48 protein-coding genes (1 of these 48 running past the window's edge) are annotated in these 57,671 nt (G+C 72.0%); 28 read left to right on the top strand and 20 right to left on the bottom strand.

The window, feature by feature from the left end; genetic code table 11:
- On the top strand, positions 1 to 1,033 hold the 3' portion of the coding sequence (locus C7C45_RS21015; protein WP_110565402.1) for an acetolactate synthase. The gene continues 590 nt to the left of window position 1, outside the view; only the last 1,033 of its 1,623 coding nucleotides appear in the window; its start codon lies off the left edge, out of view; the stop codon is at positions 1,031 to 1,033.
- Between the two features lie 49 nt (positions 1,034 to 1,082).
- Here C7C45_RS21015 and C7C45_RS21010 read toward each other — a convergent pair whose 3' ends face one another.
- Genes C7C45_RS21010 through C7C45_RS21000 form a run of 3 tightly spaced genes read right to left on the bottom strand, consistent with a single transcriptional unit; the run spans position 1,083 to position 2,215 of the window.
- Positions 1,083 to 1,493, bottom strand: a complete 411-nt coding sequence (locus C7C45_RS21010) for a PLDc N-terminal domain-containing protein (protein ID WP_110565401.1) — start codon at positions 1,491 to 1,493, stop codon at positions 1,083 to 1,085.
- A 27-nt stretch (positions 1,494 to 1,520) separates the two neighbouring features.
- Entirely contained in the window at positions 1,521 to 1,826 is a 306-nt protein-coding gene (locus C7C45_RS21005; protein ID WP_110565400.1) for a DUF202 domain-containing protein, read from the bottom strand.
- A complete protein-coding gene (locus C7C45_RS21000) occupies positions 1,823 to 2,215 on the bottom strand; it encodes a YidH family protein (protein WP_110565399.1) in 393 nt (130 codons plus the stop codon). The genes C7C45_RS21005 and C7C45_RS21000 overlap by 4 nt, the downstream gene beginning before the upstream one ends.
- A gap of 41 nt (positions 2,216 to 2,256) precedes the next feature.
- Here C7C45_RS21000 and C7C45_RS20995 point away from each other — a divergent pair, with 41 nt between their 5' ends.
- The 4 genes from C7C45_RS20995 to C7C45_RS20980 all read left to right on the top strand — a co-directional run bounded on the left by C7C45_RS20995 (position 2,257) and on the right by C7C45_RS20980 (position 5,405).
- Positions 2,257 to 3,054: a GNAT family N-acetyltransferase gene (locus tag C7C45_RS20995; protein WP_110565398.1), complete on the top strand. Its 798-nt coding sequence runs from the start codon at positions 2,257 to 2,259 to the stop codon at positions 3,052 to 3,054.
- A complete protein-coding gene (locus C7C45_RS20990; protein WP_110565397.1) occupies positions 3,051 to 3,464 on the top strand; it encodes a hypothetical protein in 414 nt (137 codons plus the stop codon). The genes C7C45_RS20995 and C7C45_RS20990 overlap by 4 nt, the downstream gene beginning before the upstream one ends.
- Before the next feature lie 187 nt (positions 3,465 to 3,651).
- Positions 3,652 to 4,431, top strand: coding sequence for an electron transfer flavoprotein subunit beta/FixA family protein (locus C7C45_RS20985; protein WP_110565396.1), 780 nt, complete (start codon positions 3,652 to 3,654; stop codon positions 4,429 to 4,431).
- 14 nt (positions 4,432 to 4,445) lie between these two features.
- Complete coding sequence (locus tag C7C45_RS20980; protein ID WP_110565395.1) at positions 4,446 to 5,405, top strand: electron transfer flavoprotein subunit alpha/FixB family protein; 960 nt, start codon at positions 4,446 to 4,448, stop codon at positions 5,403 to 5,405.
- Positions 5,406 to 5,519: 114 nt separating this feature from the next.
- Here C7C45_RS20980 and C7C45_RS34165 read toward each other — a convergent pair whose 3' ends face one another.
- Positions 5,520 to 5,684, bottom strand: coding sequence for a hypothetical protein (locus C7C45_RS34165; protein ID WP_167454766.1), 165 nt, complete (start codon positions 5,682 to 5,684; stop codon positions 5,520 to 5,522).
- Positions 5,685 to 5,815: 131 nt separating this feature from the next.
- On the opposite strand from C7C45_RS34165, the gene C7C45_RS20975 reads away from it, so the two are divergent.
- The 5 genes from C7C45_RS20975 (at position 5,816) to C7C45_RS20955 (ending at position 10,756) form a co-directional block, all read left to right on the top strand.
- Positions 5,816 to 6,991 (top strand): cysteine desulfurase family protein, encoded by a 1,176-nt coding sequence (locus tag C7C45_RS20975; protein ID WP_110565394.1) that lies wholly within the window; start codon positions 5,816 to 5,818, stop codon positions 6,989 to 6,991.
- A 204-nt stretch (positions 6,992 to 7,195) separates the two neighbouring features.
- Positions 7,196 to 8,269: a tRNA 2-thiouridine(34) synthase MnmA gene (gene mnmA / locus C7C45_RS20970; RefSeq protein ID WP_110565393.1), complete on the top strand. Its 1,074-nt coding sequence runs from the start codon at positions 7,196 to 7,198 to the stop codon at positions 8,267 to 8,269.
- Positions 8,270 to 8,306: 37 nt separating this feature from the next.
- On the top strand, positions 8,307 to 9,311 hold the full coding sequence (locus tag C7C45_RS20965) for a uroporphyrinogen decarboxylase/cobalamine-independent methonine synthase family protein (protein WP_110565392.1): 1,005 nt from the start codon (positions 8,307 to 8,309) through the stop codon (positions 9,309 to 9,311).
- Between the two features lie 36 nt (positions 9,312 to 9,347).
- Positions 9,348 to 9,716 (top strand): VOC family protein, encoded by a 369-nt coding sequence (locus tag C7C45_RS20960; protein WP_208641240.1) that lies wholly within the window; start codon positions 9,348 to 9,350, stop codon positions 9,714 to 9,716.
- A 38-nt stretch (positions 9,717 to 9,754) separates the two neighbouring features.
- Positions 9,755 to 10,756: an ADP-ribosylglycohydrolase family protein gene (locus C7C45_RS20955; RefSeq protein WP_110565391.1), complete on the top strand. Its 1,002-nt coding sequence runs from the start codon at positions 9,755 to 9,757 to the stop codon at positions 10,754 to 10,756.
- A 70-nt stretch (positions 10,757 to 10,826) separates the two neighbouring features.
- Here the strand turns inward: C7C45_RS20955 and C7C45_RS20950 are convergent, their stop codons facing one another.
- On the bottom strand, positions 10,827 to 11,369 hold the full coding sequence (locus C7C45_RS20950; protein WP_110565521.1) for a type II toxin-antitoxin system PemK/MazF family toxin: 543 nt from the start codon (positions 11,367 to 11,369) through the stop codon (positions 10,827 to 10,829).
- A 316-nt stretch (positions 11,370 to 11,685) separates the two neighbouring features.
- Between C7C45_RS20950 and ligA the strand changes: the two genes are divergently transcribed.
- From ligA to C7C45_RS20920, 6 genes are all read left to right on the top strand, one after another.
- Positions 11,686 to 13,821: an NAD-dependent DNA ligase LigA gene (gene ligA, locus C7C45_RS20945; protein WP_110565520.1), complete on the top strand. Its 2,136-nt coding sequence runs from the start codon at positions 11,686 to 11,688 to the stop codon at positions 13,819 to 13,821.
- Between the two features lie 157 nt (positions 13,822 to 13,978).
- A complete protein-coding gene (locus C7C45_RS20940; RefSeq protein ID WP_110565390.1) occupies positions 13,979 to 16,723 on the top strand; it encodes a bifunctional diguanylate cyclase/phosphodiesterase in 2,745 nt (914 codons plus the stop codon).
- 156 nt (positions 16,724 to 16,879) lie between these two features.
- Positions 16,880 to 17,185 carry an Asp-tRNA(Asn)/Glu-tRNA(Gln) amidotransferase subunit GatC gene (gene gatC, locus C7C45_RS20935; RefSeq protein WP_099851058.1) on the top strand — a complete coding sequence of 102 codons (306 nt, stop codon included), beginning with the start codon at positions 16,880 to 16,882 and terminating at the stop codon, positions 17,183 to 17,185.
- Positions 17,182 to 18,657 (top strand): Asp-tRNA(Asn)/Glu-tRNA(Gln) amidotransferase subunit GatA, encoded by a 1,476-nt coding sequence (gatA, locus tag C7C45_RS20930; protein WP_110565389.1) that lies wholly within the window; start codon positions 17,182 to 17,184, stop codon positions 18,655 to 18,657. Before gatC ends, gatA begins: the two co-directional genes overlap by 4 nt.
- 13 nt (positions 18,658 to 18,670) lie before the next feature.
- Positions 18,671 to 20,170: an Asp-tRNA(Asn)/Glu-tRNA(Gln) amidotransferase subunit GatB gene (gatB, locus tag C7C45_RS20925; protein ID WP_110565388.1), complete on the top strand. Its 1,500-nt coding sequence runs from the start codon at positions 18,671 to 18,673 to the stop codon at positions 20,168 to 20,170.
- 124 nt (positions 20,171 to 20,294) lie between these two features.
- The gene (locus C7C45_RS20920; RefSeq protein ID WP_110565387.1) at positions 20,295 to 22,652 is read left to right on the top strand and encodes a transketolase-like TK C-terminal-containing protein; all 2,358 of its coding nucleotides are present in this window, start codon (positions 20,295 to 20,297) and stop codon (positions 22,650 to 22,652) included.
- A gap of 21 nt (positions 22,653 to 22,673) precedes the next feature.
- Here the strand turns inward: C7C45_RS20920 and C7C45_RS20915 are convergent, their stop codons facing one another.
- From C7C45_RS20915 to C7C45_RS20905, 3 genes are all read right to left on the bottom strand, one after another.
- Positions 22,674 to 24,245 (bottom strand): metallophosphoesterase, encoded by a 1,572-nt coding sequence (locus tag C7C45_RS20915; RefSeq protein ID WP_110565386.1) that lies wholly within the window; start codon positions 24,243 to 24,245, stop codon positions 22,674 to 22,676.
- 61 nt (positions 24,246 to 24,306) lie between these two features.
- A complete protein-coding gene (locus C7C45_RS20910) occupies positions 24,307 to 25,479 on the bottom strand; it encodes a PQQ-dependent sugar dehydrogenase (protein WP_110565519.1) in 1,173 nt (390 codons plus the stop codon).
- An 82-nt stretch (positions 25,480 to 25,561) separates the two neighbouring features.
- Positions 25,562 to 27,379: a SpoIIE family protein phosphatase gene (locus C7C45_RS20905; protein WP_110565385.1), complete on the bottom strand. Its 1,818-nt coding sequence runs from the start codon at positions 27,377 to 27,379 to the stop codon at positions 25,562 to 25,564.
- Positions 27,380 to 27,565: 186 nt separating this feature from the next.
- Here C7C45_RS20905 and C7C45_RS20900 point away from each other — a divergent pair, with 186 nt between their 5' ends.
- A complete protein-coding gene (locus C7C45_RS20900) occupies positions 27,566 to 28,492 on the top strand; it encodes a 2-hydroxyacid dehydrogenase (protein WP_110565384.1) in 927 nt (308 codons plus the stop codon).
- Here the strand turns inward: C7C45_RS20900 and C7C45_RS20895 are convergent.
- The gene (locus tag C7C45_RS20895; RefSeq protein WP_110565383.1) at positions 28,486 to 28,878 is read right to left on the bottom strand and encodes a PH domain-containing protein; all 393 of its coding nucleotides are present in this window, start codon (positions 28,876 to 28,878) and stop codon (positions 28,486 to 28,488) included. The two genes, C7C45_RS20900 and C7C45_RS20895, sit on opposite strands and share 7 nt — an antisense overlap.
- A gap of 219 nt (positions 28,879 to 29,097) precedes the next feature.
- Here C7C45_RS20895 and C7C45_RS20890 point away from each other — a divergent pair, with 219 nt between their 5' ends.
- Positions 29,098 to 31,494, top strand: coding sequence for a GGDEF domain-containing phosphodiesterase (locus tag C7C45_RS20890; RefSeq protein WP_110565382.1), 2,397 nt, complete (start codon positions 29,098 to 29,100; stop codon positions 31,492 to 31,494).
- Between the two features lie 19 nt (positions 31,495 to 31,513).
- On the opposite strand, the gene C7C45_RS20885 is transcribed toward C7C45_RS20890, so the two are convergent.
- Positions 31,514 to 32,533 carry a LacI family DNA-binding transcriptional regulator gene (locus tag C7C45_RS20885; RefSeq protein WP_110565381.1) on the bottom strand — a complete coding sequence of 340 codons (1,020 nt, stop codon included), beginning with the start codon at positions 32,531 to 32,533 and terminating at the stop codon, positions 31,514 to 31,516.
- A gap of 111 nt (positions 32,534 to 32,644) precedes the next feature.
- Between C7C45_RS20885 and C7C45_RS20880 the strand changes: the two genes are divergently transcribed.
- The gene (locus C7C45_RS20880) at positions 32,645 to 35,089 is read left to right on the top strand and encodes a glycoside hydrolase family 2 protein (RefSeq protein WP_110565518.1); all 2,445 of its coding nucleotides are present in this window, start codon (positions 32,645 to 32,647) and stop codon (positions 35,087 to 35,089) included.
- Between the two features lie 245 nt (positions 35,090 to 35,334).
- Here the strand turns inward: C7C45_RS20880 and C7C45_RS20875 are convergent, their stop codons facing one another.
- Genes C7C45_RS20875 through C7C45_RS20850 form a run of 6 tightly spaced genes read right to left on the bottom strand, consistent with a single transcriptional unit; the run spans position 35,335 to position 40,268 of the window.
- On the bottom strand, positions 35,335 to 36,078 hold the full coding sequence (locus tag C7C45_RS20875) for a copper homeostasis protein CutC (protein ID WP_110565380.1): 744 nt from the start codon (positions 36,076 to 36,078) through the stop codon (positions 35,335 to 35,337).
- Positions 36,075 to 37,082: an asparaginase gene (locus C7C45_RS20870; protein ID WP_110565379.1), complete on the bottom strand. Its 1,008-nt coding sequence runs from the start codon at positions 37,080 to 37,082 to the stop codon at positions 36,075 to 36,077. The genes C7C45_RS20875 and C7C45_RS20870 overlap by 4 nt, the downstream gene beginning before the upstream one ends.
- Positions 37,079 to 37,894, bottom strand: a complete 816-nt coding sequence (locus C7C45_RS20865) for an amino acid ABC transporter permease (RefSeq protein ID WP_110565378.1) — start codon at positions 37,892 to 37,894, stop codon at positions 37,079 to 37,081. Before C7C45_RS20865 ends, C7C45_RS20870 begins: the two co-directional genes overlap by 4 nt.
- The gene (locus tag C7C45_RS20860; RefSeq protein ID WP_110565377.1) at positions 37,891 to 38,535 is read right to left on the bottom strand and encodes an amino acid ABC transporter permease; all 645 of its coding nucleotides are present in this window, start codon (positions 38,533 to 38,535) and stop codon (positions 37,891 to 37,893) included. Before C7C45_RS20860 ends, C7C45_RS20865 begins: the two co-directional genes overlap by 4 nt.
- A gap of 16 nt (positions 38,536 to 38,551) precedes the next feature.
- Positions 38,552 to 39,520: a glutamate ABC transporter substrate-binding protein gene (locus C7C45_RS20855; protein WP_208641239.1), complete on the bottom strand. Its 969-nt coding sequence runs from the start codon at positions 39,518 to 39,520 to the stop codon at positions 38,552 to 38,554.
- A 19-nt stretch (positions 39,521 to 39,539) separates the two neighbouring features.
- Complete coding sequence (locus C7C45_RS20850) at positions 39,540 to 40,268, bottom strand: amino acid ABC transporter ATP-binding protein (protein ID WP_110565516.1); 729 nt, start codon at positions 40,266 to 40,268, stop codon at positions 39,540 to 39,542.
- Between the two features lie 163 nt (positions 40,269 to 40,431).
- On the opposite strand from C7C45_RS20850, the gene C7C45_RS20845 reads away from it, so the two are divergent.
- Complete coding sequence (locus tag C7C45_RS20845) at positions 40,432 to 41,649, top strand: ROK family transcriptional regulator (RefSeq protein ID WP_208641238.1); 1,218 nt, start codon at positions 40,432 to 40,434, stop codon at positions 41,647 to 41,649.
- Between the two features lie 84 nt (positions 41,650 to 41,733).
- On the opposite strand, the gene C7C45_RS20840 is transcribed toward C7C45_RS20845, so the two are convergent.
- Entirely contained in the window at positions 41,734 to 42,342 is a 609-nt protein-coding gene (locus C7C45_RS20840) for an RloB family protein (RefSeq protein ID WP_110565376.1), read from the bottom strand.
- 43 nt (positions 42,343 to 42,385) lie between these two features.
- Here C7C45_RS20840 and C7C45_RS20835 point away from each other — a divergent pair, with 43 nt between their 5' ends.
- The gene (locus C7C45_RS20835) at positions 42,386 to 43,180 is read left to right on the top strand and encodes a hypothetical protein (RefSeq protein WP_110565375.1); all 795 of its coding nucleotides are present in this window, start codon (positions 42,386 to 42,388) and stop codon (positions 43,178 to 43,180) included.
- A gap of 120 nt (positions 43,181 to 43,300) precedes the next feature.
- On the opposite strand, the gene ilvD is transcribed toward C7C45_RS20835, so the two are convergent.
- Positions 43,301 to 45,148 carry a dihydroxy-acid dehydratase gene (ilvD, locus tag C7C45_RS20830; RefSeq protein WP_110565374.1) on the bottom strand — a complete coding sequence of 616 codons (1,848 nt, stop codon included), beginning with the start codon at positions 45,146 to 45,148 and terminating at the stop codon, positions 43,301 to 43,303.
- A gap of 128 nt (positions 45,149 to 45,276) precedes the next feature.
- Between ilvD and C7C45_RS20825 the strand changes: the two genes are divergently transcribed.
- From C7C45_RS20825 to serA, 5 genes are all read left to right on the top strand, one after another.
- A complete protein-coding gene (locus tag C7C45_RS20825; RefSeq protein WP_425271154.1) occupies positions 45,277 to 47,631 on the top strand; it encodes a putative bifunctional diguanylate cyclase/phosphodiesterase in 2,355 nt (784 codons plus the stop codon).
- Between the two features lie 188 nt (positions 47,632 to 47,819).
- Complete coding sequence (locus tag C7C45_RS20820) at positions 47,820 to 49,703, top strand: acetolactate synthase large subunit (protein ID WP_110565372.1); 1,884 nt, start codon at positions 47,820 to 47,822, stop codon at positions 49,701 to 49,703.
- Positions 49,704 to 49,730: 27 nt separating this feature from the next.
- Positions 49,731 to 50,246 carry an acetolactate synthase small subunit gene (gene ilvN, locus C7C45_RS20815; protein WP_110565371.1) on the top strand — a complete coding sequence of 172 codons (516 nt, stop codon included), beginning with the start codon at positions 49,731 to 49,733 and terminating at the stop codon, positions 50,244 to 50,246.
- Between the two features lie 62 nt (positions 50,247 to 50,308).
- Positions 50,309 to 51,322 carry a ketol-acid reductoisomerase gene (gene ilvC / locus C7C45_RS20810; RefSeq protein WP_110565370.1) on the top strand — a complete coding sequence of 338 codons (1,014 nt, stop codon included), beginning with the start codon at positions 50,309 to 50,311 and terminating at the stop codon, positions 51,320 to 51,322.
- A gap of 527 nt (positions 51,323 to 51,849) precedes the next feature.
- Entirely contained in the window at positions 51,850 to 53,448 is a 1,599-nt protein-coding gene (gene serA / locus C7C45_RS20805; protein ID WP_110565369.1) for a phosphoglycerate dehydrogenase, read from the top strand.
- Positions 53,449 to 53,534: 86 nt separating this feature from the next.
- Here serA and C7C45_RS20800 read toward each other — a convergent pair whose 3' ends face one another.
- Together C7C45_RS20800 and C7C45_RS20795 are read right to left on the bottom strand one after the other, a co-directional pair.
- Positions 53,535 to 53,891, bottom strand: a complete 357-nt coding sequence (locus tag C7C45_RS20800; protein ID WP_110565368.1) for a hypothetical protein — start codon at positions 53,889 to 53,891, stop codon at positions 53,535 to 53,537.
- A gap of 378 nt (positions 53,892 to 54,269) precedes the next feature.
- Positions 54,270 to 55,112: an FAD:protein FMN transferase gene (locus C7C45_RS20795; RefSeq protein WP_110565367.1), complete on the bottom strand. Its 843-nt coding sequence runs from the start codon at positions 55,110 to 55,112 to the stop codon at positions 54,270 to 54,272.
- A 227-nt stretch (positions 55,113 to 55,339) separates the two neighbouring features.
- On the opposite strand from C7C45_RS20795, the gene C7C45_RS20790 reads away from it, so the two are divergent.
- Together C7C45_RS20790 and C7C45_RS20785 are read left to right on the top strand one after the other, a co-directional pair.
- Positions 55,340 to 56,371 carry a 3-isopropylmalate dehydrogenase gene (locus C7C45_RS20790; RefSeq protein WP_110565366.1) on the top strand — a complete coding sequence of 344 codons (1,032 nt, stop codon included), beginning with the start codon at positions 55,340 to 55,342 and terminating at the stop codon, positions 56,369 to 56,371.
- A 142-nt stretch (positions 56,372 to 56,513) separates the two neighbouring features.
- Positions 56,514 to 57,611, top strand: a complete 1,098-nt coding sequence (locus C7C45_RS20785) for a branched-chain amino acid aminotransferase (protein WP_110565365.1) — start codon at positions 56,514 to 56,516, stop codon at positions 57,609 to 57,611.
- Positions 57,612 to 57,671: the final 60 nt, after the last annotated feature.

The following is a 57,671-nucleotide window of genomic DNA, read 5'->3' as shown; positions in this document are numbered from 1 at the left end:
GCTGATCGCCGCGGCGCAGCGACCGGTCATCATCGCCGGCTCCGACGTGTACGCCGGCGACGCCGTCGCCGCACTGCGCGAGGCGGCCGAAGCGTTGCAGGTGCCGGTCTTCACCAACGGCATGGGTCGCGGCTCGCTCCCGCCGGAGCACCCGCTCGCGTTCGCCAAGGCCCGCCGGGCCGCGCTCTCCGGCGCCGACGTGGTCGTGGTCGTCGGCACCCCACTGGACTTCCGGCTCAGCTTCGGTGACTTCGGCGACGCCAAGGTGGTGCACATCGTCGACGCGCCCAGTCAGCGGGCGACGCACGTGCACCCGACTGCCGCCCCCGCCGGTGACCTGCGCCTGATCCTCTCCGCGCTGGCCGACCACTCCGGTGACCGGGCCGACCACACCGACTGGATCGCCGACCTGCGCGTCGCCGAGGACGCGGCGAAGGCCCGGGACGCCGCCGAGATGGCTGCCGAAACCGACCCGATCCGCCCGGCCCGGATCTATGGCGAGTTGCGTCGGGTGCTGGCCCGCGACGCGATCACCATCGGCGACGGCGGCGACTTCGTGTCGTACGCCGGGCGTTACCTGGAGCCGGCCCAGCCCGGCACCTGGCTGGACCCGGGCCCGTACGGCTGCCTCGGCACCGGCATGGGTTACGCGATGGGCGCCCGGGTCAGCCACCCCGACCGGCAGATCTGCGTGCTGATGGGCGACGGTGCCGCGGGCTTCTCGCTGATGGATGTCGAGTCACTGGTCCGCCAGAAGCTGCCGGTGGTGATCGTCGTCGGCAACAACGGCATCTGGGGGCTGGAGAAGCACCCGATGCAGGCCATGTACGGCTACGACGTGGCCGCCGACCTCCAGCCGGAGCTGCGCTACGACACGGTGGTCAGCGCGCTCGGCGGGGCAGGGGAGACGGTCGCCAAGGCGGCCGATCTGGGCCCGGCCCTGCAGCGGGCGTTCGACGCCGGAGTGCCGTACCTGGTCAACGTGCTCACCGACCCGACCGACGCGTACCCCCGATCGTCGAACCTGGCCTGAGTCGCACCCGCCACCCGCCGTCGCCCCCAGCGGGCGGCGGCGGTGGCGTTCACACCTCCGGCCGGTCGCCTTCGCGGGGCGGCTCGTCGTCGCGGCGGCGCAGGTCGTCCTCGCGGCGGCGCAGGTCCTCCTCCCAGCGCTGGAAGAGCTCCTGGTCCTGCTGCTTGGCGCGGTCCTGCACCGAGCGGAGAAACTCCGGGTCGTCGTCGGGGGCGACCGGCCGGCGTTGCTTCCGCTGAACGGTGCCGCCCGACCAACCCTTGCCGGCGCCGGAGTTGGGCTCCCGACCGGCGACGAACCAGGCGATCGACCCGACCAGCGGGAAGAACAGAATGATCAGCACCCAGACGATCCGGGGCAGGGAGCGGATCTGACCCTCCTCGGCGGAGAGACAACTGATCAGCGCGCAGACGGCGAGGACAATCTGCACCAGGAAGAGGAGAACGTACAGCCGGACCATTCACCCATCATGGCGCACCGGGTCGCGTCACCACAGTCCGCGAAGCACGGCCAGCACTCCCAGTAGCGCCAGCCCTACGGTGCCCAACGCGACCAGGGGCAGGGTCCGGCCGCCGGTGCGGGCCGGCCCGGTGCCGGTGCCGCGGGGCCAGCAGAGCACCAGCAGGGCACCCCACACCAGCACGGTGAGGCCGGCGATCAGCGCCCCGGTCGGGCCGCCCGGCGACGCCAGCCGGACGGCGAGCGCGGCCACCACGGTCACCGTGAGCAGGGTGCGCCGCCACGCCAACCGCGTCCGCTCCGGTTGCAGCCCCGGGTCGCGGGCGGTGCTCACCGCCCGCCGATCGCCCGGACCAGGACGGCGACCACCAGCAGCAGCGCGCCGGCGCCGACGGCGAGGGCGAGGATGGCGGGAAACCGGGATGCGGGCAGCTCCTGACCGAGCCGGATGGCCCGTTCGGTACGCGCCCAGTGGTCCACCGCGCGGATCGCGACCGTGCCGCCGAGCAGCAGTAGTGCGACCGCGATCACCTCCCGTAGGTGGCTCATCGGCAATGGCGGCAGGAACTGCGCGGCAGCCAACCCACCGCCGACCAGCGCCAACCCGGTGCGCAGCCAGGCGAGGAAGGTGCGTTCGTTGGCCAGCGAGAACCGGTAGTCCGGCGGTTCACCGACCGAGCGCAGCTCCGCCGGGTCGAACCAGTGCCTGATCGCCGCCCACATGGTGCCGATTATTCGCTTCCCCTCCCACTTAGCCTGGGCCGGTGACCGATCTCGACGTAATGACCCTGCGTGCCGCCTACGACAACCAGCTCCGTCCGGAGATCCCCGATCCGGTCCCGGCCGGAGTGACGGTGGAGCGGGACGGGCCGTTGGTCCGGATCGTCGGGCTCGACGCCGGCGGGTTCCTCACCTACCGCGACCTCGGCGGACTCGCCGGCGACGCGCTGGACGAGCTGATCGCCCGGCAGGTGGAGCTGTTCCGCGAGCGGGGTCAGTCGGTCGAGTGGAAGCTCAACGGGCACGACGAACCGGCGGACCTGGCGGACCGCCTGCGCGCCGCCGGCTTCGTGCCGGAGGACCGGGAGACCGTCGTGGTCGGGCCGGTCGCGCCGCTGGCCGCCGCGCTGCCGGTCAGCCCCGAGGGGGTACGCCTGCGTGAGGTGACCTCCCGGGCCGACCTGGAGCGGATCGCCGCCATGGAGGAGGAGGTCTGGCAGGAGGACCGCTCGCACCTGGTCCGGGGGTTGGCCAAGGAGATCGACGCCGACCCGCACTCGATCACCATCGTGGTGGCCGAGGCGGACGGGACGGTGGTGAGCGCCGGCTGGGTTCGGTTCCCGGCGAACACCGGCTTCGCCACCCTCTGGGGCGGCTCGACCCTGTCGCAGTGGCGTCACCGGGGCATCTACCGGGCGCTGGTCACCTACCGGGCGCGGTTGGCCGAGCAGCGGGGCCGAACGCTGTTGCAGGTCGACTGTTCCGAGGACAGCCGGCCGATCCTGCAACGGCTCGGCCTCGTCGCGGTCACCACCACCACCCCGTACGTCTACACTCCGTGATCATGGAGCAGCGGTTGACGGACGAGGAGCGGCTGACCCTCAAGACGGGTGCCTTCGGTGCCGTCTTCCTGGTCTCCAACGCCGACCCTGGGGTGCTGGGGGTGCTCCGGGAGAGCCTGGCCGCGTCCGGCGCGCTCGCCGACGCCAGCGGCACGGTCAAGGAGGCGTTGACCTCCGGCCCGCTGCCTCGGCTTCCCCGGGACTCGCAGCTGGAGATCGAGTCGGTGGTGCTGCCGGCACTGCGGCAGTCGGTACGCATCCTGCAGGAGAAGTCACCGCAGGACGTCGAGGCGTACCGCTCGCTGGTGTTGACCGCGGCGGACCGGGTGGCCCGGGCGCACGACGGGGTGGCGCCTGCCGAGGCGGTGGCCATCGACCAGATCCGAGGCGCGTTGGCCGAGCCGGCCTGACCGGCTACCGGTCGGTGAGCTGTGTCACCCTGAGTGGCCCGGGAGTGCAAGCTACCGGCAGGTAACATTGCGCGGTGGGCAACTGCACAACAGCCCGCGGTTGACCTGGCGTCGACCGACGCGCGACGCTGCGCCCCATACCGGGCGAGCGAATCGCATCACCACACAGGAGGGTCGTCGAAGCGCGATGAATATCGTCGTACTCGTCAAGCAGGTGCCTGATTCGGGCGCGGACCGCAACCTGCGCAATGACGACAACACCGTCGACCGCGGTTCGGCGAACAACGTGATCAACGAGATGGACGAGTACGCCATCGAGGAGGCGCTGAAGATCAAGGAGGCGCACGGCGGCGAGGTCACCATCCTGACCATGGGTCCGGACCGGGCGACCGAGTCGATCCGCAAGGCGCTCTCCATGGGCCCGGACAAGGCCGTCCACGTGCTGGACGACGCCCTGCACGGTTCCTGTGCCGTCGCCACCTCCAAGGTGCTCGCCGCCGCTCTCGGTCAGCTCGGCGCCGACCTGGTGATCTGCGGTGCCGAGTCCACCGACGGCCGGGTCCAGGTTCTGCCGCACATGCTCGCCGAGCGGCTTGGTGTCGCGGCGCTCACCGGCGCCCGCAAGCTCACCGTCGACGGCGCCACGCTGACCGTCGAGCGGCAGACCGAGGAGGGCTACGAGGTGGTCACCGCCTCCACCCCGGCCGTGGTCTCCGTCTGGGACACCATCAACGAGCCGCGCTACCCCTCCTTCAAGGGCATCATGGCCGCCAAGAAGAAGCCGGTGCAGACGCTGTCCCTGGCCGACCTCGGCGTCGCAGCCGCCGAGGTGGGCTTCGACGGCGCCACCAGCGCCGTCGTCGAGCACACCAAGCGCCCGCCGCGCTCCGGCGGCGCCAAGATCACCGATGAGGGCGAGGGCGGCGTCAAGCTGGTCGAGTTCCTCGCCACCGAAAAGTTCGTGTGAGAGCGGGTCTGGACATGTCTGAGGTTCTCGTCGTCGTCGAAGCCACCAAGGAATTCGGCGTCAAGAAGGTCACCCTGGAGATGCTCACCCTCGCCCGCGAGCTGGGCACCCCGAGCGCGGTGGTGCTCGGCGGCGCCGGCGCCGCCGAGGCGCTGAGCGGCAAGCTGGGCGAGTACGGCGCGGAGAAGATCTACGCCGCCGAGGGTGACGAGATCGACGGCTACCTGGTGGCCCCCAAGGCCACGGTGCTGGCCGAACTGGTCAAGCGGGTGCAGCCGGCCGCCGTCCTGCTGGCCTCGGCCCAGGAGGGCAAGGAGATCGCCGCCCGACTCGCCGTCAAGCTGGACAACGGCATCCTGACCGACGTGGTCGGTCTCGACGCCGACGGCACCGCGACGCAGATCGCCTTCGCCGGCTCCACCATCGTCAAGTCCAAGGTCACCAAGGGCCTGCCGCTGGTCACCGTCCGGCCCAACTCGGTCACCCCCACCCCGGCGGCGGCCACCCCGGCGATCGAGCAGCTCACCGTCACGGTCACCGACACCGACAAGCTGGCCAGGGTCGTCGAGCGGGTCGCCGAGCAGAAGGGCTCCCGCCCCGAGCTCACCGAGGCCGGCGTGGTCGTCTCCGGCGGCCGAGGTGTCGGCAACGCCGACAACTTCAAGCTGGTCGAGGAGCTGGCCGACCTGCTCGGCGGTGCCGTCGGCGCGTCCCGCGCGGCCGTCGACTCCGGCTTCTACCCGCACCAGTTCCAGGTGGGCCAGACCGGTAAGACGGTCTCCCCGCAGCTCTACGTCGCGCTCGGCATCTCCGGAGCCATCCAGCACCGGGCCGGCATGCAGACCTCGAAGACCATCGTCGCGGTCAACAAGGACGGCGAGGCGCCGATCTTCGAGCTGGCCGACTTCGGCGTGGTGGGCGACCTGTTCAAGATCGTCCCGCAGGCCGCTGAGGAGATCCGCAAGCGCAAGTGACCCGGCCGGTGCCCCCGGCACCGCACGACGAGAGAGTGGCCGCCCATCGATGGGCGGCCACTCTTCTTCGTGGGGAGCTGATCGGCGGGCCGGGGAGCTGAGCCGGCCCGCCGATCAGCCCGTCCGGGTGCCGACCGAGAGCATCTTCATCGTCGTCGGATTAATCAGCCACACCTCGTAGTACCCCGGGACGCGCGGGAGATTCGCCACATGCAGATGTAGTTGGTGATTCTGCAGGACCCGCGCATCCCCCTGGGCCCGCAGGTACCGCGACAACATCGTCGTCACCGTGGTGCCCGCCTGACCGGGGCCGCCGACACGTGCCGGGGTGGGGAAAACCCACCCCGGCCGTTGCGCGGAGTCCCCTCCGGCATCCGGGCGTCGAGGTGTCGGCCGTAGGCTGAACGGTGATGGCATACCTGGATCACGCGGCGACGACTCCGATGCTCGATGAGGCACTGGAGGCGTACGTCGCTACCGCCCGCGAGGTCGGCAACGCGTCCTCCCTGCACGCGGCGGGTCGCCGTGCCCGCCGCCGGGTCGAAGAGTCCCGCGAGCGGGTGGCCGCGGTGCTGGGCGCCCGGCCGTCCGAGGTGATCTTCACGGGTGGCGGCACCGAGAGCGACAACCTCGCCGTCAAGGGCATCTTCTGGGCCCGCCGGGCAGCCGCCCCGGCCCGCCGTCGGGTCGTCTCCAGCGCCGTCGAACACCACGCGGTGCTGGACGCCGTCGACTGGCTCGTCGAGCACGAGGATGCCGAGGTCGGCTGGCTGCCGGTCGACGCCGCCGGCCGCCTCGACCCGGAGGACCTGCGCGCCGAGTTGTCCGCGCACGCCGATCGGGTGGCCCTGGTCACCGCGATGTGGGCCAACAACGAGGTGGGCACCATCCAGCCGATCACCGAGCTGGCCGCCGTCGCCGCCGAACACGGCGTGCCGTTCCACACCGACGCCGTCCAGGCCATCGGCCAGGCACCCGTCGACTTCAGCGCCAGCGGGGTCGCCGCGCTGACCGTCACCGGGCACAAGCTGGGCGGCCCCACCGGAGTGGGCGCGTTGCTGCTCGCCCGGGACGTGGCGGCCACACCGCTGCTGCACGGCGGTGGCCAGGAACGCGACGTCCGCTCCGGCACCCTGGACACCGCCGGCATCGTCGCCTTCGCGGTCGCCGTCGAGGCGGCGGTGAAGGGCCAACAGGAGTACGCGACCCGGGTGGCCGCGCTCCGCGACGACCTGATCGAGCGGGTCCGGCAGGCGGTGCCCGACGTGATCTACAACGGCGACCCGGCCGACCGCCTGCCCGGCAACGCGCACTTCTCCTTCCCGGGCTGCGAGGGCGACGCCCTGCTGCTGCTCCTCGACGCTCAGGGAATCGCCTGTTCGACCGGATCGGCCTGCTCCGCAGGGGTGGCCCAGCCGTCGCACGTGCTGCTGGCGATGGGCGCCGACAACGACCGCGCCCGCTCCTCGCTGCGCTTCACCCTGGGGCACACGAGCACTCAGGCCGACGTCGACGCGCTCATCGCAGCCCTGCCCGCAGCAGTGGACCGAGCCCGCCGAGCCGCCGCCCTCCGTACCCCCCGCTAATCCCCGGCCCCCATCCCCGCGATCTTGCACTTTCTGTTGACCGTTCGTGCCTTGTGCGGCATATGTCGGCGCAGAAACTGCAAGATCGCGACGGCGGGCGGGTGCGCGGGACGGCACGGGGCCGGGGTTCTCGGGGCTGGTGGATAGGGTTGTGTGGGGGACGGGCGTGTGGGGGATGGGCGTGTGGGGGAAGGGAGTTCGTCGGTGAGGGTTCTGGCGGCGATGTCGGGTGGGGTTGACTCGGCCGTGGCGGCGGCGCGGGCAGTGGCCGCCGGGCATGACGTGACCGGCGTGCACCTGGCGCTGGCCCGAAATCCACAGACCTATCGGACCGGGGCGCGCGGCTGCTGCACCCTGGAGGACTCCCGGGACGCGCGACGGGCCGCCGACGTGATCGGCATTCCGTTCTACGTGTGGGACATGGCCGACCGCTTCCACGAGGACGTGGTGGACGACTTCGTCGCCGAGTACGCGGCTGGCCGTACGCCGAACCCCTGCCTGCGCTGCAACGAGAAGATCAAGTTTGCCGCGGTGCTGGACCGGGCGGTTGCCCTGGGCTTCGACGCGGTGGTGACCGGGCACCACGCCCGACTCGGCCCGGACGGGCTGCTGCGACGCAGTGTCGACATCGCCAAGGACCAGTCGTACGTGCTGGCCGTGCTCACTCGTGAGCAACTGGACCGGTCGATCTTCCCGCTGGGCGACTCGACCAAGGCGCAGGTCCGCGCGGAGGCCGCCGAGCGGGGCCTGGCCGTGGCCGACAAGCCGGACTCCCACGACATCTGCTTCATCGCCGACGGCGACACCCGCGGCTTCCTGGCCGGTCGGCTCGGCGAGGCGCCCGGCGACGTGGTGGACGCCAGCACCGGCACGGTGGTCGGCAGTCACAGCGGCGCGTACGCGTACACCGTGGGGCAGCGTCGTGGGCTGCACCTGGACCGGCCGGCCGCGGACGGACGGCCGCGCTACGTGCTCTCCATCACGCCGAAGACCAACACGGTGACCGTCGGCCCCGCCGAGGCGCTGGAGGTGTCCGAGGTACGCGCCGTTCGTCCGGTCTGGACCGGCGGTGCCCGTCCGGACGGGCCGGTCGAGTGCGAGGTGCAGTTGCGCGCACACGGTGCCGTGGTGCCGGCGACCGTCGCCCTCGACGGTGACCGGCTGCACGCCGAGCTGCGCCGACCGGTACGCGGTGTCGCCGCCGGTCAGGCCGTGGTTGCGTACCGGCCGGATCCGGCCGGCGACGTGGTTCTCGGCTCCGCGACCATCACCGGCTGACCGCGCGGCCTGGGTGTTCGCGGGATAGCCTTCGGCCGTGACAGATCAGGCGTGGCCCTGGCCGGCCGGCGCGGCGACCGGAATTGGTTCGCTGCCCGGCACCGACATCGCCGAGGCCCAGCGGGTGGTCCTCGGTGAGCTTCCCGACCTGCCCCACCTGCCCGAGTTGCCGGCCCGGGGCCCCGGCGCCGACCTGATCGGTCGCGGCGCCGGGCTGCTGGTCGAGCTGCCCGTCGAGGTGTACGCCGGGCGGTGGCGGGTGGCCCCGCGCCCGGGGCGGGACCTGCGTCGGGCCCGTGACCTGATGGAACGTGACCTGGACCAGATCGCCGAGCAGGCCGAGGAGTACGCCGGGCCGATCAAGGTGCAGGCGGCTGGCCCGCTCACGCTTGCCGCCTCCCTGGAGTTGCCGATCGGTGGCCGCCTGTTGCGCGATCCCGGTGCGGTCCGCGATCTGACCGGCTCCCTCGCCGAGGGGCTGCGCGCGCACGTGGCGGCGGTGGCCCGGCGGTTGCCCCGGGCGTCCGTGCTGCTCCAGTTGGACGAGCCGTCACTGCCGACCGTGCTGGCCGGGCGGGTGCCGACCGAGAGTGGGTTGGGCGCGTACCGGGCGGTCGAGTCGGTGGACGCGGCCGCGCTGCTGCGCACGGTCGTCGAGGCGGTCGGCGTGCCGACGGTGGTGCACTGCTGCGCCCCGGACGTACCGCTGGAGCTGATCCGCTCCACCGGCGCTGTCGGGGTCGCTCTCGACCTGGACCTGATCACCGAGCTGGATCCGCTCGGCGAAGCGATCGACGCCGGCCTCGGGCTGCTGGCCGGGGCCGCGCCGACCCGAGGGCCGTCGGCCGGTGGCGTGCCGACCTCCGCGCAGGTCGCCGACCGGGTACGCCAGCTCTGGGACCGCCTCGGCTTTCCTCGCCGGCAGCTCGCCGAGCAGGTGGTGGTCACTCCGGCCTGCGGTCTCGCCGGCGCGAGCGGTCAGTACGCGCGGTCGGTGCTCGCCGCGTGCCGGGACGCCGGTCGGCGGTTCGCCGAGGACTGAGGTTTCCTGTCGCACCCGGTGGGCAGAATTACCGCCATGATTGGACAGCTGCGTTCAGTGGTGATCGACTGCCCGGATCCGCGCGCGCTGGCGGCGTTCTACGCCGAGCTGCTCGGCGTGCCGCTGGCCGAGGGTGACTCCGACGACGACGGCTGGGTGGTGCTGGGCGGGCCACTCGGGCACCAGCCGCGCCTCGCCTTCCAGCAGGCGCTCGACCTGCGGCCGCCGGCCTGGCCGGACCCGGAGCGCCCCCAGCAGTTCCACCTGGATGTGACGGTGGACGACATCGAGGCCGCCGAGAAGGCGGCGCTGGCGCTTGGTGCGCGGCGGCTGCCGGGTGAGGGCGACGGTTTCCGGGTCTACGCGGATCCGGCCGGCCACCCGTTCTGCCTCTGCTGGGACTGAGCCTGGCGTCGGCCGCGGTGGCCGGGCATCATGGCCGCGTGATCTCCACCTCCGCGCTGCGTGCCTCCGGGTCGCTCTTCGGGCTCGCCTACGGCGATGCGCTGGGTAAGCCGACCGAGTTCCTCACCGTCGCCGAGATCCAGCGCCGGTACGGCCCGACCGGCCCGCGTGAGCTGTCCGGCGAGCCGGCGTTGGTCACCGACGACACCCAGATGGCGTTGGCGGTGGCCTGGGCGCTGCACGAGGCACCCTCGCTGACCCCGGAGGTGGTGGAGCCGCTCCTGCGGAGGCGTTTCCTGGCCTGGGCGGTCAGCCCGGACAACAACCGTGCCCCGGGGATGACCTGCCTGCGGGCCTGCGCGGAGTTGAGCCGGGGTCTGCGTTGGCAGGAGGCGACCGTGGCCGGGTCGAAGGGGTGCGGGGCCAACATGCGGGTCACCCCGGTCGGCCTGCTCGACGTGGATCTGGACACACTGGCCGGGTTGGCGCAGTTGCAGGCGGGGCTGACTCATGGCCACCCGACCGGGCTGGCCGCCAGCGAGCTCACCGCGTACGCGGTCTTCGCGCTGCGGGCGGGCACCACGCTGGCCGAGCTTCCCGCGGTCCTCACCGAGCGGGCGCGGTCCCAGCGCCTGGTCTACCGGGAGCAGTGGCTGGGTGACCTCTGGCAGCGCCCCGGGGTCGGCACGCCGGAGGAGTTCATCGCCCAGGGCTGGGACGAGTGCCTGGCGGTGCTCAGACGACTGACGAACGCCCTGGGGCAGCCGGACGACGGCGGCGACCCGTGCCGGGCCACCGGGGAGGGTTGGGTGGCCGAGGAGGCGTTGGCCACCGCGCTGCTCTGCGCCGTACGGCACGCCGACGACCCGGTCGCGGCACTGGCCCGGGGCGCGACCACCGCCGGCGACTCCGACTCGATCGCCGCCCTGGCCGGCGCGTTCGTCGGCGCCGCCGCCGGGATGGCCGCCTGGCCGACCGGGTGGGTCGACCGCATCGAGTACGCGGACCAGTTGGCCACGCTCGGCGCGGCCTGGGACTGACGGGCCGTGCCCGGCTCGGGGCCCTGGCCCGGGATGATCGACTTTGTTTTCGGAAAGTCGGCGAGGGCCGTCAGCTCGTGGGCAGGTGGCGCAGGCTGCGGACCTTCTGCCACAGGTCGGCGTCGCAGCGGCCGGCGCGGTCGGCGAAGTCGGCCGAGTCGATCCGGATCGGCTCGGTGAGGCTCAGGTAGCTGTCGTGCTCCGCGCCGGGGTCCCAGTCCTGGGTGGGGATCCGCACGTGATCGTCCCGGTCGCTCTTGTCCTGACTGGTGATCTTCAGAACGTCGGCGCCCCGGGAGTCGGCGCGCAGCACCAGACACGGCCGTACCTTCGAACCGCTGCCGTCGGCGTACGGCACGTCGGCCCACCAGATCTCGCCCGGCGCCGGCGTGCCCGCCCCGCGGTCGTCGCGCGAGCGGGGCCTGGTGGTCGGGCGGCCGCCGCCGCGCGGCCGAGGCGGTGCGGTGCGGCGGCCGCCGGTGCGGGTCGGGCCGCCCTTGTCTGCCCGGGGGCCCGGGCGTCGGGTCGCCACCCGGTGGCGCCAGCTGTTCCACGCCCAGCCGGCGGTCACCGCCAGCAGGATCGCCACCGCCCAGAGCAGCGCGTCCGGCATCGCTACCTCCGCCTCCCGGCGGCCCACCGGCCACCATCGTCCGGCGATCCTCGCACGCCGCCGCCCGTGCCGCCCGTCGCGACACCGCCGCCCACCTCGCCATGGATCAGCGGTGTGATCCGCTCCAGGTCCGCGATGTGGGGGTGTCTGGACGTCCCGGTGCCGCCACCTCGGCGACCCGGAGTGGATCACCACGCGGGAATGCCGCCCGGGACGTCACCGGCGGCGCAGGCGGGCGACGGATTGTCACCCCGGCCCGATACCGTGCCCGAGTAGCGTGATCAGGGAGGTCGCAGGCGTGTCCGAAGGTGGCGGTGTGTCCGAGGAGCAGATCGGTCAGCAGATCAGCCCGGAGCAGGAGGCGGCGGCCGGAGCTGAGCCGACGACGCAGGCCCGGGAGCGGCACGCCACGCTCAGCCAGGAGCTGACGGAGCACCAATACCGCTACTACGTGTTGGACGCGCCGACCATCGCCGACGCCGAGTTCGACCGGCAGTTGCGCGAGTTGGAGGCGTTGGAGGCGGAGTTTCCGGCGCTGCGTACGCCCGATTCGCCGACGCAGCGGGTGGGTGGCACGTTCTCCACCGACTTCACCCCGGTCACCCATGCCGAGCGGATGCTCTCGCTCGACAACGCCTTCGCCGACGAGGAGTTGGCGGCCTGGGCCGAGCGGGTCGAGCGGGACGCGGGTGGCCCGGTGCCCTACCTGTGCGAGTTGAAGGTCGACGGGCTGGCGATCAACCTGACCTACGAGCGTGGCCGGCTGGTCCGGGCGGCCACCCGGGGCGACGGCCGCACCGGCGAGGACGTCACCGCCAACGTGCGCAGCATCCGTGACGTGCCCAGCCAGCTCACCCCGTCCGCCGAATTCCCGGCCATCCCCGAGCTGCTGGAGGTCCGGGGCGAGATCTACTTCCCGCTCGCCGGGTTCGCCGACCTCAACGCCGGCCTGGTGGAGCAGGGCCGGGCGCCGTTCGCCAACCCGCGCAACGCCGCCGCGGGCAGCCTTCGGCAGAAGGATCCGCGGGTGACCGCCTCCCGGCCGCTGCGTCTGGTCGTGCACGGCATCGGCGCTCGCCGGGGGTTCCAGCCCACCGCGCAGTCCGAGTCGTACGCGGCGCTGAAGTCCTGGGGTTTGCCGACCAGCGACCGGTGGCGGGTCGTGCCGGATCTGGCCGGCGTGGCGGAATACATCGCCTACTACGCCGAGCACCGGCACGACGTCGAGCACGAGATCGACGGCGTGGTGGTCAAGATCGACCCAGTGTCGATCCAGGGTCGGCTCGGGTCGACCAGTCGCGCGCCGCGCTGGGCGATCGCCTTCAAGTACCCGCCGGAGGAGGTCACCACCAAGCTGCTCGACATCGAGGTCGGTGTCGGGCGCACCGGCCGGGTCACCCCGTTCGCGGTGCTGGAGCCGGTGCACGTGGCGGGCTCGACGGTCGCCCAGGCCACGCTGCACAACGCCCGCGAGGTGGAACGTAAGGGCGTGCTGATCGGCGACACGGTGGTGCTGCGCAAGGCGGGTGACGTGATCCCCGAGGTGCTCGGCCCGGTGGTCGACCTGCGCCCCGCCGACGCGCGTCCGTTCGTGATGCCGACCACCTGCCCGTCCTGCGGCACCCCGCTCGCCCCGGCCAAGGAGAGCGACGTCGACATCCGCTGCCCCAACGCCCGCAGCTGCCCGGCGCAGTTGCGGGAGAGGGTGTTCCACCTTGCCGGCCGGGGCGCGTTCGACATCGAGGTGCTCGGCTACAAGGGTGCGGGAGCACTGCTGGACGCGCAGATCATCACCGACGAGGGTGATCTCTTCCAGCTCGACGCCGAGCAGCTGTCCCGGTCGCCGTTCTTCGTCAACAAGGACGGCACCCTCGGCAGCAATGCGACCAAATTGCTGGACAATCTCGCGGTCGCCCGGGAGCGGGAGCTGTGGCGGGTGCTGGTGGCGCTCTCCATTCGGCACGTCGGTCCCACCGCGGCCCGGGCGCTCGCCCTGCACTTCCGCTCGGTGGACGCCATCGACGCGGCGACGGAGGAGGAGCTGTCCTCGGTCGACGGGGTCGGGCCGACCATCGCGGCCAGCCTTCGGGAGTGGTTCGCGGTGGACTGGCACCGAGAGGTCGTCCGCAAGTGGGCCGAGGCGGGCGTACGGATGGCCGAGGACGCGGTCGACGAGGGGCCGCGCCCGTTGCAGGGGTTGACGGTGGTGGTGACCGGCACGCTCGCCGGCTTCTCCCGGGACCAGGCCGCCGAGGCTGTGCAGAGCCGAGGCGGCAAGGTCAGTGGGTCGGTCTCCAAGAAGACGAGTTTCGTGGTCGTGGGGGACAACCCAGGGTCCAAGGCCGACAAGGCGGCCAGCCTCAAGGTGCCGGTGCTCGACGAGGCCGGGTTCCGGGTGCTGCTCGACGAGGGTCCGGACGCCGCGCGGGAGGTCGCCCAGCCGGGCGGTTGATCTCGTTCGCGGCTTGATGCGGCGACTGACCGCGTATACCAACTTAATTACGACTACGACCGATTCGTGACTGTCATACCGGGAAATCGGGGGCTGAGGGCGTTTCATTGGGTCACGGCGTGCGCATCGGCACGCCGACGATCGGTCGGGAGGTGTCGTGGAGGTCGCCGACCCACGCAACTCGCTCCCCCCGGGACGGGTGGCACCGTTCGCCGCCTTCGTCGTCGGCATCCTGGTGGTCGCCGCGCTGACCGCTGCCGGTCCACTCGCGACGCTTCCCGGTGAGGTGCCGCGGCTGCCGGTGGCGTTCTGGACGATGGCCGCGCTCGCCGTGGTCTGCGACGCCCGCCCGTTCGTCCCGCCGGGGCGTCGGCAGACCTCCGCGGTGTTCCCGTCCACCTGCTTCACCTTCGCGATCCTGCTCGGCTGGGGGCTCGGCCCGGCGGTGGTGGTGCAGGCGGTGGGGGTGGTCGTCTCGGGCTGGCGGATGCGGCACGCGGCGTGGCGGACGGCGTTCAACGTCGGGCAGTACGCGTGTGCCCTCGCCGCCGCGTACGGGGTCATCCAGCTCGGGCCGGGCACGATCTTCTCCGGTGACCGGTTGCACTGGACCGACGTGGCCGCCGTCGGTGGTGCCACGCTCGCCTGGTTCGTCGTCAACTACGGGCTGGTCAGCTGGGCGGTGCGGCTGCGCTTCGGAGACAGGTGGTGGTCCACCCTCCGGCAGGGCCTCGGCTTCGAGTTGCTCTCCACCGGCTCGCTGCTGCTGCTCGCCCCGGTCCTGGTCGCCGCCGCGCGGGTCAGCGCGGCGCTGATCCCGCTGGTGCTGGTGCCGCTCTTCGCCGTCTACCGGATGGCCCGGCTGACCGTCGAGCAGCAGCACCTCGCCGCCGCCGACCCGCTGACCGGGCTGCCCAACCGCAAGGCCCTGCTGGCCGAGGTGGCGGAGCAGGTGCACCTGCACGCCGAGCGGACGGCCCGCGGTGAACCCGACGGGCAGTTGGCGCTGCTGCTCATCGACCTGGACCGCTTCAAGAACGTCAACGACGCCCTCGGGCACGCCGTGGGCGACCGGCTGCTGGTCGAGGTCAGTGCGCGGCTCACCGACGTGCAGCCCCGGCCACAGATGATCGCCCGGCTCGGCGGGGACGAGTTCGCCATCGTGATGACCGGGCTGACCGACGTCGGTCAGGCACGTGAACTGGCCGACCGGGTGGTTCTGGCGTTGGCCGAGCCGGTGCCGCTGGACGGTCTGCCGTTGGACGTCGGCGGGTCGATCGGGATCGCCCTCTTCCCCGAGCACGGCGAGGACTTCGCCACCCTGATGCGCCACGCTGACGTGGCGATGTACGACGCCAAGCACCGCAACGACACGGTGGCCGTCTACGCCCCCGAATCCGACCACAACTCCGCGGAGCGTCTCGGTCTCCTCGCCGACCTGCGCCGCGTGCTCGAGTCCGGCCCGCCGACCGACGGGTCGTTCGACGATGAGCCGGCGAGTCGGGCCGACGGGCCGTTCGACGATGAGCCGGCGGGTCGGGCCGACAGGTCGTTCGACGATGAGCCGGCGGGTCGAGCCGACGGGTCGTTCGACGCTGAGCCGGCGGGACAGGGGCACGTCGAGGGCGCGGCCGGGCAGGCCGACGGGGTCGGCGTGCCGGACGAGCGGGTGGTCGACGTACCCCTCGCCGTGTCGGCGGAGGTGCGCGGCGGTGACGGGGCGGCGCTGCCCACCGGGGCCCCGGCCGAGGCCCCGCCACCCGCGGACCCGGCGCCGGCGATCGTCACGCCGTCGCCAACTGTCGGCCGCTGGTGGGGACGCCGTCGGCGCGGTGACGCGGAGTTGGCGCACGCCGACGAGCTGATCAACCGGATTGCCACCGGCGCCGACCCGATCCGGGGCCGCAGCACCCGGGCCACCGTCACCGGCACCCGCCCGGGCCCGGCCCGGGAGCGACGCGCCGGGCTCGGCAACGGCCGGCGGTCGCCGAGCGCGGGCGCGGTCACCGCGATGGGCATCGGCAGTCGGGGGCCGGGGCCGGACGGCGGGTCGGGCACCTGGTCGCGACCGCTCGAATCGACCGGGTGGGCGCACGCGGCCGGCGAACTGGCGGACGATCCCGGTGAGATCACCATGTACTACCAGCCGCAGATCGCCATCGCGACCGGCGAGGTGGTCGGCGTGGAGGCCCTGCTGCGGTGGCGGCATCCCCGGCGGGGCATGGTCGACCCGGAGGAACTCATCCGGGTCGCCGAGCAGAGCGCGGTGATGCGGCTGCTCACCCGGCGGGTCGTCGACGACGTGGTGGAGCAGATCGCCAAGTGGTCGGCGGCCGGCATCAGACTGCGTGCGGCGTTGAACGTGAGCGTGCGCGACCTGCACACCGGCGAGATCGCCGACCAGATCGCCGACCGGCTGGCCCGTTACGGGGTGCCGGCCGAGCGGCTGCAGGTGGAGATCACCGAAGGTGCGTTGATGGCCGACCCGCGCCGGGTGCTGGCCACCATCTCCCAGCTGCACCGGATCGGGGTGGCCATCTCGCTGGACGATTTCGGCACCGGGTACTCCTCCATGCAGCACCTGCGCCGGTTGCCCCTGTCCGAGGTGAAGGTGGATCGGTCGTTCGTGCTCGGCATGGCCGAGGACACCGACGACGCGGCGATCGTCCGGTCGATGATCGACCTGGCCGGCGCTCTGGGGTTGCGGGTGGTGGCCGAGGGCGTGGAGGACGAGCGGACCTGGCGGATGCTGCACGCGGCCGGCTGCGACGCTGCCCAGGGCTGGTTCTACGCCCGGCCCATGCCCGCCGAGGAGCTGGTCACCTGGCTGGCCCGTTACCGGCCGGTCCGCCCGAGCGGCGGGCATCCGGAGCCGGAGGCCGGTCGCCGCTCCAGCCGCTGACCCGCCGCCGACGCGACATCGGGGCCGGCGGAGGGGGAGTCGGGGACGCGGCACCGGAGCGGAACAATAGACTCGCTCCGGTCACCGCGCGTCACGCTCCACCCGCCGCGCGACCGGCACACCGCCCGACCAGCAGGACATCAGAAGGGGGCACGGATGGCCGCCATCTCCCGCGAGGAGGTCGCGCACCTGGCGCGCCTGTCGCGGCTCGCCGTCACGGAGGAGGAGCTGGACATGTTCGCCGGCCAGCTCGACGTGATTCTCCAGGCGGTCGCCCAGGTTGGCGAGGTCGCCGCCGCGGACATTCCGCCGACCTCGCACTCGGTGCCGCTGACCAACATCTTCCGCGAGGACGTGGTCACGCCGTGCCTGACCCCGCAGGAGGCGTTGTCCGGTGCGCCCGACGCCGAGGACCAGCGGTTCCGCGTACCGCGGATCCTGACCGAGGATGTGGCCTCATGAGCGATCTCACCAGAATGACCGCGACGGAGATCGCGGCCCTGGTCGCTGGCGGCGAGACTTCCGCCGTCGAGGTGACCCAGGCGCACCTGGACCGGATCACCGCGGTCGACGACCGGGTGCACGCCTTCCTGCACGTGGACACCGAGGGCGCGCTCGCCGCGGCCCGTGCGGTGGACGAGCGTCGCGCCGCCGGCGAGGTGCTTGGCCCGCTGGCCGGTGTGCCGGTCGCGGTCAAGGATGTGCTCGCCACCCGGGGCGTGCCGACCACCGTGGGGTCGAAGATCCTGGAGGGCTGGCGCCCGCCGTACGACGCGACGATCGTGCAGCGTCTGCGCGACGCCGGCACGGTGATGCTCGGCAAGACCAACATGGACGAGTTCGCGATGGGCTCCTCCACCGAATACTCGGCGTACGGCCCCACGCACAACCCGTGGGATCTGAGCCGGATCCCGGGCGGCTCGGGTGGTGGCAGCGCCGCCGCGCTGGCCGCGTACGAGGCGCCGCTGGCGATCGGCTCGGACACCGGCGGTTCGATCCGTCAGCCCGGTGCGGTCACCGGCACCGTGGGCGCGAAGCCCACCTACGGTGGCACCTCCCGCTACGGGCTGGTCGCCTTCTCCTCGTCGCTGGACACTCCCGGCCCGTGCGCGCGTAACGTGCTCGACGCGGCCCTGCTGCACCAGGTGATCGGCGGGCACGACCCGCGTGACTCCACCTCGATCCCGCAGCCGATGCCGGACGTGGTGGCCGCGGCGAAGCTCGGCGCGACCGGCGACCTGACCGGTGTGCGGCTCGGCATCGTGAGCGAGTTCGTCGGCGAGGGCGCCGAGCCGGGCGTGATGGCGGCGTTCCGGGAGTCGGTGGACGCGCTCGCGAAGCTCGGTGCGGAGATCGTCGAGGTGTCCTGCCCGACGTTCGCGTACGCGCTGCCGGCGTACTACCTGATCGCCCCGAGCGAGTGCTCCTCCAACCTGGCCCGGTTCGACGGCGTCCGGTTCGGCCTGCGGGTCGGCGACGACGGCAACCGGTCGCTGGAGGAGGTCATGTCGCTGACCCGCGAGGCCGGCTTCGGCCCCGAGGTCAAGCGCCGCATCATGCTCGGCACGTACGCGCTGTCGTCGGGTTACTACGACGCGTACTACGGGCAGGCGCAGAAGGTCCGGACGCTGATCACCCGGGACTTCACGGCCGCGTTCGAGCAGGTCGACGCGCTGATCTCGCCGACCACCCCGTCGGTGGCGTTCCCGATGGGCGCGCGGACCGCCGACCCGTACCAGATGTACCTGGCTGACCTGTTCACCATTCCGACCAACCTGTACGGCGGGCCGGGCATCTCGGTGCCCTGCGGTCTCTCCGAGGGGCTGCCCGTGGGCCTGCAGGTGATGGCACCGACGATGGCCGACGACCGGATGTACCGGGTCGCCGCCGCGCTGGAGTCCGCGGTCGGCACGTTCACCCCACCGGCACTGTGAGGCAGGAGCCCAGATGACGACGACGCTGCCCGCGTACGACGAGGTCGTCGCGCGCTACGAACCGGTGATCGGCCTGGAGACCCACGTCGAGCTGGGGACGAACACCAAGATGTGGTGCGGCTGCCCGACGGACTTCGGCGGCGAGCCGAACACCCGGGTGTGCCCGGTGTGCCTGGGGCTGCCCGGGTCGCTGCCGGTGGCCAACAAGGCCGCCATCGAGGCGATCATCCGGATCGGTCTGGCCTTGAACTGCTCGATCGCCGAGTGGTGCCGCTTCGCCCGGAAGAACTACTTCTACCCGGACATGCCGAAGAACTTCCAGATCAGCCAGTACGACGAGCCGATCTGCGTCGACGGGTACCTGGACGTCGAGGTGGGCGGCGAGACGGTGCGGATCGAGATCGAGCGGGTGCATCTGGAGGAGGACACCGGCAAGACGCTGCACGTCGGTGGCGCCACCGGCCGCATCCACGGCGCGACCGAGTCGCTCGTCGACTACAACCGGGCCGGCATCCCGCTCGTGGAGATCGTCACCAAGCCCATCCCGGGCACCGGTGCGCTCGCCCCCGAGGTGGCCCGCGCGTACGTCACCGAGTTGCGGGACGTGATCCGCACCCTCGGCGTCTCGGACGTGCGGATGGAGGAGGGTTCGCTGCGTTGTGACGTGAACACCTCGCTCAACCTGCCGGGTGCCGAGTGGGGCACCCGCACCGAGACCAAGAACGTCAACTCGCTGCGGTCGGTGGAGCGGGCGGTCCGCTCGGAGATGCTGCGGCAGGCGTCGGTGCTGGACGCGGGCGGCCGGATCACCCAGGAGACCCGGCACTTCCACGAGGACACCGGCGACACCACCCCGGGCCGCTCGAAGGAGACCGCCACCGACTACCGGTACTTCCCGGAGCCGGATCTGGTGCCGATCGCCCCGGACCCGGCCTGGGTAGCCGAGCTGAAGGCCGCCCTGCCGGAGCTGCCCCGGGTGCACCGGCGTCGGCTGCAGCAGCAGTGGGGCCTGTCCGACCTGGACATGCAGTCGGTGTTGAACGCCGGCGCGGTCGAGCTGATCGAGGCCACCGTGGCGGCCGGCACCACCCCGGCGGCGGCCCGCAAGTGGTGGTTGGGTGAGCTGTCCCGGCGGGCCAACGAGAGCGGCGTGGAACTGGCCGAGATCGGGGCCACCCCCGCCCAGGTCGCCGAGCTGCAGGGGCTGGTCGACGCCGGCAAGCTCAACGACAAGATGGCCCGTACGGTGCTGGAGGGCGTGGTCGACGGTGAGGGCTCGCCCACCGAGATCATGACCAACCGGGGCCTGGAGGTCGTCTCGGACACCGGTGCGCTCACCGTGGCCGTGGACGAGGCGATCGCCGCGAACCCCGCCATCGCCGACAAGATCCGCAGCGGCAAGGTCGCGGCGGTCGGCGCGCTGGTTGGCGCGGTCATGAAGACCACCCGGGGTCAGGCCGACGCGAAGACCCTGCGTGAGCTGATCCTGGAGCGCCTCGGCGTCCAGGGCTGAGAGAGCCACCCGGAGCAGGCCGCCGCCGCGACCCGGCGGCGGCCTTCCGCAACCCCCTGTCGACTACGCGGCCAGCCCGCACCCCTCGCGAGGGCGTCAACGGCGACGCCTGGATGGAGCCACCGTGACCGAGCACGACCTCGATGTCCTCGACGAGATCCAGCGGCGGGTGCTGTGGCTCGCCACCCGGATCGTGGACGCCGCCAACCATGACCGGGCCACCGGCGACGGTGTGAAGGTCGGCGGTCACCAGGCGTCCAGCGCCTCCCTGGTCACGGCGATGACCGCGCTCTGGTTCGCGCACCTGGACGCCGAGGACCGCGTCGCCGTCAAGCCGCACGCCTCCCCGGTGTTCCACGCCATCCAGTACCTGCTCGGCAACCTGGACCGCTCCTACCTGCCCCGGCTGCGGGCCCGTGGCGGCCTCCAGTCGTACCCGTCGCGGACGAAGGACCCGGACGAGGTGGACTTCTCCACCGGCTCGGTCGGCCTGGGCGCGGCGGCGCCGCTCTTCGCCGCCGCCACCCGGCGGTACGTCGACGCGCACTTCGGGGCCCGTCCGCACTCCCGGTTCGTGGCGCTGATCGGCGACGCCGAACTGGACGAGGGCAACATCTGGGAGGCGGTCGCCGACCCCGCCACCACCGGGCTGGGCAACGTGATGTGGCTCGTCGACTTCAACCGCCAGTCGCTGGACCGGGTGGTCCCGGGCATCCGGATCAACCAGTGGCGGGGCCAGTTCGAGGCGGCCGGCTGGCACGTCGTGGAGGTCAAGTACGGCCGTCGGCTCGCCGAGGCGTACGCCCGGCCGGGTGGCGAGACGCTGCGCGACTGGATCGACGCGATGCCCAACGAGCAGTACCAGTCGCTGTTCGGGCTGGACGGCCCGTTGTTGCGCAAGCAGTTCCTGGACGGTGCGCCGGCCGAGGTGGAGGCCTTCGTGGCGGGCATCGACGACGAGGAGTTGCGCCCGCTCGTCACCGACCTGGGCGGGCACGACCTGCAGGCGATGCTGGACGCGTACGCCCAGTGTGACGCCGTTACCGACCGGCCCAGCGTCGTCTTCGCGTACACCGTGAAGGGTTGGGGTCTGCCCATCGCCGGCAACCCGCGCAACCATTCCGCGCTGCTCAGCTCGGAGCAGGTCGACACGTTGCGCGCCGCGCACGGGTTGACCGCCGAGACCGAGTGGGACCGCCTCGACCCGGCGTCACCCGCCGGCATCCGGGCCGGCGCCCGCCGCGAGGCGCTGTCCCGCGCGCCCCGCGAGCGCGCGCTGGGGGTCACCGTCCCGGAAAGCACAGGGGTACGCGCCAACAAGCCGATCTCCACCCAGGAGGTGTTCGGTCGGGTGCTGGTGGACCTGGCGCGGGACCGGGAGGTGGGCCGTTACCTGGTGACCACCGCCCCGGACGTGGCCACCTCCACCAACCTGGCCGGATTCATCAACAAGACGGGCGTGTTCGCCCCCACCGAGCAGCGTTCCTGGACCGAGGACCGGATGCTGCGCTGGATCCAGAGCCCCGCTGGGCAGCACATCGAGCTGGGCATCTCGGAGATGAACCTGTTCCTGCTGCTCGGCCAGCTCGGGCTCTCCTGGGACCTGTCCGGGCAGCCGCTGCTGCCGGTGGGCACGGTCTACGACCCGTTCGTGCTGCGGGGCCTCGACGCGTTCCTCTACGGCACGTACTCCGGCTCCCGGTTCGTGGTGGCCGGCACCCCGTCCGGCATCACCCTCGCCCCGGAGGGCGGCGCCCACCAGTCCACCATCACCGCGTCGGTCGGCCTGGAGCTGCCCGGGGTGACCTTCGTCGAGCCGGCGTACGCGACCAGCCTCGACTGGCTGCTCTGCGACGCGCTCGGGCAGATCGCCGGTGGGCCGGCTCCGGCCGCGACCGCGGCACCGGCCGAGGACGGCGCGTACTACTTCCGGTTGAGCACCCGTCCGCTGGACCAGGCGCCGTTCGAGGCGGCCCGGGCCCGGCTCGGCGACGCGGTGCTGCGCCGGCAGGTGGTCGCCGGGGCGTACCGGTTGGTCGACGCCCATCAGGCGTACCCGCACCTGGCCGACGCCCCGGTGGTGCAACTGGCCGCCTCCGGCGCGGTGCTGCCCGAGGTGCTGACCGCGGCGGCGGAGCTGGCCGAGGAGGGCATCGCCGCGCACGTGGTGGACGTGACCTCGCTGGACCGGCTCTACCGGGCCTGGCAGCGCACCCTGCGTCAGGGCGTCCGCACGGCCACGGTGCCGAGTGTGCCGGGCGCGTTGCGGTCCGCGTTCGCCGACCGGGTGCCGGTGGTGACCGTGCACGACGCCGCGTCGCACGCGATGGCCTGGCTCGGCTCAGCGGTCGGTGCGCCGGCGGTGCCGCTCGGCGTGGACGAGTTCGGCCAGTCCGGCAGCGTCACCGAGCTGTACGAACTGCACGACCTGTTGCCCGGCAGCATCGTCAACGCCGCCCTGGCCGCCATCGCCCTGCGCTGACCGCCGGCGCCCGGCCCGCGTTCAGCGGGTCGGGGTCGGCGTCGGGGTGGCCGAGGCGGGGACGCCGGCGGTCGGGTTCTCCACCAGCCGTCGTTCCAGGTTGACCTGGGCCTGCCCGGTGCCGCCGACGGTGATGGTGTCGTACGCCTGGAGCATCTTCTGCTGGTCGAAGTAGAGCACGCTCATCGACAGTGGGGTCGGCTTCTCGCCCTCCAGGCCGCGCAGCCCCGCGCCGCCGGTGGAGCCCTCCACCATCAACGTGGTGGGCTGCTGACCTGGTGCCTGCGGCAGTTTGGAGACTTGCCGGGCGTGGGTGTGCCCGGCCAGCACCAACGGGCAGGTGCCGGCGAGCGGCCCGGCCGACGCCGGGTCGTGCACGAGGGCGATGTTGACCGGCCGCGGTGAGTTGCGAACCGTCGCGGCGAGCTGGTCGCCGACCCCGATCACCTGGTCGGCCACCTGCTGGGTCAACCCGCTGCCGGCGGGGGAGGTGTTCTTGTCCGGGGTGAAGCGCGGGTCGCCGATCCCGGCGATGGTCAACCCGGCGACGTTCGTCGTCGAGTTGTTCAACACGATCGCGTTCGGCTGCCGGGCCACCGCGGCGGCGGTCTTGCCGGAGTCGTGGTTGCCCCGGATGAAGACGTACGGCTTCTTCAGCAGGCCGATCGAGGCGACGAAGGAGGCCTCCGGCTCGCTGCCCCAGTCGGTGATGTCCCCGGTGTCGATCACCACGTCGATGCCGAACTGCTCCACCACCGTGCGGATCAGTTGCCAGCCGGTCGGGTTGAGGTGCATGTCGGAGACGTGCAGGACCCGGGTGGTGCCCGGGGTCGGCTCCAACAGCGGAAGCGCCGAGACGGTGGTGTAGAGCTGGCTGACGTTGCCGACCAGACGCTGCAACTGCTCGGCGTACTTGGTGTAGTCGTTGGCGATCCGGCGGGCGTCACCGACGATGGCTGGCGCGTTGACCAGCAGCCCCTCGTAGCGTGGTTCCTCGATCGCCTGCGGACGCAGGGTGGCCGCCGCCGTGCCGAGGCTGCCGGCGGTGACCAGCAGCGCCAGCCCACCCGCCCAGGCGGTCCGCCGGACGTCGCGGAAGATCAGCCCGGCCAGGATCAGGGTGACCAGCACCGCCGCACCGAGGGTCCGCAGGCCGAGCCGCATCACGCCGGAGCGGACGTCCTCCACGGCGCTCTGGCTGGCCCGGCTGATGCTGGCCGGGTCGTCGATCAGCGCCTCGGTGCGTCCCTGGTCGAGTGCTCCCAGCCGTACGGTCAGGTGGGTCGGCCCGTCGTGGCTGTCGAGCAGCAGCGCGCCGAGCGGCGGTATGTCGACGGTGGTGCCGCCGTCCCGGGCGGGGGTGATGCTGAGGTTGGCCCGGAACGGCCCGATGTCGGTGCTCACCTGACCGCCGGCCAGCACCCCGAGCACCGCCCCGGCCAGAGCCACGGCGAGGACGGCGACGACCAGCCCGATGCGGCGCAGCGGGCCGGCGGGGCCGACCAGCGAGCGCGCCGGGCGCGGCAGCTCGTCGCCGGTCACCGGGTCGTCCCGGTCACCGTCGTCGTGCTGCTCGTCGCGCTGCCCGTCCATGCTGAAAGTCTGACCTGCCCGTCGGAAGATCTTGGTAAACCTGAACGGATGGTGACGAACGTCAGCTGCGGCCGCCGTCACCGCCGGCGAAGACCACCCGCAGGAGCCGGTCGTCGTCGCCCGCCGGGTTGCCCCGCCCGTCATGGTTGGAGGTGCTCACCCAGAGCGATCCGTCCGGCGCCGCGGCCACCGCGCGCAGCCGGCCGTACCGGTTGCTGAGCAGTTCACTGGGCTGACCGAGCAGCGTGCCGGTGTCGGTCAGCTCCATCACCCAGAGGCGCTTGCCGCGCAGGCAGCCGGTGACCAGCAGACGGTCCGTCGACGCCAGACCGGAGCAGGACGCGTCCGCGGTCCCCCACTGGGTGATCGGGTCGGTGAAACGTTTGTCGTCGGCTCGCCCCTCGACGTCCGGCCAGCCGTAGTTGCCGCCCTTGGTGATCTGGTTGATCTCGTCCCAGGTGTTCTGGCCGAACTCGACGGCGTACATCCGCTTGGCGGCGTCCCAGGTGAAGCCCTGCACGTTGCGGTGACCCAACGACCAGACCGGAGAACCGGGGTACGGGTTGCCCGCGGCGGGCTTGCCGTCCGGGGTGATCCGCAGGATCTTGCCGCCGAGGCTCTTCACGTCCTGCGAGAGGGGACGCTGACCGGCGTCACCAGTGCTGACGTAGAGCTGCCCGTCCGGGCCGAAACCCAACCCGCCGCCGTTGTGCACACTGGCCTTGGGGATGCCGGTGAGGATCGGGGTGGGCTGCCCGCCAAGCTGCAGCCGGGCGACCCGGTTGTCCTGCTCGGCGGTGTAGTAGACGAAGACCGTCTTGTCTCGGGCGTAGGCGGGGGAGACGGCGATGCCGAGCAGGCCACCCTCGCCAGCAGCCGCCACGTCGGGGATCGTCTGCACCGGGCGGACCCGCAGCCCGTCCGGCCCGGACTCGGGGCCGACCTGCACGATCCGGCCGTTGTCCCGTTCGGTGACCAGCGCGCCACCGTCCGGCAGGAAGGCGATGCCCCAGGGCACCCGTAGACCCTTGGCGAGCACCGTCGCCACCGCCTGCTGGCCGGCGCCGCCGGGGTTCGCCGACGCGGACGGGGTCGGCAGGTTGGGCGGCTCGCCGGCCGGGTCGGGCTCCGGTTCGCCGAAGCTGCAACCCGCGGTGAACAACAGCGCCGCGCACGACGCCGCGAGGGCCACCCGGAGGCGAGGGACGCGAGGGTACGGGGGACGGGCTCTCACCCGGCCCAGCGTAGCCCGCCGGACGGCCCGGCCGAGCCCGTCGGATCCGACCGGTGCCGGCGACCCCCGGCCGGTGGACCGCTCACCGTGCCCGTACGGCCAGCAGCGCGGTGTCGTCCTCGCGGTGACCGATCGAGGCGAGCAGCAGGTCACACACCTCGTCGAGGGGGAGTGTGTCGACGCCGGTCAGCCGGCCCACCAGCTCGGCCAACCCCTCGTCGATGGACCGGTCCCGCCGCTCGATCAGCCCGTCGGTGTAGAGCAGCAGAGTGTCGCCGGTGGCCAGGTTGGTCGACTGACTGGTCCGCGGCGAGGGCCGGGCCAGGCCGAGCAGCGGCTCCGGTGCCGCCTCGAGGGCCTCCACCGTCCCGCCGACGCGGACCACCAGGGCCGGCGGGTGCCCGGCGTTGGACCAGGTCACCTCGTGGACGCCGGCGACCTGCGGACAGATCCGGACCAGCGTCGCGGTGGCGGCGATCGGCAGCCGCAGGCCACGGATCGCGCCGTCGAGGTTGCTCAGCAGCGCCCCGACCGCGTCCGGCCGGCCGAAGGCGTTGCCCCGTACGAGGTTGCGCAGCTGGCCCATGGTCGCGGCTGCCTCGATGTCGTGCCCGGCCACGTCCCCGATCGCCACGATCACGTCGCCGTCGGGCTGGACGAAGGCGTCGTACCAGTCACCGCCCACCTCCACGCGGTCGGCGGCCGGCTGGTAGCGGGCGGCCAGCTCCAGCTGCCCTACGACCGGCAGCCTCGGCAACATGCTGTGTTGCAGGACCTCGGCGACGTGCCGCTGCTCGCCGTACATCGAGCTGTTGCCGACGGCCTGGCCGGCCCGGCGGCCGATGTCGACCGCGGTGAGCAGGTCGCGGTCGTCGAACTGTTGACGTTGGCCGCCGTTGACCAGGGTGATCGCTCCCAGCACGGTGCCGCCGACGCCGCGCACCGGCACGCTCAGGTAGGAGGCGATGCCGAGCCGACCGGCGATGGAGGCCATCTCCGGGTGGGTGGTGCCCCTCGTCACGTCGGCCAGGGACGCGACGCTGCCGAGCCGGGGCTGGCCGGTCCGGAGCACCGCCCGGATGCTCGACTCCGGGCTCAGCCCGGTGCGCAGCAGCTCACCGAAGCGGTCGACGTCCGCCGCGCGGGCCGGGTCGCGGTGCACCGAGACCACCTCGCGGGGCAGGCCGGTCGGCCCGATCAGGGTGAGCAGGCACCAGTCCGCGAGCAGCGGCACCATGGCGGCGGCGAGCCGGTGCAGCGCGGTGCCCACGTCCAGGGTGCCGGCCAGCGTCTCGCTCACCCCGGCCAGCAGTTCCAGTCGCTCGTGCGCCTGCACGACCCGCCGCCGGGCCTCCTGTGCGCCGTCCAGCGCGATCCGCAGTCGCAGCTCCGACGAGCAGGCGGCGGCCAGGTCGGCCAGTGTCCGCAGTTGCGCGGCGCTCCACGCGCGAGGTTTGTTGTCGATGGCGCAGAGCGAGCCGAGCACCCGCCCGGCGAGGTCGGTCAGCGGCATCCCGGCGTACGCGACCACGCCGAGGCCTTCGACGGCCAGGTTGTCCCGCACGCGGGGGTAGAGGCGGGCGTCCGGCAGCACCATCGGCGCTTCGATGTCCACCACGTGCTGGCAGAACGAGTGGCTCAGCGGGGTCTGCCGGCGCTCCGACCAGGGCTCCGGCAACCCGACCGCGCCGGGAAAGAACTGCCGGTCGGCGGAGACCAGGGAGACCAGCGCGACCGGCACGTCCAGCAGATCGCTGACCAGACGGGCGAACCGGTCGAACGCCTCGTCCGGGGCGGCCTCCAGCCCGGTGTCGGCGAGCGCGCGCAGCCGCTCCGGGTCGGTGAGCGCCGCAGGTGGGGCGATCGGAGGCCGGGCGGTGGCGGGGGAGCCGTCGGTCATCGAGCACCTGTCTGCTGGGGCGGAGGCCGACCGGCCCTCCGACCCTTCGTTATACCTCGTCCAGGCCCGGGTCGAACGTCGGTGTGCTGAGTCTCGCCCGCCCCGGCTCCGCGCGCCATCCCCCGGGACGCCGGTTCGCGGCCGTGCCCGCGCCGGCCGCGCCGTCGGGGACTATCGTCGGCTGACGTGAAGGTATGGATTCCGCACCAGGCCGGCCTGAACCTCATGGGCGAGCTGCCCCCCGACGTGACGGTGGAGGTGTTCGAACACGCCGACCGGCTGCCCTCGGAGGTCGCCGACGTCCGCGTCTGGGTGCCACCGTTCCTCGGCGGCACGGACGCGACGGCCCTGCTGCGTGAGCTGCCCGACCTTGCGGTGGTGCAGTTGCTCTCCGCCGGGGCGGATGCCTGGGCCGGCCGGACGCCGCCGAGTGTCACGCTCTGCGACGCACGGGGCGTGCACGACCCGTCCACCGCCGAGTGGGTCGTCACCGCGATCCTCGCTCAGCTGCGGGCGTTCCCGGCGTTCGCCCGTGCGCAGGCCGAACGGCGCTGGGCGAACGAGGGGAACACCCCGACCGACGAGCTGACCGGTAAGCGGGTCCTCATCATCGGTGCTGGTTCGATCGGCACCGCGGTGCGGAACCGACTCGCCCCGTTCGAGGTGAGCTTCACCCTGGTCGCGAGGACGGCCCGCCCGGAGCAGGGGGTGCACGCCGTCGAGGAGTTGCCCCGGCTGCTGCCCGAGGCGGACGTGGTGGTGGTGCTGGTGCCGCTCACCGACCAGACCCGTGGCCTGATCGACAAGGAGTTCCTGGCCGCGATGCCGGACGGGGCGCTGCTGGTCAACGCCGCCCGGGGGCCGGTGGCCCACACCGAGGCTCTCGTCGCCGAGTTGGGCACCGGTCGGATCTCGGCCGCGCTGGACGTCACCGACCCGGAGCCGCTGCCCGTCGACTCGCCGCTCTGGGCGATGCCGAACGTGCTGCTCACCCCGCACGTGGCTGGGACGGTGCGAGGCATGCTGCCGCGGGCCTACCGACTGGTCGGTGACCAGGTACGCCGGTTCGCCGCCGGGCAGCCACTGATCAACACGGTGGTCGACGGCTACTGACCGGGTGCCTCGGCCGCGTTGTCCGGCAGTGCCTGGCCGGTGGCCGACACCAGGCGGGGCAGGTCCACGCTGCGGACGGCCGGCAGGTTGACCTGCTGGCCGTCGTCGAGTCGGGCGACCGCCCGTCCGCGCTGGTCGGTGGTCAGCTCCAGGACGTGGTCCCAGTTGATCCGGCGTTGCCCGACCAAAGCCCGTACGCGTAGCTCCCGCGCGTCGGCGTCGGTGCCCGCCCGCCAGGCCCACAGCGCGACGGCGAGCGGGACGAGCAGCACCGGCAGCAGGTAGCCCCGGGCGTTGGCCAGCGGCAGGGCACCGATGAAGGCGATGACCGCGGCGACCAGGATGGCTTGGTTGTACCGGAAGCGGACCGTGTCGGGCTTACTCACCCTCCGATGATCCCACCCTCGCCTGGCCCGGCTGGCGGCGGGCGGTGCCAGCAGGGTGCGGCGCGTCGTACAGTGACACGGGTCGTTGCCTTCACCGGGTGACCGGCACGTAACCGATCCTGCCGTCGATCGTTGCCAGTTTATTGGACAGCGGATCAGCAAAGTCCGATGTCTTGCACCGTCGCACCGCCCCCGTGCCCCCTCACGAAGGCGACCGCTGTGCTCCTCGCGTACCCGTTCCGCGTCCTCGTCCCCCGCCGGATGGCACCGGAGACCGCCACGTCCACGGCGGTGGCGCTGCTCCTCCTCGCCGGTGCCGCCGACCTGGTCCCGACCCCGGTGGTGATCGCGCTGGCCGCTGGCGCTGGCGCCACGCTCGCCGGGGTGCGGCTGGCCCGGCTGGCCTCCCGGCACTGCACCGATCCGGCACCGCGGGTGGCGGGCGTGTTGCTCGACGCGGCGGTGGTGGTGGCCGGTCTGACCGCCGTCGTGCTGCCCCTGTCCGACGGTGGGCACACCTCGGCCGTGCTGGTCGGGTCACTGCTCGTGGCGGCCCTCGCCGTGACCGGGCTGTGCCTGCTTCCCGGCCGGACGCGACCGTCGGCCGGGGTCCGGCTGCGCTGGCTGGTCGAGTCGACCGGCCCGGCCGTCGGGCTGGCTCTCGCCGGTTGGTTGCTGCTGCCCCGGGACGGCCCGCCGGTCACGGTCCGGCTGGTCGCCGCGTTGGCGCTGGGCGGGCTGGGTATGGCCGTGCTCAACGCCTTTGCGGGGCCACGGCGACGCTCTCCAGCGTCGGTATGTCGAGGCGGCGTCCTGCTCACCCTGGGTGGGCTGGTGTTGCTGGCCACACTGCCGTCGACGGCCGGGCGGGTGACCCTGCTGGCCGTACCCCCGCTGGTGTTCGGGATGCTGCTCGTCGCGGTGGGTGCGACCGACGCGGCGGAGGCGGGTGACCCGGGGCCGGCGGATCCGATCGCTCGGGCCTGGCCCCGGTCGGTGCTCCCGGCGGCGGTCCTACTGCTGGCGGCGGGTCTGCACCTGAGCGCCGGCCGCGCAACGGATCGGACGAGCGTGTTGTTGGCCCTGGCGGCGGTGCCGCCCCTGGTGCTGCGCGAACTGCTTCGGGCCGGTGACACGCCCGCCGCCGAACGGCGAGCCGCACATCGCCGACCCGCCGGCAGCGCCCTCCGGCACCGCCACGCGGCGCAACCGCGCTCGCTGGGCACGTCGGCTCCACCACTTGCGCAGCTCGCGCACGGCCAGCCCGGCCGTGGCGGTGACCTGTTCGGCCCGGTCACCGCCAACGGGCCCGGCTCGACCTGGTCGCCGGATGCCGGTGCCGGCTGGTCGGCGCACGACCGGCGGCCCGTCGCGGGCGGCGGTCCGCCCGGCGACCGGGCCGCACTGCTGGACGCCCTCGCCACGATCGGCGACGTGCCGGCGCCGTCCGGCGCGCTGCTGCTGGTGGACCTGCACGGCACCGACGGGATCGGCCCGACCGCTCGGGAGGACGTGCTGGCCGAGGCGGTGCACCGGGCCCGTGCGGTCGTCGCCTCCGACGACCTGGTCACCGGGTGCACGGGTGCCGGCTTCGCCGTGGTCACCGCCGCCGGCCCGGTGCTGGCGTACGCGCTGGGCAACCGGCTGCTGAGCGCGCTCGCCCCGCCCTACCAGCTCGCCGGGTCGGTGCTGCGCGTGCAGACCAGCATCGGGTTGGCCGAGGTGAGCGGGGACCGGCCGGCGGACGTGCTCCGTCAGGCCGAGCTGGCCCGACGACGGGCCGTGCAACTGGGCCGGGACCGGGTCGAGTGGTACGACGCGTTCCTGGAGGAACAGCTCGTTCGCCGGCTCGACCTGGAACGGGAACTGCCCGGTGCGGTGGCGCGTGGCGAGCTGGATCTGGTGTACCAGCCGGTGCTCGACCTGGCTGACGGGCAGCCGGTGGGCGCGGAGGCGTTGCTGCGTTGGCGGAGCCCGGTGCTCGGCACGGTGCTCCCGGCCGAGTTGCTGCCGGTCGCCGAGGACCTGGACCTGGTCGGCGAGCTGGAATGGTGGGTACTGGACCGGGCCTGCCGGCAGTTGTCCAACTGGTCGGCGGGCGTACGGGAGTTGTGGATGGCGGTCAACGTCACGACCCGCGAGTTGACCACCCCCGACTTCGTTCAGCGGGCCGCGGCGGTGCTGGCCGCGTACGGGGTGCCGCCGGAGCGGCTCGTGGTGGAGGTGAGCGAGCCGAGGGTCGCGGGTGACCTGCCGACCGTGGTGGCCCGACTGGCCGGGCTGCGGTCGCTGGGCGTACGCACCGCGTTGGACGACTTCCGGCCCGAGCACGCCTCGCTGGCGCAGCTCCGCCGCCTGCCGATCGACCTGCTCAAGGTCGGCCCGGAGTTGGTGGGCGCACGGCCGGACGGGCAGCCACCGCTGATCGACGTGGTGGTCAACGTCGGCGAGCGGTTGGGCGTCGAGATCGTCGCCGAGGAGCTGGAGTCGTCGACCCAGGTCGAGGGGGCACGCCGGGGTGGTTGCCGGTACGGGCAGGGGTTCGCACTGGCCCGCCCGGCGACGGCCGAGCGGGTCGAGGCGTACTTCGAGGAGTTTCCCTCGGCGTCCCGCTGAGCGGGAGAGATGAACCGGTTCACCTCTCCCGGGGCGGCGCGGTGCTGCCCCGGGGTGTGAGCTGTGGCGTCTCGTCCTGCACCCGGCTCGCCGGCTGCCCGGCGATGACGGCGAGCAGTTGCCGGGCGGCGTGCGCGCCGTACGCCGGGATGTCCCGGCCCAGCGCGGTCAGCGGCGGATGCACCAGGCGGCACAGCGGCGAGTCGTCCCAGGCCACGATGGACAGATCGCCGGGCACGGTGAGCCCCATCTCCTGGGCGACGGAGAGCCCGGCGATGGCCATCACGTCGTTGTCGTAGACGACCGCGGTGGGCCGGTGGGCCGAGCTGAGCAGTCGGCGGGTGGCCCGGCCACCCTCCTCGCCGGTGTAGTCCGACCAGACGGTGACCGCGTCGACCAGGCCGAGCCGCTGGCAGAGCGCGGCGAAGGCGTCGGTACGGATCTCGGTGTGCCGCAGGTCGGCCAGGCCCGCGACCCGGGCGATCCGCCGGTGCCCGAGCGCGACCAGGTATTCCACCGTCTCGGTCAACGCGGCCTCGTCGTCGGACCAGAGACTGCCCAGGTCACCCGTGCCACTGGGCCCGCCGATCACCACCGCCGGCAGTTGCAACTGCTCGAGTGCGGGGATGCGCCGGTCGTCGGTGCGCAGGTCGCAGACGAGCACCCCGTCCACCCGACGTTCGCCCCACCAGCGCCGGTAGACCGCGATCTCCGCGTCGGGGTCGGCCACCACCTGGAGGGTCAGCGCGTACGAGCGGGCGGAGAGTTCGGCCTCGACGCCACTGATCAGCGCCATGAAGAACGGCTCGATGCCGAGTATCCGGGCCGGTCGGCACAGGGCCAGACCGACCGCCCCGGCGGTGGCGGCGGACAGGGCGCGGGCAGCGCTGCTGCGGCTGAACCCGATCTCCGTGGCGATGGCCAGGATGCGCTGCCGGGTGGCCTCGGAGACCCCGGGCTGCCCGTTCAGCGCGTACGACACGGCACCCTTGGACACCCCGGCGTGCCGGGCGACGTCGGCGATGGTCGGCCGCTTCACCGGCGTGCTCCTTCGCTCTCTGGCCGTTGACCGTCCGGATTCCGAACCGTACGGTGGCTTAGCTTATCCGGTTCAGTCAACGTTTTTCGATGCATAAGGTGCGGTGAAGTGTTGAGCCGACAGGCACTCTACGACGGTTGGACCCTGCGTGCGGCACCCGGACCGCAGGTGCCGGCCGAGATTGCCGGGCAGGCCGTGGCGGCGACCGTGCCCGGCTGTGTGCACACCGACCTGCTCGACGCCGGGTTGATCCCCGACCCCTACCTCGACGACAACGAGGTGGCGCTGGCCTGGATCGGGCGCACCGACTGGCACTACCGGACGAGCTTCCGGCGCCCGACCGGGCACCACGACCGGGTCGACCTGGTCTGCGCCGGCCTGGACACCGTGGCCACGCTCACCGTCAACGGTGTCGAGGTCGGCCGCACCGAGAACATGCACCGCGGCTACCGGTTCGACGTCCGGTCGGTGCTGCGCGACGGCGACAACGAGCTGGCCATCACGTTCGACTCCGCGTACCGCTACGCCGAGGCGCAGCAGGAGCGGCTCGGTGACCGGCCCAACGCCTACCCGGAGCCGTTCCACTTCATCCGCAAGATGGCCTGCAACTTCGGCTGGGACTGGGGGCCGACCCTGGTCACCGCCGGCATCTGGCAGGACATCAGCCTGCACGCCTGGTCCACCGCCCGACTGGCCACCGTCCGCCCACTGGTCACGATGGACGGCCGCGACGGCCAGGTCGAGCTGCACGTCGAGGTCGAGCGGGCCGCGAACGTCCCGCTGACCGTCCGGGCGGACGTCGCCGGCGCCAGCGCCGACGTGGTCATCCCGGCCGGGCAGCGCACCGCCGTGCTGACCCTCACCGTCCGCGAGCCCGCGCTCTGGTGGCCCCGGGGGTACGGCGAGCAGATGCGCCACCCGATCGAGGTGACCCTGCACGGGCCGGACGGCGACGCCCTCGACGCCTGGTCGCACCGGATCGGCTTCCGCTCGGTGCGACTGGACACCACCGCGGACGAACACGGGACCCCGTTCGCGTTGTCGGTCAACGACGTTCCCGTCTTCGTCCGCGGGGTCAACTGGATCCCGGACGACGTGTTCCCCACCCGGATCACCCGGGACCGGCTGGCCGAGCGGTTCGACCAGGCCATCGCGGCCAACGTCAACATGCTGCGCGTCTGGGGCGGCGGCCGGTACGAGTCGGCCGACTTCTACGACCTCGCCGACGAGCGTGGGCTGCTCGTCCAGCAGGACTTCCTCTTCGCCTGCGCGGCCTACCCGGAGGAGGAACCGTTCGGCTCCGAGGTGGCCGCCGAGGCCGCCGAGCAGGTGACCCGGCTGGCGCCGTACCCGTCGTTGGTGCTCTGGACCGGCAACAACGAGAACATCTGGGGCTGGCACGACTGGGACTGGCAGCAGGACCTCGCGGGGCGTACCTGGGGGCGCGGCTACTACCTCGACGTGCTGCCCCGAATCGTCGGTGAACTCGACCCCACCCGCCCGTACTGGCCGGGCAGCCCCTGGTCGGGCTCCGAGGCGATCCACCCCAACGACCCGGCGCACGGCACCACCCACATCTGGGACGTGTGGAACACCGACGACTACACCAGGTACCGGGAGTACGTGCCGCGCTTCGTCGCCGAGTTCGGCTACCAGGCCCCACCGGCGTACGCGACCCTCCGCCGGACGCTCAGCGACGAACCCCTGGCGCACGACTCACCGGGCATGGCGCACCACCAGAAGGCGGCCGACGGCGACGCCAAGCTCCAGCGGGGCCTCGACGCGCACCTGCCCGCCCCGGCGGACTTCGACGACTGGCACTACCTGACGCAGCTCAACCAGGCCCGAGCGATCCAACTCGGGGTCGAGCACTTCCGCTCACACCGGGGCGTCTGCGCGGGCACCATCGTCTGGCAGCTCAACGACTGCTGGCCGGTCACCTCCTGGTCCGCCGTCGACGGCGACGGTCGTCGCAAACCCCTGTGGTACGCGCTGCGCCACGCGTACGCCGATCGGCTGCTCACCGTGCAGCCCCGCGACGGCGGCCTCGCCCTGGTCGCGGTCAACGAGACCGCCGAGGCATGGACCGCGCCGACTGCGGTCACCCGGTTCACGCTCACCGGGGAGCCGAGGGCGAAGACCTCGGTCGACCTCGACGTCCCGGCGTACTCCTCGGTGGTGCTGGCGCTGCCGGCTGACCTGGCGCGGCCGGACGAGGGGCGACGCGAGTTGCTGGTCGCGGAGGCCGGTGCCACCGCCCAGCGCGCCCTGTGGTTCTTCGCCGAGGACCGGGACGTGGACTGGCCGGCGGCGGCGTGGGACGCGACGGTCGAGCCGTTCGACGGTGGGCAGCGGGTCCGGGTCACGGCCGGCACGGTGCTGCGCGACCTGACGCTCTTCCCGGACCGGTTGGACCCGTCGGCGTCCGTCGACAAGGCCCTGGTCACCCTGCTGCCGGGCGAGTCGACGACGTTCATCGTGCAGGCCGACGAGTTGCTGGACGAGGCTGCGCTGACCGCCCGCCCGGTGCTGCGCTGCGTCAACGACGTCGGCTGAGATCGCGCACCACTCAGCGCGCGAGGTAAGCCTCGATCTTGCAGTTTCGGTTGTCGATATGGGTGGGATGCCCGTTGTGTCGGCACGGAAAGTGCAAGATCGTGGGGCCGGGTCGTACAACCCAACCTGGCGTGAGCTGCCGAAGACCCATGATCGCGCTCGAACATGAAAGTAGTGGCCTCCCCAGTCGGGAAGGCCACTACATCGTGGATCGAGCGCGATCAACGCGCCGGGAGCGCGACCGATCAGGCGCGGGCGGCGGCGAGCACCTGGCCGACCAGGGCCCCGGAGGTGCCCGACCGCTCGTACTCGGGGCGGTTCAGGCTGCCGCCCATCAGCGGTGCCGGGTTGCGGTGCACGGCCGGGCTGTCCGAGCTGACCAGAGCCGCGAAGTGGTACTCGTCGGCGCCCGTCGCCTCGACGATCCGGGCGATGTTGCGCGGGGTGATGCCGCCACCCGGCATGATGATGATCCGCCCGGCGGCCCGGCGCACCAGGTCGGCGATGAGCGGAGCACCCTCCAGCACGCTGACCTCCTGACCCGAGGTGAGCACCCGCTGCACACCCAACTCGATCAGCTGCTCCAGCGCCGCGTGCGGGTCACGGGTCATGTCGAACGCACGGTGGAAGGTGATGCTGGCGTCGCCGGCGGCGGCGATCAGCCGACGGGTGGTCGGTACGTCGACGTCACCCTCGGCGGTCAGCGCGCCGATCACGATGCCGTGCGCGCCGGCCGCCACCGCCGCCCGTACGTCCCGCTCCATCGCCTCGATCTCGAACGGCGAGAAGATGAAGTCGCCGGCCCGGGGCCGGACGATCACGTGCACCCGGATCCGGGTGACGGCGCGCAGGGTCGTCTCGATGGTGCCCAGGCTGGGGGTCAACCCGCCGTCGAAGAGCGCGGAGCACAGCTCCACCCGGTCGGCGCCGGCCTCCTCGGCGGCAACCGCCCCTTCGACGCTGTCGATGCAGATCTCGAATGTGTTCATGACTCTTCCTTTTCCGTGCGAGACGTGCGAGACGATGCCGCAGTCCAGTCGATGACGGCGGTGACGGCGCCGACCGGTACGCCGCCGCCGAGCACCGGCACCTGGCGCAGCGCGTCGGCCCCACCGACCGGTACGCCGACGGCGTCGAGGGCGGCGAGGGCGATGGCGGTGGTGGCGCGGGGTGAACCGTCGATCGCCTTCACCGCCACCGCGTGACCGTCCGGTGCGGCCACCGCGAGCACGCCCTCGGCTCCGCCCTTGGCGAGGACGCCGGGCAGCGCCCGCATCAGGTCGGTGTTGGGGTGCCCGTGCCAGCCGCCGACGTACTCCGGGTGTTGGCGCATGGCCTGCGCGACAAGCGCCTCGTCGCTGCCGGCAGGCGCGGTGACCAGCGCCTGGAACGTGCGGGCCAGGCCGGTCAGCGGCAGACCGAACAGCGGTGCGCCGCAGCCGTCGACCGCGTGGTGCGCGATCGGCGTGCCGGCCAGCCGGGCGACGGCGGCGGCGGTTTCCCGCTGGAGCGGGTGGTCCGGGTCGAGGTAGTCGTGGGTGTTCCAGGACTGCGCGACGCAGGCGACGAGCATCGCGGCGTGCTTGCCGGAGCAGTTCATTCGGATCCGGTCGCGCTGTCCGCCGGCGCGGATCAGCCGGTCCCGGGTCGCTTCGTCCTCCGGCCAGTCCACCGGGCAGCCGAGCGCGTCCTCGGTCAGACCGGCCCCGGCCAGCATCGCCCGGACGACCTCGACGTGCCGGTCGTCGCCGGTGTGGCTGCCGGCGGCGAGCGCCAGCGCCGGGCCGGTCAGCTCGTCACCCGCGGCGACCCGACAGGCCAACGCCTGCACCGGCTTCAGGGTGGAGCGGGGGAGCACCGGCTCGTCGGGTACGCCGGCGGCGAGGGCGACCTCGCCGTCCGGGGCGAGTACGACGACACTGCCGTAGTGCCTGCTTTCAACGAAGCCGTTGCGGACGACCCGAGCCAGCTCGGCGTAGCGGAAAATGGTCACCGGGTTCTTGTCCCTCGATTGTTGCGGGCTTGGAGTACGCGGGCGAACTTCGACAGCGAGGCGTTGACCACGAGGTAGATCAGCGCCACCACCAGGAACGTCTGGATCAGCAGGTGGGTGTACGAGGAGAGCACCTGCCCGCTGTAGAGCAGCTCGGTGTAGCTGACGACGAAGCCGAGCGAGGTGTCCTTGAGTAGCCCGACCAGCTGGCTGACCAGGGACGGGGCGAGTTGGAGCAGCGCCTGTGGCAGGACCACCAGCGCCATCACCTGCCCGCGGCGCAGCCCGATCGCGAGGCCCGCCTCGGTCTGCCCACGGTCCAGGGCCAGGATGCCGGACCGGAAGATCTCCGCGAACGCCGCCGAGTTGGAGACCACCAGCGGCACCACGAGCTTCCAGAAGAGCGGGAAGTTCATCCCGTACTGCGGCAGGGCGAACAGCGTCACGTAGATCAGCAGCAACGTGGGAACGGTCCGGAAGATCTCCACGTACGCGCCGGCCAGCCAGCGCAACGGTCGATGCGTCGACAGCCGGCCGAGCGCCAGCAGCAACCCGAGCGCGGAGCTGAGCACGGCTGTCGCGGCGGCGGCGCGCAGCGTGGCCCACAGGCCGTTGAGCAGGTACCGCCAGATGGGCCAGGTGGTGAACGGTTCCCACCGGGCGGCGGCCAACTCGCCGTGGCTGGCGAACTGGTAGACGGCCGCGACCAGGGCACCGGCCAGGAGAACGGCGCCCAGCACGGTGGCGATCCGGATCCGTCGCCGGGCACGGGGGCCGGGCTCGTCAAAGAGGATCTGTTGCGTCTTGTTCATCGGACGATCGCCAGCCTTCGTTCGAGCAGGCCGGTGACCTGACCGATGATCAGCGCCAGCAGCATGTAGGCGAGGCCCGCGCCGGTGAAGACGGCGATCGGCTGAGCCTCGACCAGGTTCACGTTGTTGGCCGCCTGGGTCAGCTCGACCACGCCGACGGCGGCGGCCAGTGAGGTGTTCATCAGCAGCGCGATGCAGATGTTGCCGATCGGCTGGATCACCGCCCGCAGTCCCTGCGGCAGGATCACGTGCCGCAGGGACTGCCCGAAGGTGAGCCCGATGGCCCGGGCCGCCTCGGCCTGGCCGACCCCGACGGTGTTGATCCCGGCGCGGATCGCCTCGGCCAGGTACGCCCCCTCGTAGACGGCGATGACGATCGCGGCGGAGGTGAACAACGGGAACGTGATGCCGATGGTCGGCAACGCGAAGACGAAGAGCACCAGGAGGGCCAGCAACGGCAGGTTCTGGAACACCTCGACGTACGCCGTGCCGATGGCGCGCAGCAGCGGTACGGGGGCGATTCGCAGGGTGGCCACGACGATGCCCAGCAGCATCGCGCCGACGGTGGTCACGACGGTCAGTTCGACCGTCGTGACCAGGCCGTGGCCAAACTCGCTCAGGTGGGCGGTGAGGGCGTCCATCGGTACGGGAGGTCGCTCAGGAGCCGTCGGCGGAACCGAGGGCTGGCGGGGTCGGCGCCCCACCCTCTACCACCGAGCCGAGGGTGCCCTCCCAGACCTTCGCCCACGTGCCGTCGGCCTGGATCTTCTTGAGCCAGTTGTTGACGAACTCCTTGAACTGCGTGTCCTCCCGGTTGAGGCCGATGCCGTACGCCTCGGTGGTGAACGGCTCGCCCACCACCTTCATCCCCGGGTTGGCCTTGGCGCCCGAGGCGAGCAGCGTGAAGTCCTGCACGTACGCGTCGCCGCGCTTCTGCAGCAGGGCCTGCAGCGCCTGCGGGTCGGTGCCGAAGGCGATCTGCTTCGAGCCGGGGGCGGCGGAGGGCAACGCGGTGACCGCAGGGGTGTTCGCCCCGACGATGACGGTCTTGCCGGCGAGGTCCTTGACGCTCTTGATCGCGGTGTCGTCCTTGCGGACCCCGACAGCCAGACCCGAGGTGAGGTACGGCCCGGCGAAGGCGATCTGGGTGGCCCGCTGCGGGGTGATCGTGTACGTCTGGAAGACCGCGTCCACCGACTTGGCCTGGAGCATGGCCTCCCGGGTCTGGGTGCCGATGGTCGTCGTCTTCACCTCGGGCTTGCCGATGATGTACTTCGCCAGCAGCTTCGCCATGTCGGCGTCGAAGCCCTCGATGGTGCCGCTGACCGGGTTCTGCTGGCCGAGCAGCGGCGCGTCCAGGGATCCGCCGATGTTCAGGTAGCCGCGCTTGCGGATCGCCTCCATGGTCGAGCCCGCCGGAATGTCCGCGTCGGTGGCGACCGGGGCGGCGTCGTACACCGACTGGGCGATGACGCCGTCGCCGCCCATACCGGGGTTGCCGGGCAGCGTCGGAGCGCTGCTGCCGCTGTCGCCGCCACAGCCGGTCGCGGCAAGGGCCACCGCCACGGCGGTGGCGGTGAGGGCGAGCGAGCGCCGCCCGGTGAAGTTCATCTTGAGGATTGACATGACACCCTCCCGTTGGGGGCTAGTGCTGGAGGATCTTGGAAAGGAAGTCGCGGGCCCGCTCGGTACGCGGAGCTGCGAAGAAGTCGTCGGGGGCACCGGATTCGACGATGCGGCCGTCGTCCATGAAGACGACCCGGTCGGCGGCGCGGCGGGCGAAGCCCATCTCGTGGGTGACCACGATCATGGTCATCCCCTCGGCGGCGAGGGAGACCATCACGTCGAGCACCTCGTTGACCATCTCCGGGTCGAGGGCCGAGGTCGGCTCGTCGAAGAGCAGCACCTTCGGTTGCATCGCCAGGGCCCGGGCGATTGCCGCCCGCTGCTGCTGCCCACCGGAGAGCTGGGCCGGGTGGTGGTTCGCCTTGTCGGCGATTCCGACGCGCTCCAGTAGGGCCATGGCCTGCTGACGCGCCTCGGGCCGGGCGACCCTGCGGACCCGGGTCGGGCCGAGGGTGATGTTGTCCAGCACCGTCTTGTGGCCGAAGAGGTTGAAGGACTGGAAGACCATGCCGACGTCGGCGCGCAGCCGGGCCAGCGCGCGGCCCTCGGCCGGCAGTGGCTCACCGTCGATCTCGATGCTGCCCTGTCCGGCCGTCTCCAGCCGGTTGAGGCAGCGGCACAGGGTTGACTTGCCCGAGCCGGACGGCCCGACCACGACGACCACCTCGCCCGCGGCCACCGTGAGGTCGATGTCCTTGAGCACGTGCAGCGGACCGAACCACTTGTGCAGGCCGCGTACCGACACCATCGGTCGGTCCGCACCCGTCGTCTCCGGTGCCACCAGGCGGCCTCACTTTCTTCGACTACAAAACTAAGCCAGCTTCATATCGAACCAACAGCGCCATCTAAAGGTAGCCAGCAAACTAAGTCAACCGGTTGCTTGAACAAACTCCGGGTGCTAAGAAGCTGACGTGACGATTGACGAGGCGCCACGCGATGTCCTCCGGGGCGGCCCCCGGGAGCTACTGCGCTGGGTGGCCACCGGTGCGGCCGTTAGTCGGGCCGACCTGTCCCGCCTCTCCGGTCTGTCCCCCTCGACGGTCTCCCAGCGAGTCGAGGCGTTGATCAACCAGGGGCTGCTGGAGGAGACCGGCGCCGGACGGTCCCGGGGTGGGCGACGACCCCGCCAACTGGCCGTGCCGACCGGCGGGGCCGTGGTCGGCGCCATCGACCTCGGCGCACATCACGCACGCGTCGGCACACTTGATCTCTCCGGACGGGTGGTCCAGGGCCGCACCCTGCCGGTCCGCATCGAGGACGGCCCGGAGCAGGTGCTCGGCGCGCTGCTGGCCGAGGTCGCCGCGTTGGCTGCCCCTTCCAGTGCCTCGACGGCCTCCGGCGTCGCCTCGCCATCGACCGGCTCGACGACGGCCGACGGCGCTGCGGGCGCGCTGCGAGGTCTCGGCATCGGCATTCCCGGTCCGGTGCAGCACGCCACCGGACGGATCGTCAGCCCGTCCCGAATGCCCGGCTGGAACGGCTTCGACGTCGCCGCGTTCTGCGCCGGCCGGGTCGACGTGCCGGTCATCGTGGACAACGACGCCAACCTGATGGCACTCGGCGCGCACCGCACCGCTCATTCCGAGTTGGACCACGCCGTCTACATCAAGGCTGGCACCGGGATCGGCTCCGGTGTGATCTCCAGTGGACGGTTGCACCGAGGCGCGCAGGGGGCGGCCGGGGACATCAGCCACTGCCGGGTCGTGGCGGACCCCGCGCCACCGTGCACCTGCGGCAACGCCGGTTGCCTGGAGGCGGTGGCCAGCGGCGCGGCCCTGGTCACCGCGCTACGCGACCAGGGCATACCGGTCTCCGACCTGACCGGTGTGATCCGCCTGATCGACGACGGCGACCGCCACGCCACGGCGCTCGCCCGACAGGCCGGCCGAGCCATCGGCGAGATCCTGGCCGTCGTGGTCAACTTCTTCAACCCGCAGGTGGTCGCCATCGGTGGTCGGCTCGCCGACTGTGAGCCGCTGCTGGCCAGCATGCGGGCCACCCTCTACGAGCGGTGCCTCCCGCTGGCCACCCAGACCCTGCTCATCGAGCGGGTCGCCACCGGCCAGGACATCGGCATCACCGGCGCCGCCCACCTGGTGATCGACCACGTCGTAGCGGCGCATTCATGATCGACACCATCTCGCCGATATAGCGGTATCCGCGCAGCTCGGACACCGCCACATCGGCGAACTCGTGATGTTCAGGCAGGGCCACTATCCGCGAAGCGCCAGCGCCAACCGCCAGACTGCGGTTGACGGGTTCGCGGCAGGCGGAGGGGGCAGCGTCTGCGCCCGTCCGATAGCGGCCTCGATGCCTTTGCGGAAGTCGTCGAAGTCGAGCTTGGTCTTGTCCCAGTGCGGAAGCTGCTTGCGAAGCAGGGCCTCCGCCCTCTTGGCGTCTTCCAGGTAACGGGTGCACAAGTCCAGGTGCAGGATGAGCCAGACCTCGAAGCAGGGGTTCGACCAGAGAAGAGTCACGGCATGGTGTCGCGCTTCTCGCTCTGAAAGCTCTGGTGGGTAGTGGTCGACGTCGCAGATGACGTAGGCCTGGTCGAAGTCGCTTTCGTCACGCCGTCGAGCAGCGCCTCGCACCGCGTCGATGGGCGAGCCTTTCTCCACCGCCACGACGAGGCGGTGCGCAAGCCACGGCACGCGCCGAAGCCCTTCAAGATAGTCCCGCTCAGTCGATTTATCGTTGGTGACAGCGAGGATGGTCTGCCGCTGCTCCCTGGTGGAGACCCTGCGACGAAGGTCGGTCACGCGGGTCGTGCCGCTCCTCGCCCGACCCTTGCGCTGCTGCTGGTCAGTCTGTCGCTTCGCCATCCACCGGTCCTCGTGCCGCGAGACACACCGTCTGGTTAAGACCGTGTCGGTCACCGTCACCGACCTGCGGCACCGGGTGGTGCACCTGGCCTGGCAGGCCGGCACACCCGAGGTCGCGCCGCTGGTCGCCACCCAACCCAACGGCCGGCCCGTCGTGCAGCTCCCGGACCGCTACCGGCTCGGCTCCTGGGCGGCAGTCCTCGGCGCGCGGCCCGAGGACCTCCGCGACGCCGACGGCGGGCACGACATCGACCGGGACCTACGCGACGGTTACGTCACCCTGCCCTGGGCCGGGGCCGACCCGGTGCGGGAATACGTGCGCCACGCCGGCCGGGGCACGGCGGCCGGCCGCCTGATCGTGGTGGCGGCACGTCCGGACGCGCCGCCGTTGCCCGAGCTGCTGCGGCTCGCTCTCGGCCTCGACCTGGCGCTTGTGGTGGCCGTCTGCGACCTGCGGCACAACGCCGCAGACCCACTGCTGGCCGACGGATTGCGCTGGTCGGTCGAGGTGCAGCCGCTTGACGCAACTGTCCGCCCCGACGACTTCCCCTACCGGCCGAGTCTGGCCGCCGCGCTCTCCTGGTGCGTCGAGTGCCTGACCGACGCTGTCGCCGGGGCCGCTCCAACCGACCCGAAGGCGCCTATCCCGGTGCCCTGCTCCGGGTCGCGTGACGTCGCCGATCCCGAGCCGGAACTGCTACGCCTGGCGGCCCAGCACCCCGGACAGGTGATCACCGTTCGCTTTACCCGCGCCGGCTGCGCCGTGCACCGACACGACTGCGACGGCGTACGCCTCCTCGCCAAAGGCCCCGACCTGCGCGACCTCCGACTTACCTGAGGCATGTCCGACAGCGTTGATCGAGACGAGATCGCCGATATCGCGGTGTCCACGTCGACTTGATGCCCCGATATCGGCGATCTCGTGTCGATCGAGCGAGCGCGGGCGGGCCCGCGTCGGCTACTCGGGGACGCGGCGGTAGGCGCCGTCGCTGGCCGAGGTGGCCATCGAGGCGTACGCGCGCAACGCCGCCGAGACCGGGCGCTGCCGGTCGGTCGGGGTGTACGGCTTGTCGCGTTTCTCCTCGGCCACCCGCCGCGCCTCCAACTCGTCGGCCGGCACGTTCAGCTCGATGGACCGACCGGGGATGTCGATGACGATCTCGTCGCCGTCGCGGACCAGGGCGATCAGCCCACCGGAGGCGGCCTCCGGGGAGACGTGCCCGATGGAGAGCCCGGAGGTGCCGCCGGAGAATCGGCCGTCGGTCAGCAGCGCACAGGAGCGGCCCAGCCCACGCCCCTTGAGGAACGAGGTGGGGTAGAGCATCTCCTGCATGCCGGGGCCGCCCTTCGGGCCCTCGTACCGGATCACCACGACGTCCCCGGCGACGACCTGCTTCGCGAGGATCGCGGTCACCGCGTCGTCCTGCGACTCGTAGACCTTCGCGGGGCCGCGGAAGGTCAGGCAGTCGTCCGGCACGCCGGCGGTCTTCACGACGGAGCCTTCCGGGGCCAGGTTGCCGTGCAGGATGGCCAGCCCGCCGTCGGCTGAGTATGCGTGCTCGCGGTCGCGGATGCAGCCGTCGGCGGCGTCGGTGTCCAGCGTGGACCACCGGTTGGTGGTGGAGAACGGTTCGGTGGTGCGCACCCCGCCCGGGGCGGCGTGGAACAGCTCGACCGCCGTCGGCGTCGGGGAACCGCCGCGCACGTCCCAGTCGGTCAGCCACTGGGCCAGCGAGGGGGAGTGCACGGCGTGCACGTCCCGGTTGAGCTGCCCGGCCCGATCCAGTTCGCCGAGGATCGCCGGGATGCCGCCGGCCCGGTGCACGTCCTCCATGTGGTAATTCGGCGAGTTCGGTGCGACCTTGGCCAGGCACGGCACCCGCCGGGAGATGGCGTCGATGTCGGTGACGCCGAAGTCCATCTCCGCCTCGCGGGCGGCGGCGAGCAGGTGCAGCACCGTGTTGGTGGAGCCGCCCATCGCCACGTCCAGGGCGACCGCGTTCTCGAACGCGGCCTTGGAGGCGACCGTGCGCGGCAGCACCGAGTCGTCGTCGCCCTCGTACCACCGCTTGGAGATCTCCACGACGGTGCGGCCCGCCTCGACGAAGAGGGACCGCCGCGCGGCGTGGGTGGCCAGCGTCGAACCGTTGCCGGGCAGCGCCAGGCCGATCGCCTCGGTGAGGCAGTTCATCGAGTTGGCGGTGAACATGCCGGAGCACGAGCCGCAGGTCGGGCAGGCGGAGCGTTCGATTTCGCCGAGCTGCTCGTCGGTGACCGCCTCGTTCGAGGAGGCGATCATCGCGTCGATCAGGTCGATCTTGCTGTGCACGACGCCCTCGATGGCCATCGTCTTACCGGCCTCCATGGGGCCACCGGAGACGAAGACGGTCGGGATGTTGAGGCGCAACGCGGCCAGCAGCATGCCGGGGGTGATCTTGTCGCAGTTGGAGATGCAGACCAGGGCGTCCGCGCAGTGCGCGTTGACCATGTACTCCACCGCGTCGGCGATCAACTCGCGGCTGGGCAGCGAGTAGAGCATGCCGCCATGGCCCATCGCGATGCCGTCGTCGACCGCGATCGTGTTGAACTCCCGGCCCACCCCGCCGGCCTCGGCGACCGCGTCGGCGACCAGGCCACCCATGTCCTTGAGGTGTACGTGACCAGGCACGAACTGGGTGAAACTGTTGGCGATGGCGACGATCGGCTTTCCGAAATCGTCGTCGGTCATCCCGGTGGCCCGCCAGAGGGCCCGGGCGCCGGCCATCGTCCGACCGTGTGTGGAAGTCCTCGATCGCAGCTCAGGCATACGTACCAGCATGACACCGCCGCCGCGCCAACCCTCCCCCGTATGCGCCGTGTCCCAACAGATGCACACCCAACCCCCCACGGCGCGCGCGCATCCGGCACTCTTGGAGCGTGCAACTCCCCCCGGGCATGGTCGCTGTCGCGGCGCTCAGCGGGCTCGTCGCCACTGCGGCCGCCGTCCTGCTGACCGTGGTCGCCCGGCGGCGCACGGGGCCGCGTCGGCCGGCACACGTGCTGCTCGCGGCGGCCGCCGGAGGTGCCCTGCTCAGCCTGCTCGTCGGGGTTGCCGCCGCGCTCAGCGCGAACGAGCACTGGGCCCACGAGCAGGGGCAGCGGACGGGCTGGGCGACCGCGGTGGCGATCGGCGCGGCGGTGAGCGGGCTGGCCTTCGCGGCCGGTCTGCTCCGGCTGCCCGGGGTGGCCGCCACCGCTGCGGGAACCTCACGTCTCGCCCTGGACGGCTTGGTCATGGCAGCCGCGCTGTGGTTCGTCGGCTGGGTGCTCTTCTCCGAGCCCACCCGGCTGCTCGGCGCGGCCACCCCGATGGCCTGTCCGGCGATCCTGGTGGCCACGGTGAGCGCCGCGCTCGGCGCCGGGCTCGCCGTGATCGTCATCTTCCGGGCCGCTAGCCCACGCGGACGGCTCGCGGCGCTCGGCTTCGGCATCAGCGCGGTGAGCTGCGGTGGGCTGGGTCTCAGCGCCGGGCTCTGTCAGGCCGGGCCGACCATGGCGCTGACCGGCGCGGCGGTGCTCGCCACCGGCCTGCTGACCGTCGCGCTCGCCGTGCACCGGGCCGACCGGCCAGGGCAGGTCGAGGTGGACCTCGTCGGTCGCGACGGCGAGTACGCGATCGCCCCGATGCTCGCGATGGCCGCCTCGGCGATGTACCACCTCGCCCAGGACGGCCGGTTCACCGCGGCGGGCATCCTGGCCGGCAGCGTCGAGGGCTTCGCCCTGGTGGCTCGGCAATACCTCACCCTCCGCGACGTCCGGGGGTACGCGGACCGCCTGGCCGAGCGGGAGGCGCACTTCCGCGAGCTGGCGCACACCGACCCGCTGACGTCGTTGGCCAACCGTCGCGGGCTGCTCCGCGCACTGCACAACAGCGCCGCGGCGGGGACCCCGTGCGTGCTGCTCGGTCTCGACCTGGACGGCTTCAAGAACGTCAACGACATGCGTGGCCACGACGTGGGCGACGCGGTGCTGGCCGAGGTGGGTCGGCGGCTGCGCGGCAACCTGCGCCCCGGCGACGTGGCCGCCCGACTGGGCGGTGACGAGTTCGCCGTACTCATGCAGGGCCGAGCAGCCGAGGCGGACCGGGTCGCCGAGCGGTTGCTCGGGGTGCTCAACCGGCCGTACGACGAGCCGGAGGGGCCGGTCTTCCTGTCGGTGAGCATCGGGGTGGCCGGGTGGACCGACGAGCCGGATGTGGAGCTGCTGCTGCGCCACGCCGACCTGGCCCTGCGCTACGCCAAGCAGCGCGGCAAGAACCGGATCGAACGCTACGACGCCGTGTACGACCAACTGCTGCGCCGACGTACGACGGTGGAGCACGAACTGCGTGGCGCCATCGACCGCGACGAGCTGCGGTTGGCTTTCCAACCGGTGGCGTCGCTGCCGTCGGTGCGGCCGGTTGGCGCTGAGGCGCTGCTGCGCTGGCACCACCCCGAGCTGGGCAACGTCGGTCCGGACGAGTTCATCCCGCTCGCCGAGGAGTGCGGGATGATCGCCCCGCTGGGCGCCTGGGTGCTGCATCAGGCCTGCTACCAGCTCTCCCGTTGGCTGGCGGACGGGCACGACGTCTGGGTGTCGGTGAACGTCTCCCCGCGTGAGCTGCACGCCCCGGAGTACGTGGTCCAGGTCGCCGAGGCGCTGCGCGCCCACCACGTGCCGCCGCAGCGGCTGGTGCTGGAGGTTACCGAGCACGCGGTCGCGACCGACCTGGACGAGCTGATCCGGCGGCTGACCGCGCTGCGGCTGACCGGTGTCCGGATCGCGCTTGACGACTTCGGGGCGGGCTACTCCTCGCTGGGGCAGTTGCGCCGGTTGCCGATCGACATTCTGAAGATCGACCACAGTCTGGTGGCCGAGCACGAGCCGGTCCGCCCGGTCGGACAGGACGGTCCGGCGTTCGCGCCGATGGTCGACATCGTCATGCGACTGGGCCATCAGCTGGGGCTGGAGGTGATCGCCGAGGGGGTGACCACGCCGACCGAGCTGGCTGCGGTGGTGGCCGCCGGCTGCCGGTTCGGCCAGGGCGCGCTCTTCGGCTGGGGGGTGCCGGCCGAGCACCTGGAGGCGATGCTGGAGGCGGCGACCTCGCCGGGCGCGCGACCCGCGTCACCGCCCGCGCCACGCCATGTTGCGCGCGGGTCTGGGCAGGTCACCCCGTCTGCCGAGGGCGCGTCGCGAGCCGACGCGCCGAACTCCGTTAACCAACATGTGGGATCAGTTGACTCATCGCGTGAGATGCGTCAGGCTTAGCCGCATGTCGTCGTACCGGTCGCTGCGAGTACTTACCTGAGCGCACTCTCCCTCATCGAGAGTGCGCTGGCCCCGTGCATCTGCACGAGGGCCGTTTTTATTGCCATCGGAACCTGGCGAGGCGGGCCCCGCCCGTGTCGCATCGCTTGACTAGCCACCAGCCACTCCAGCCGAAGGCCAGAACCGCCATGACGAGACCCACGCCAGAGACCCTCGCCCACACCGCCCGCCGGGCCCGCGCGGCCGCCGACCCGAGCGTCGACGTCGACCCGGCCGCCGCGCGCAGCGCGGCCACCCCGACCGTTCCGGCGGTACGGCCCTCCACTTCGGCCCAGGTCTCCGGGGCCGGCTCCCTCGTGCGGTCCCTTGAGGCGCTTGGTGTCGACGTCGTCTTCGGCATCCCGGGCGGCGCGATCCTGCCGGCCTACGACCCGCTCTACGACTCCACCGTCCGACACATCCTGGTGCGGCACGAGCAGGGTGCGGGGCACGCGGCGACCGGTTACGCGCAGGCCACCGGCAAGGTCGGTGTCTGCATGGCCACCTCCGGCCCGGGCGCGACGAACCTGGTCACCCCGATCGCCGACGCGTACATGGACTCGGTGGCGATGGTGGCGATCACCGGGCAGGTGGCTCGTCCGTCGATCGGTACGGACGCCTTCCAGGAGGCGGACATCCAGGGCATCACCCTGCCGATCACCAAGCACAACTTCCTCGTCCAGAGCCCCGAGGAGATCCCGCGGGTGCTGGCCGAGGCGTTCCACCTGGCGAGCAGCGGACGACCCGGCCCGGTGTTGGTCGACATTCCCAAGGACGTGCTCCAGGCGCCGACCACCTTCGCCTGGCCGCCCACCCTGGATCTGCCGGGCTACCGGCCCACCCTGCACCCGCACGGCAAGCAGATCCGGGAGGCGGCGCGGCTGATGGCCGCCGCCCGCCGACCGGTGCTGTACGTGGGCGGCGGGGTGCTCAAGGCCGGCGCCACCGACGGGCTGCGCCGGCTGGCCGAGCTGACCGGCATCCCGGTCGTCACCACGCTGATGGCGCTCGGCGCGTTCCCCGACTCGCATCAGCAGCACCTGGGAATGCCCGGCATGCACGGCACGGTCGCCGCGGTCTACGGCCTGCAGAAGGCCGACCTGATCGTGGCGCTGGGTGCGCGGTTCGACGATCGGGTCACCGGCAAGCTGGACTCGTTCGCCCCGGACGCGACGGTGGTCCACGCGGACATCGACCCGGCGGAGATCGGCAAGAACCGGCACGTGGACGTGCCGATCGTCGGGGACGCCAAGCACGTCATCGACGAGCTGATCGCCGCCGTGACGGTCGAACGGTCGGCGGGGCGTACCACCGATCTGGGCGACTGGTGGACTCAGCTGGACGACCTGCGCAACCGCTACCCGCTGGGCTACGACGAGCCGGCCGACGGCACGCTCTCCCCGCAGTACGTGATCAAGCGCCTGGGCGAGATCGTCGGCCCCGACGCGATCTTCGTCGCCGGGGTGGGCCAGCACCAGATGTGGGCGTCCCAGTTCATCTCCTACGAGAAGCCGTACACCTGGTTGAACTCCGGCGGCCTCGGCACGATGGGCTACGCGGTGCCGGCGGCGATGGGCGCCAAGGTCGGCAAGCCGGACACGGTGGTCTGGGCCGTGGACGGTGACGGCTGCTTCCAGATGACCAACCAGGAGTTGGCCACCTGCGCGTTGGAGGGCATCCCGGTCAAGATCGCCGTCATCAACAACGGCAATCTCGGCATGGTCCGGCAGTGGCAGACACTGTTCTACAACGAGCGCTACTCCAACACCGACCTCGGCACCCACAAGCACCGCATTCCTGATTTCGTGAAGCTCGCCGAGGCGCTGGGCTGCATCGGGCTGCGCTGCGAGAACGCGGCGGACGTGGACAAGACCATCGCCGCCGCCATGGAGATCAACGACGCCCCGGTGGTGATCGACTTCGTGGTCGGCAAGGACGCGATGGTCTGGCCGATGGTCGCCGCCGGCACCAGCAACGACGAGATCATGTTCGCCCGCGGCGTCCGCCCGACCTTCGACGAGGATGACATCTGACATGAGTGAGCGAAGCGAGGCCGTGGCATGACCATGCACACCCTGTCCGTGCTGGTGGAGAACAAACCGGGTGTCCTCGCCCGGGTCTCCGGCCTGTTCTCCCGGCGCGGGTTCAACATCGACAGTCTCGCCGTGGGCGAGACCGAGAACCCGGACGTCTCCCGGATCACCATCGTGGTCAACGCGGAGTCGTCCCCGTTGGAGCAGGTCACCAAGCAGCTGAACAAGCTGGTCAACGTGCTCAAGATCGTTGAGCTGGATCCGCAGGTCTCGGTCGCCCGGGAGTTGCTGCTGGTGAAGGTCCGCGCCGACCGGTCCGCCCGGTCCCAGGTGCTGGAGACCGTCAACCTGTTCCGCGCCCGGGTGGTCGACGTCGCACCGGACACGCTGACCATCGAGGCCACCGGCACCCCAGACAAGCTCGACGCGCTGCTACGCGACCTCGAGTCCTACGGCATCAAGGAAATGGTCCAGTCCGGGTTGGTGGCGATCGGGCGCGGCTCGCGTTCGATCACCGCCGGTCCCGCGCTCCGGGCCGCGTGAACCGACCCATCCGCACCAACCACGACGGGCCAACGGGCCGTCGTACCGAAAGGGAAGTTCTCATGAGCGTTGAGGTGTACTACGACGACGATGCCGACCTCGGCCTGATCCAGGCCAAGAAGGTCGCGGTGATCGGCTACGGCAGCCAGGGCCACGCCCACGCGCTGTCGCTGCGGGACTCCGGTGTCGACGTGGTGATCGGTCTGCCGGAGGGCTCGAAGAGCCGTCCCAAGGCCGAGGAGCAGGGCCTTCGGGTGGTCACGCCGGCGCAGGCCGCCGCCGAGGCCGACGTGATCATGGTGCTCGCGCCGGACACCGCCCAGCGCTCCATCTACACCGAGTCGATCGCCCCGCACCTCACTCCCGGCAAGGCGATCTTCTTCGGTCACGGCTTCAACATCCGCTACGGCCTCATCAAGCCGCCGGCCGAGGTGGACGTGGCGATGGTCGCGCCGAAGGGCCCCGGGCACCTGGTCCGCCGCCAGTACTCCGACGGCAAGGGCGTGCCCTGTCTCGTCGCCGTCGAGCAGGATGCCAGCGGCAACGCGCTCGCGCTCGCGCTGGCGTACGCCAAGGGGATCGGCGGCACCCGCGCCGGCGCCATCAAGACCACCTTCACCGAGGAGACCGAGACCGACCTCTTCGGCGAGCAGGCGGTGCTGTGCGGTGGTGCCTCGGCGCTGGTGCAGACCGGGTTCGAGGTGCTCACCGAGGCGGGCTACGCCCCGGAGGTCGCCTACTTCGAGTGCCTGCACGAGCTGAAGCTGATCGTCGACCTCATGTACGAGGGCGGCATCGCGAAGATGCGTTACAGCATCTCCGACACCGCCGAGTACGGAGACCTCTCCCGTGGCTCGCGCATCATCGACTCCCGGGTCAAGGACGAGATGCGAAAGATCCTGGGCGAGATCCAGTCCGGCGAGTTCGCCCGCGAGTGGGTCGCCGAGGACGAGGCCGGCCGGCCCAACTTCACCAAGTGGCAGGCCGAGGGCGCGGCGCACCCGATCGAGGAGACCGGCAAGAAGCTGCGCGGCATGATGAGCTGGGTCGACCGCCCGATCACCGAGACCGCCTGACGCATCCTGCGGCACCGTCCAGCCGTCCCCGACGGCTGGTGGTCCACCGGCGGCCGGTGACCCAGCGCTCTCCCCAGCGCGGGTCGCCGGCCGTTGGCCGTTGCGTTCCCTTGCCGCGGCGGTGCGCCGGGGGCACGAAAGCACGTCGGACTCTCACCTGGTGGGACCGGGTGACCAACGCCTCGGCCAGCTTCGGACCGAACCGCGGAAGATCGATCCGGGTCAGCCGTCGGAGCAGCGTGCTGCGCACGGCGAGCGACACGGGCGGCTCCTCCCGGAGGGGCTGTGCCTCCGGTGGTAGCCGGCGAGGGCAACCATGTCGGTCAGGTGAACGGCCGATGTCCGTCGGCCGACCCGGCGTGTGAGGGCCCTCACCCCGCAGACCGGAACATGCCGGCCAGCGAGGCCCCTACGATCGCGGGTAGGTGCGCAGCCGGCACCTGACGGCCACGGCACGGATCAGCGCAGGGCGCAGTGCGGCGCCCGGCCGCCCGCGCCGATCGCAAACACGACCTCTACGAGGACCGATGAATCCTGTCGTACTGATCGCCGAAGAACTCGCCCCCGCCGCCATCGAGGTGCTCGCCCACGACTTCGACGTCCGTCACGTCGACGGCACCGACCGTCCGGCCCTGCTCTCGGCGCTCTCCGAGGCCGACGCCGTCATCGTGCGCAGCGCGACCCAGATCGACGCCGAGGCGGTCGCCGCCGCGCCGCGACTCAAGGTGGTCGCCCGCGCGGGTGTCGGGCTGGACAACGTCGAGGTGCCGGCCGCCACCGCCCGGGGCGTGATGGTCGTCAACGCGCCCACCTCCAACATCGTCTCCGCCGCCGAGCAGGCCGTCGCACTGCTGCTCGCCGTGGCCCGTAACACCGCCAGCGCCAGCTCCGCGCTCAAGGCGGGGGAGTGGAAGCGGTCGAAGTACACAGGCGTCGAGGTGCAGGGCAAGACCGTCGGCGTGGTCGGGCTCGGTCGCATCGGGGTGCTCTTCGCGTCTCGCATCGCCGCGTTCGGCACCCGGCTGATCGCGTACGACCCGTACATCCAGCCGGCTCGTGCGGCGCAGCTCGGCGTACGCCTGGTGGGGCTGGAGGAGTTGCTGCGGGAGAGCGACTTCATCTCCATCCACCTGCCGAAGACGCCGGAGACGGTCGGCCTGATCGGTGCGAAGGAGCTGGCGATCGTCAAGCCCGGCGTTCGCATCATCAACGCCGCTCGTGGTGGGCTGGTCGACGAGCAGGCGCTCGCGGACGCGATCGCCGAGGGTCGGGTCGCCGGCGCCGGCGTCGACGTGTACAGCAAGGAGCCGTGCACGTCGTCGCCGCTGTTCGCCTTCGACAACGTGGTGGCCACCCCGCACCTCGGCGCCTCCACCCACGAGGCGCAGGACAAGGCCGGTCTCGCCGTGGCCAAGAGCGTCAAGCTCGCCCTGCAGGGCGAGTTCGTGCCGGATGCGGTCAACGTGCAGGCCGGCGGCGTGGTCGCCGAGGACGTCCGGCCGCTGCTGCCGCTGGCGGAGAAGCTGGGCCGGGCATTCACCGCGGTCGCCGGTGGGGTCGCCGCCAGCGTCTCGGTCGAGGTACGCGGTGAGATCGTCAGCCACGACGTGTCGGTGCTCAAGCTCGCCGCCACCAAGGGGCTGTTCAGCTCCGTGGTCGAGGAACAGGTCACCTACGTCAACGCCCCGCACCTGGCCGCCGAGCGTGGCGTCGAGGTCACCCTGGTGTCCCTGGCCGAGACGGCCGAGCAGCCCAGCCTGGTCACGGTGCGTGGCGCGCTGCCGGACGGCCGGACGGTCAGCGTCTCCGGCACGGTCACCCACTCCGGTGCACGGGACATCCTCAAGCTCACCGAGGTGGACGGCTTCGACGTGGAGATCGGCGCGGAGGGCATCCTGCTCTTCCTGCGCTACGTCGACCGGCCCGGTGTCGTCGGCACGGTCGGCACGCTGCTCGGCGAGTCGGGCATCAACATCGCCGCCATGCAGGTGGCCCGGCGTGAGGCGGGCGGCGAGACGTTGATGACCCTCACCGTCGACCAGGCGCTCGGCGCCGACCTGCTCACCTCGGCCGCCGATTCGATCGGTGCCACGGCGGCCAGCGCCGCCGACCTGCGCGACGAGTAGTCAACGGCAAGCACCATGGGGGCCCGGCGATCCGCTGGGCCCCTTGTCGTACGCCCGGGGTGGGGTCGATCCTGCGCTGGGCCGGGTCAGCCGGGCAGTCGGGCCGGGGGCGGGTAGACCGAGCCGTCCTGCGGGTCGAACAGCATCAGCCCGTGCTCGCCGGCCAGCCGCTCGATGTCCAGTAGCACCTGGTCCGCGCAGGTCGGGTGCAGGTTCAGCTCGACATGGTCGTGAGCGGCGTGCAGTGGTGCCACCGCCCACGGGCTGTCCGCCCCGGGGTGACGGTCCGGATAGGAGGCGGTGATCGCCCGGTAGAAGCTGACCACCCGCGGGTCCGGGTAACGGTCCACGTGTCGCCCCTGCCGGCAACCGTCGACCGCTGTCCGCACGTCCTCGGGCGTCGCCCCGTCCTCCAGGGCCCACACGCTCAGATCGAAAGTCACGGCGGATAGCGTGCCATCCGCCGTTCACCATGTCGAAACTGCCTCGCCGCCGGTCAACCGCCGATGTGCGCAGCTTCCGTTCGCGACGGTCCGCTGTAGAGACTCTTGCGTAGAGTTGCGTCGATTCGCTAGCGTACGCACTGCGGTCACTGGCCGAGTTCGAGGCGCCGGCCCGTCTTCGGGTGGCGCGGTCGACGTCCGGCCCGACCGGTCCGCACCCCTCGGTTGTGCGAGCCACGCGCACTCGTCGCTGACCGGCCCCCACGGTCGTTGCCGAGAGCGTGGGGGCCGATCGCATGTCCGCTGACCCGGGGGCTGCCGAGGGCGGAACCGGCCGGAGCGCGGCCGCGTGCCCGCCTCGCCGCGGCCAGGTCCCGCTCAGCGCCGGTGTGCGAAGAGCGCGCGATAGTCGGAGTTGCCCCTGAACCACGCCAGGCCGGTGGGCCCGGCGGCGTAGAGCGCGGTGGCGTAGGCGTCGGCGATCGTCAGGTCGGGCCCGACGACGGTCGCGGCGACGAGTTGGTCGGCCGGCTCGCCGGTGTGCGGGTCCACCACGTGCCCCTGCCGCCCGCTCACCCCGGAGGTGCCGACCGCGCCCGCGGTCATCTCCAGCACCAGCGGCGCGCGCTCGGGCGTGGTCGGGTGATGCACCGCGACCCGCCAGGGCCCGCCGTGCGGCGCACGACCGCGGACAACGAGGTCAGCGCCGGCGAGTACGGCGTAGTCGTGGATGCCGGCCGCCCGAAGCCTCTCGGCGACGCGTTCCACCGCCCAGCCACCGAGCAGGCCGCCCGGGTCGAAGCCGCCGGGCACCGCCCAGGCGTCGAACCACCCGTCGGTGGCCGCGCGCATCGCCGCGCAGCGGTCCACCAGGTCGGCGAGCGGTGGGTACGAGTCGGGGCCGATCTCGCCTCGACGCAGGCGGGAGACCAGGCTCTCCGGCCGGTTGGGGCCGTAGGTGAGGTCGATGGCACGCAGTTCCGCGACGCTGTCCCGCAGCGCCTCGCCCACGCCCCGGCGGCCGAGCCACTCGGGGGCGTTGAGCAGGAGTGTGTATTCGGCGGTCGCGGTGCGTACGGTGTGCTGCACCGCGATCCGGCCTTCGGTGGCGCCGGTCGGGTCGATGCGGTGCCGGCGACCGCCGAGTCGAAGGTCGGGCCGACGGTTGCGGAACGCGGACGGGTCCGGCCACCGGGTCCGCGGCTGCTCGTCGATGCGCATGGCATCTGCCCTCTCGCACTTGGCGCCGCGTCGTCGCGACCGGTCGTCAGCAGGCCGCCGTGACCCGCCGACCACCACGGTAGGCAGCCGAGATGACCACCTCATGAGTTCTAGCTGTGAGGGTGCTGTGCATTCGCTCATCCCAAATGTTGGACGTCGCGTACCGGGAGGCGGGACGGCGACGTACCGTTGCCCGGACGGAAACCGTTGAGCAGAGGAGTGCGGTCGTGGCGCGGATCGCGGTGGTGGCCGGGGACGGCATCGGGCCCGAGGTGGTCGCGCAGGCCCGCAAGGTCCTCGACGCGGTGCTACCCAATGTCGAGGCCACCGAGTATGACCTCGGTGCGGCCCGCTGGCACCGTACCGGAGAGGTCCTGCCCGACTCGGTCCTGGCCGAGCTGTCCGGGCACGACGCGATCCTGCTCGGTGCGGTCGGTGACCCCACCGTCCCGCCCGGTGTGCTGGAGCGGGGGTTGCTGCTCAAGCTTCGGTTCGCCTTCGACCAGTACGTCAACCTGCGCCCGTCCCGGCTCTGGCCCGGGGTCGCCGGCCCGCTGGGCAACGTGAAGCCGGGCGAGGTCGACCTCGTGGTGGTGCGCGAGGGCACCGAGGGGCTCTACGCCGGGGCTGGTGGTTCGCTGCACCGTGACACCCCGGCCGAGGTCGCCACCGAGGAGAGCCTGAACACCCGGCACGGCGTGGAACGCGTGATCCGCGACGCGTTCGCCCGCGCCGACCGCCGGGAGCGGCGCAAGGTCACCCTGGTGCACAAGACCAACGTGCTCACCCACGCCGGGTCGCTCTGGGCGCGCACCTTCGACGCGGTCGCCGCCGAGCACCCGGACATCGCCACCGAATACCAGCACGTCGACGCTGCCGCCATGTTCCTGGTCACGCAGCCGCAGCGCTACGACGTGGTGGTCACCGACAACCTCTTCGGCGACATCCTCACCGACATCGCCGCCGCCGTCACCGGCGGGATCGGGCTGGCCGCCAGCGGCTGCATCAACCCCGAGGGGGCGTACCCCTCGATGTTCGAGCCGGTGCACGGTTCGGCGCCCGACATCGCCGGGCAGGGCATCGCCGACCCGGTCGCCGCGGTGCTCTCCGCCGCGCTGCTGCTGGAGCAGCTCGGGCACCCGGAGGCCGCGGCCCGGGTCAACGCGGCGGTCGCCGCCGAGCTGGCCAGCCGGGTTCCGGGCGTAACGCTGCGTACCGAAGAGGTCGGCGACCGGCTCGCCGCCCACGCTGTAGCCTGATCGCCCCGGCGTCGGCCTGGCCGGGCATCCTTGTCTCCCCCGACCGGTGCTACCCGCTGAACGACCGTTCGGGGTAAGTTTCTGGCACAGCCAAATCGGTGTGCGGTCCCGCATACCGTTGTCCCGCAGGGAGGTCAGCGCGATGAGCGGTGGTGACAAGCTCGACTTCGAGATCCGTCCGAATCCCGCGCCGGTATCCGCCGCCGATCGGGCCGCCCTGCTGGCCAACCCCGGATTCGGCCGAGTCTTCACCGACCACATGGTCACGGTCCGCTACGCCGAGGGCAAGGGTTGGTACGACGCCCGGGTGGAGGCACGCGGACCGATCCCGATGGACCCGGCCAGCGCGGTGCTGCACTACGCGCAGGAGATCTTCGAGGGTCTGAAGGCGTACCGGACGGCCGATGGCGGCGTGACGATGTTCCGGCCGGACGCCAACGCTGCCCGGTTCGTCACCTCGGCGCAGCGGATGGCGATGCCGGAGCTGCCGCCCGAGGTGTTCGTCGACTCGCTGCACAAGCTCATCGAGATCGACCAGGAGTGGATTCCCACCGGCGAGGACGGCAGCCTCTACCTGCGGCCGTTCATGTTCGCCAGCGAGGTCTTCCTCGGCGTCCGCCCGGCCAACGAATACCTCTACATGGTGATCGCCTCACCTGTCGGGGCGTACTTCACCGGTGGGGTCAAGCCGGTCACCGTGTGGGTCTCTCCGGACTACACCCGTGCCGCGCCCGGCGGCACCGGCGCGGCCAAGTGCGGCGGCAACTACGCGACGTCGCTGGCGGCCCAGGCCGAGGCCATCGAGGCGGGCTGCGACCAGGTCGTCTTCCTGGACGCGGTGGAGCGCCGGTTCGTGGATGAGCTGGGCGGCATGAACGTCTTCTTCGTCTACGACGACAACACGATCGTCACCCCGCCGCTGACCGGCACGATCCTGCCGGGCATCACCCGCGACGCGATCCTCACGCTGGCCGGCGCGGCCGGGCACGTGGTCGAGGAGCGACCGGTCAGCTTCGCCGACTGGCAGGCCGACGCGGCAAGCGGTCGCCTCCGGGAGGTGTTCGCCTGCGGCACCGCCGCGGTGATCACCCCGATCGGCGGGGTCCGCTTCCCGGACGGTGAGTTCCTGATCGGTGGCGGCGAGCCCGGCCGGGTCACCATGAGCCTCCGCGAGCAGTTGGTGAACATCCAGCGCGGCAAGGCGGCCGACGAGTACGGCTGGGTGCAGCGGGTCCTCTGACCTCCGCCGCTGCGCCGGCCCGGCCAACCGGACGGCACTGTGGCTGCCTGCCATGTCGAT

Source organism: Micromonospora arborensis, assembly GCF_003205615.1.
Lineage (GTDB): Bacteria > Actinomycetota > Actinomycetes > Mycobacteriales > Micromonosporaceae > Micromonospora > Micromonospora arborensis.
The sequence above is the reverse complement of the archived record's forward strand: the minus strand, read 5'-3'. Positions and strand labels throughout refer to the sequence as shown.

Bases quoted from the DNA above. Each gene is read 5' to 3' on its own strand.
- ilvN (WP_110565371.1), top strand. From the start codon at position 49,731: ATGACCATGCACACCCTGTCCGTGCTGGTGGAGAACAAACCGGGTGTC.
- gatC (WP_099851058.1), top strand. From the start codon at position 16,880: ATGGCCGCCATCTCCCGCGAGGAGGTCGCGCACCTGGCGCGCCTGTCG.
- C7C45_RS20785 (WP_110565365.1), top strand. From the start codon at position 56,514: ATGAGCGGTGGTGACAAGCTCGACTTCGAGATCCGTCCGAATCCCGCG.
- C7C45_RS20985 (WP_110565396.1), top strand. From the start codon at position 3,652: ATGAATATCGTCGTACTCGTCAAGCAGGTGCCTGATTCGGGCGCGGAC.
- C7C45_RS20840 (WP_110565376.1), bottom strand. From the start codon at position 42,342: ATGGCGAAGCGACAGACTGACCAGCAGCAGCGCAAGGGTCGGGCGAGG.
- C7C45_RS20980 (WP_110565395.1), top strand. From the start codon at position 4,446: ATGTCTGAGGTTCTCGTCGTCGTCGAAGCCACCAAGGAATTCGGCGTC.
- C7C45_RS20820 (WP_110565372.1), top strand. From the start codon at position 47,820: ATGACGAGACCCACGCCAGAGACCCTCGCCCACACCGCCCGCCGGGCC.
- gatB (WP_110565388.1), top strand. From the start codon at position 18,671: ATGACGACGACGCTGCCCGCGTACGACGAGGTCGTCGCGCGCTACGAA.
- ilvD (WP_110565374.1), bottom strand. From the start codon at position 45,148: ATGCCTGAGCTGCGATCGAGGACTTCCACACACGGTCGGACGATGGCC.
- C7C45_RS20915 (WP_110565386.1), bottom strand. From the start codon at position 24,245: ATGGACGGGCAGCGCGACGAGCAGCACGACGACGGTGACCGGGACGAC.
- gatA (WP_110565389.1), top strand. From the start codon at position 17,182: ATGAGCGATCTCACCAGAATGACCGCGACGGAGATCGCGGCCCTGGTC.
- C7C45_RS20855 (WP_208641239.1), bottom strand. From the start codon at position 39,520: ATGTCAATCCTCAAGATGAACTTCACCGGGCGGCGCTCGCTCGCCCTC.
- serA (WP_110565369.1), top strand. From the start codon at position 51,850: ATGAATCCTGTCGTACTGATCGCCGAAGAACTCGCCCCCGCCGCCATC.
- C7C45_RS20960 (WP_208641240.1), top strand. From the start codon at position 9,348: ATGATTGGACAGCTGCGTTCAGTGGTGATCGACTGCCCGGATCCGCGC.
- C7C45_RS20975 (WP_110565394.1), top strand. From the start codon at position 5,816: ATGGCATACCTGGATCACGCGGCGACGACTCCGATGCTCGATGAGGCA.
- C7C45_RS34165 (WP_167454766.1), bottom strand. From the start codon at position 5,684: ATGTTGTCGCGGTACCTGCGGGCCCAGGGGGATGCGCGGGTCCTGCAG.
- C7C45_RS20950 (WP_110565521.1), bottom strand. From the start codon at position 11,369: ATGCCGGACGCGCTGCTCTGGGCGGTGGCGATCCTGCTGGCGGTGACC.
- C7C45_RS20865 (WP_110565378.1), bottom strand. From the start codon at position 37,894: ATGAACAAGACGCAACAGATCCTCTTTGACGAGCCCGGCCCCCGTGCC.
- C7C45_RS20860 (WP_110565377.1), bottom strand. From the start codon at position 38,535: ATGGACGCCCTCACCGCCCACCTGAGCGAGTTTGGCCACGGCCTGGTC.
- C7C45_RS20795 (WP_110565367.1), bottom strand. From the start codon at position 55,112: ATGCGCATCGACGAGCAGCCGCGGACCCGGTGGCCGGACCCGTCCGCG.
- ilvC (WP_110565370.1), top strand. From the start codon at position 50,309: ATGAGCGTTGAGGTGTACTACGACGACGATGCCGACCTCGGCCTGATC.
- C7C45_RS20850 (WP_110565516.1), bottom strand. From the start codon at position 40,268: ATGGTGTCGGTACGCGGCCTGCACAAGTGGTTCGGTCCGCTGCACGTG.
- C7C45_RS20825 (WP_425271154.1), top strand. From the start codon at position 45,277: ATGGTCGCTGTCGCGGCGCTCAGCGGGCTCGTCGCCACTGCGGCCGCC.
- C7C45_RS20905 (WP_110565385.1), bottom strand. From the start codon at position 27,379: ATGACCGACGGCTCCCCCGCCACCGCCCGGCCTCCGATCGCCCCACCT.
- C7C45_RS21000 (WP_110565399.1), bottom strand. From the start codon at position 2,215: ATGTGGGCGGCGATCAGGCACTGGTTCGACCCGGCGGAGCTGCGCTCG.
- C7C45_RS21010 (WP_110565401.1), bottom strand. From the start codon at position 1,493: ATGGTCCGGCTGTACGTTCTCCTCTTCCTGGTGCAGATTGTCCTCGCC.
- C7C45_RS20875 (WP_110565380.1), bottom strand. From the start codon at position 36,078: ATGAACACATTCGAGATCTGCATCGACAGCGTCGAAGGGGCGGTTGCC.